Origin of the sequence: Yinghuangia soli (genome assembly GCF_021502675.1) — a bacterium.
Taxonomy (GTDB): Bacteria; Actinomycetota; Actinomycetes; order Streptomycetales; family Streptomycetaceae; genus Yinghuangia; species Yinghuangia soli.
This window is the reverse complement of sequence record NZ_JAKFHA010000007.1, coordinates 226620-284290: the sequence shown is the minus strand read 5'-3', so window position 1 is coordinate 284290 and position 57671 is coordinate 226620. Positions and strand designations below refer to the sequence as shown.

50 protein-coding genes and 1 riboswitch (2 of these 51 cut by a window edge) are annotated in these 57671 nt (G+C 71.1%); of the genes, 14 read left to right on the top strand and 36 right to left on the bottom strand.

Annotation, left to right across the window (positions count from 1 at the left end; all coding sequences use genetic code 11):
• The 4 genes from glgB to LZ495_RS15890 form a co-directional block, all read right to left on the bottom strand.
• Window positions 1-1641: the 5' portion of a 1,4-alpha-glucan branching protein GlgB gene (glgB, locus tag LZ495_RS15905; protein ID WP_235052839.1), read on the bottom strand. The gene continues 570 nt to the left of window position 1, outside the view; only the first 1641 of its 2211 coding nucleotides appear in the window; it begins with the start codon at window positions 1639-1641; its stop codon lies off the left edge, out of view.
• Window positions 1642-1761: 120 nt separating this feature from the next.
• On the bottom strand, window positions 1762-3267 hold the full coding sequence (locus tag LZ495_RS15900) for a maltokinase N-terminal cap-like domain-containing protein (protein WP_235052838.1): 1506 nt from the start codon (window positions 3265-3267) through the stop codon (window positions 1762-1764).
• Window positions 3264-4958, bottom strand: a complete 1695-nt coding sequence (gene treS / locus LZ495_RS15895) for a maltose alpha-D-glucosyltransferase (protein WP_235052837.1) — start codon at window positions 4956-4958, stop codon at window positions 3264-3266. The genes LZ495_RS15900 and treS overlap by 4 nt, the downstream gene beginning before the upstream one ends.
• Window positions 4955-6940, bottom strand: coding sequence for an alpha-1,4-glucan--maltose-1-phosphate maltosyltransferase (locus LZ495_RS15890; RefSeq protein WP_235052836.1), 1986 nt, complete (start codon window positions 6938-6940; stop codon window positions 4955-4957). The genes treS and LZ495_RS15890 overlap by 4 nt, the downstream gene beginning before the upstream one ends.
• 492 nt (window positions 6941-7432) lie before the next feature.
• Between LZ495_RS15890 and glgP the strand changes: the two genes are divergently transcribed.
• Complete coding sequence (glgP, locus tag LZ495_RS15885) at window positions 7433-10072, top strand: alpha-glucan family phosphorylase (RefSeq protein ID WP_235052877.1); 2640 nt, start codon at window positions 7433-7435, stop codon at window positions 10070-10072.
• Window positions 10073-10201: 129 nt separating this feature from the next.
• Here glgP and LZ495_RS15880 read toward each other — a convergent pair whose 3' ends face one another.
• From LZ495_RS15880 to LZ495_RS15800, 13 genes are all read right to left on the bottom strand, one after another.
• Window positions 10202-12130, bottom strand: a complete 1929-nt coding sequence (locus LZ495_RS15880; protein WP_235052835.1) for a vWA domain-containing protein — start codon at window positions 12128-12130, stop codon at window positions 10202-10204.
• A gap of 146 nt (window positions 12131-12276) precedes the next feature.
• Window positions 12277-12987 (bottom strand): hypothetical protein, encoded by a 711-nt coding sequence (locus LZ495_RS15875; RefSeq protein ID WP_235052834.1) that lies wholly within the window; start codon window positions 12985-12987, stop codon window positions 12277-12279.
• Window positions 12988-13067: 80 nt separating this feature from the next.
• Window positions 13068-14684 carry an alpha/beta hydrolase gene (locus LZ495_RS44870; protein ID WP_235052833.1) on the bottom strand — a complete coding sequence of 539 codons (1617 nt, stop codon included), beginning with the start codon at window positions 14682-14684 and terminating at the stop codon, window positions 13068-13070.
• Between the two features lie 6 nt (window positions 14685-14690).
• Window positions 14691-15143, bottom strand: a complete 453-nt coding sequence (locus LZ495_RS15865) for a hypothetical protein (protein WP_235052832.1) — start codon at window positions 15141-15143, stop codon at window positions 14691-14693.
• A 247-nt stretch (window positions 15144-15390) separates the two neighbouring features.
• Complete coding sequence (locus LZ495_RS15860; RefSeq protein WP_235052831.1) at window positions 15391-16941, bottom strand: M28 family metallopeptidase; 1551 nt, start codon at window positions 16939-16941, stop codon at window positions 15391-15393.
• Window positions 16942-17142: 201 nt separating this feature from the next.
• A complete protein-coding gene (locus LZ495_RS15855; RefSeq protein WP_235052830.1) occupies window positions 17143-17406 on the bottom strand; it encodes a hypothetical protein in 264 nt (87 codons plus the stop codon).
• Window positions 17407-17692: 286 nt separating this feature from the next.
• Window positions 17693-20620 carry an ABC transporter substrate-binding protein gene (locus LZ495_RS44020; protein ID WP_268822853.1) on the bottom strand — a complete coding sequence of 976 codons (2928 nt, stop codon included), beginning with the start codon at window positions 20618-20620 and terminating at the stop codon, window positions 17693-17695.
• Window positions 20621-20723: 103 nt separating this feature from the next.
• The gene (locus LZ495_RS44015) at window positions 20724-22508 is read right to left on the bottom strand and encodes an outer membrane protein assembly factor BamB family protein (RefSeq protein WP_268822852.1); all 1785 of its coding nucleotides are present in this window, start codon (window positions 22506-22508) and stop codon (window positions 20724-20726) included.
• Window positions 22509-22754: 246 nt separating this feature from the next.
• On the bottom strand, window positions 22755-23360 hold the full coding sequence (locus tag LZ495_RS15825; protein WP_235052829.1) for a hypothetical protein: 606 nt from the start codon (window positions 23358-23360) through the stop codon (window positions 22755-22757).
• A complete protein-coding gene (locus LZ495_RS15820) occupies window positions 23332-24810 on the bottom strand; it encodes a hypothetical protein (protein ID WP_235052828.1) in 1479 nt (492 codons plus the stop codon). The genes LZ495_RS15825 and LZ495_RS15820 overlap by 29 nt, the downstream gene beginning before the upstream one ends.
• A 110-nt stretch (window positions 24811-24920) precedes the next feature.
• Window positions 24921-26240 (bottom strand): S8 family serine peptidase, encoded by a 1320-nt coding sequence (locus LZ495_RS15815; protein WP_235052827.1) that lies wholly within the window; start codon window positions 26238-26240, stop codon window positions 24921-24923.
• 88 nt (window positions 26241-26328) lie between these two features.
• Entirely contained in the window at window positions 26329-27972 is a 1644-nt protein-coding gene (locus LZ495_RS44010; RefSeq protein ID WP_268822851.1) for a hypothetical protein, read from the bottom strand.
• A gap of 80 nt (window positions 27973-28052) precedes the next feature.
• Window positions 28053-28520 (bottom strand): hypothetical protein, encoded by a 468-nt coding sequence (locus LZ495_RS15800; protein ID WP_235052824.1) that lies wholly within the window; start codon window positions 28518-28520, stop codon window positions 28053-28055.
• Between the two features lie 332 nt (window positions 28521-28852).
• On the opposite strand from LZ495_RS15800, the gene LZ495_RS15795 reads away from it, so the two are divergent.
• Window positions 28853-29026: a hypothetical protein gene (locus tag LZ495_RS15795; RefSeq protein ID WP_235052823.1), complete on the top strand. Its 174-nt coding sequence runs from the start codon at window positions 28853-28855 to the stop codon at window positions 29024-29026.
• A 10-nt stretch (window positions 29027-29036) separates the two neighbouring features.
• Here LZ495_RS15795 and LZ495_RS15790 read toward each other — a convergent pair whose 3' ends face one another.
• On the bottom strand, window positions 29037-29423 hold the full coding sequence (locus LZ495_RS15790) for a VOC family protein (protein ID WP_235052822.1): 387 nt from the start codon (window positions 29421-29423) through the stop codon (window positions 29037-29039).
• 159 nt (window positions 29424-29582) lie between these two features.
• Here LZ495_RS15790 and LZ495_RS15785 point away from each other — a divergent pair, with 159 nt between their 5' ends.
• On the top strand, window positions 29583-30530 hold the full coding sequence (locus tag LZ495_RS15785) for a type IV toxin-antitoxin system AbiEi family antitoxin domain-containing protein (protein ID WP_235052821.1): 948 nt from the start codon (window positions 29583-29585) through the stop codon (window positions 30528-30530).
• A gap of 120 nt (window positions 30531-30650) precedes the next feature.
• Here the strand turns inward: LZ495_RS15785 and LZ495_RS15780 are convergent, their stop codons facing one another.
• Complete coding sequence (locus tag LZ495_RS15780; protein ID WP_235052820.1) at window positions 30651-31430, bottom strand: tyrosine-protein phosphatase; 780 nt, start codon at window positions 31428-31430, stop codon at window positions 30651-30653.
• A gap of 251 nt (window positions 31431-31681) precedes the next feature.
• Between LZ495_RS15780 and LZ495_RS15775 the strand changes: the two genes are divergently transcribed.
• Window positions 31682-32470: an alpha/beta fold hydrolase gene (locus tag LZ495_RS15775; protein WP_235052819.1), complete on the top strand. Its 789-nt coding sequence runs from the start codon at window positions 31682-31684 to the stop codon at window positions 32468-32470.
• A 79-nt stretch (window positions 32471-32549) separates the two neighbouring features.
• Here LZ495_RS15775 and LZ495_RS15770 read toward each other — a convergent pair whose 3' ends face one another.
• Complete coding sequence (locus tag LZ495_RS15770; protein WP_235052818.1) at window positions 32550-32735, bottom strand: DUF397 domain-containing protein; 186 nt, start codon at window positions 32733-32735, stop codon at window positions 32550-32552.
• Window positions 32732-33562, bottom strand: coding sequence for a helix-turn-helix domain-containing protein (locus tag LZ495_RS15765; protein WP_235052817.1), 831 nt, complete (start codon window positions 33560-33562; stop codon window positions 32732-32734). The genes LZ495_RS15770 and LZ495_RS15765 overlap by 4 nt, the downstream gene beginning before the upstream one ends.
• 167 nt (window positions 33563-33729) lie before the next feature.
• On the opposite strand from LZ495_RS15765, the gene LZ495_RS15760 reads away from it, so the two are divergent.
• Window positions 33730-34122: an ATP-binding protein gene (locus LZ495_RS15760; protein ID WP_235052816.1), complete on the top strand. Its 393-nt coding sequence runs from the start codon at window positions 33730-33732 to the stop codon at window positions 34120-34122.
• Window positions 34123-34219: 97 nt separating this feature from the next.
• Window positions 34220-34969 carry an aquaporin gene (locus tag LZ495_RS15755; RefSeq protein WP_308268173.1) on the top strand — a complete coding sequence of 250 codons (750 nt, stop codon included), beginning with the start codon at window positions 34220-34222 and terminating at the stop codon, window positions 34967-34969.
• On the opposite strand, the gene LZ495_RS15750 is transcribed toward LZ495_RS15755, so the two are convergent.
• From LZ495_RS15750 to LZ495_RS15720, 7 genes are all read right to left on the bottom strand, one after another.
• On the bottom strand, window positions 34868-36205 hold the full coding sequence (locus LZ495_RS15750) for an ATP-binding protein (protein ID WP_235052815.1): 1338 nt from the start codon (window positions 36203-36205) through the stop codon (window positions 34868-34870). The genes LZ495_RS15755 and LZ495_RS15750 overlap by 102 nt on opposite strands.
• The gene (locus LZ495_RS15745; protein ID WP_235052814.1) at window positions 36192-36488 is read right to left on the bottom strand and encodes a hypothetical protein; all 297 of its coding nucleotides are present in this window, start codon (window positions 36486-36488) and stop codon (window positions 36192-36194) included. The genes LZ495_RS15750 and LZ495_RS15745 overlap by 14 nt, the downstream gene beginning before the upstream one ends.
• Window positions 36489-36502: 14 nt before the next feature.
• Window positions 36503-36862: a hypothetical protein gene (locus LZ495_RS15740; RefSeq protein WP_235052813.1), complete on the bottom strand. Its 360-nt coding sequence runs from the start codon at window positions 36860-36862 to the stop codon at window positions 36503-36505.
• A gap of 37 nt (window positions 36863-36899) precedes the next feature.
• Window positions 36900-37334, bottom strand: coding sequence for a hypothetical protein (locus LZ495_RS15735; protein WP_235052812.1), 435 nt, complete (start codon window positions 37332-37334; stop codon window positions 36900-36902).
• Between the two features lie 263 nt (window positions 37335-37597).
• Complete coding sequence (locus tag LZ495_RS15730; RefSeq protein WP_235052811.1) at window positions 37598-38032, bottom strand: DUF6196 family protein; 435 nt, start codon at window positions 38030-38032, stop codon at window positions 37598-37600.
• Window positions 38033-38396: 364 nt separating this feature from the next.
• Window positions 38397-40622 (bottom strand): glycogen debranching protein GlgX, encoded by a 2226-nt coding sequence (gene glgX, locus LZ495_RS15725; RefSeq protein WP_443732545.1) that lies wholly within the window; start codon window positions 40620-40622, stop codon window positions 38397-38399.
• A 349-nt stretch (window positions 40623-40971) separates the two neighbouring features.
• Window positions 40972-41331: a hypothetical protein gene (locus tag LZ495_RS15720; protein WP_235052810.1), complete on the bottom strand. Its 360-nt coding sequence runs from the start codon at window positions 41329-41331 to the stop codon at window positions 40972-40974.
• A gap of 435 nt (window positions 41332-41766) precedes the next feature.
• Between LZ495_RS15720 and LZ495_RS15715 the strand changes: the two genes are divergently transcribed.
• From LZ495_RS15715 to LZ495_RS15705, 3 genes are all read left to right on the top strand, one after another.
• On the top strand, window positions 41767-42231 hold the full coding sequence (locus LZ495_RS15715; protein WP_235052809.1) for an NAD(P)H-binding protein: 465 nt from the start codon (window positions 41767-41769) through the stop codon (window positions 42229-42231).
• Between the two features lie 171 nt (window positions 42232-42402).
• Window positions 42403-43677 (top strand): L,D-transpeptidase, encoded by a 1275-nt coding sequence (locus LZ495_RS15710; RefSeq protein WP_235052808.1) that lies wholly within the window; start codon window positions 42403-42405, stop codon window positions 43675-43677.
• A gap of 153 nt (window positions 43678-43830) precedes the next feature.
• Entirely contained in the window at window positions 43831-44610 is a 780-nt protein-coding gene (locus LZ495_RS15705) for an enoyl-CoA hydratase/isomerase family protein (RefSeq protein ID WP_308268169.1), read from the top strand.
• Between the two features lie 74 nt (window positions 44611-44684).
• Here the strand turns inward: LZ495_RS15705 and LZ495_RS15700 are convergent, their stop codons facing one another.
• From LZ495_RS15700 to gcvT, 6 genes are all read right to left on the bottom strand, one after another.
• Window positions 44685-45074 carry a type II toxin-antitoxin system death-on-curing family toxin gene (locus tag LZ495_RS15700; RefSeq protein ID WP_235052807.1) on the bottom strand — a complete coding sequence of 130 codons (390 nt, stop codon included), beginning with the start codon at window positions 45072-45074 and terminating at the stop codon, window positions 44685-44687.
• Window positions 45071-45316: a type II toxin-antitoxin system prevent-host-death family antitoxin gene (locus LZ495_RS15695; RefSeq protein ID WP_235052806.1), complete on the bottom strand. Its 246-nt coding sequence runs from the start codon at window positions 45314-45316 to the stop codon at window positions 45071-45073. Before LZ495_RS15695 ends, LZ495_RS15700 begins: the two co-directional genes overlap by 4 nt.
• 111 nt (window positions 45317-45427) lie before the next feature.
• Window positions 45428-46339, bottom strand: a complete 912-nt coding sequence (locus LZ495_RS15690) for a VCBS repeat-containing protein (protein WP_235052805.1) — start codon at window positions 46337-46339, stop codon at window positions 45428-45430.
• Between the two features lie 228 nt (window positions 46340-46567).
• Window positions 46568-47833 (bottom strand): serine hydroxymethyltransferase, encoded by a 1266-nt coding sequence (gene glyA, locus LZ495_RS15685; RefSeq protein ID WP_235052804.1) that lies wholly within the window; start codon window positions 47831-47833, stop codon window positions 46568-46570.
• A gap of 25 nt (window positions 47834-47858) precedes the next feature.
• Window positions 47859-48242 carry a glycine cleavage system protein GcvH gene (gene gcvH, locus LZ495_RS15680; protein WP_235052803.1) on the bottom strand — a complete coding sequence of 128 codons (384 nt, stop codon included), beginning with the start codon at window positions 48240-48242 and terminating at the stop codon, window positions 47859-47861.
• Window positions 48243-48335: 93 nt separating this feature from the next.
• Window positions 48336-49445 carry a glycine cleavage system aminomethyltransferase GcvT gene (gene gcvT / locus LZ495_RS15675; RefSeq protein ID WP_235052802.1) on the bottom strand — a complete coding sequence of 370 codons (1110 nt, stop codon included), beginning with the start codon at window positions 49443-49445 and terminating at the stop codon, window positions 48336-48338.
• 344 nt (window positions 49446-49789) lie between these two features.
• Window positions 49790-49901: riboswitch (glycine riboswitch) on the bottom strand.
• A 147-nt stretch (window positions 49902-50048) separates the two neighbouring features.
• On the opposite strand from gcvT, the gene LZ495_RS15670 reads away from it, so the two are divergent.
• The 3 genes from LZ495_RS15670 to LZ495_RS15660 all read left to right on the top strand — a co-directional run bounded on the left by LZ495_RS15670 (window position 50049) and on the right by LZ495_RS15660 (window position 53615).
• Entirely contained in the window at window positions 50049-50480 is a 432-nt protein-coding gene (locus LZ495_RS15670) for an OsmC family protein (RefSeq protein WP_235052801.1), read from the top strand.
• Between the two features lie 128 nt (window positions 50481-50608).
• Complete coding sequence (locus tag LZ495_RS15665; protein ID WP_235052800.1) at window positions 50609-51325, top strand: enhanced serine sensitivity protein SseB C-terminal domain-containing protein; 717 nt, start codon at window positions 50609-50611, stop codon at window positions 51323-51325.
• 106 nt (window positions 51326-51431) lie between these two features.
• Window positions 51432-53615: a flavin monoamine oxidase family protein gene (locus LZ495_RS15660; protein WP_235052799.1), complete on the top strand. Its 2184-nt coding sequence runs from the start codon at window positions 51432-51434 to the stop codon at window positions 53613-53615.
• Window positions 53616-53702: 87 nt separating this feature from the next.
• Here LZ495_RS15660 and LZ495_RS15655 read toward each other — a convergent pair whose 3' ends face one another.
• Complete coding sequence (locus LZ495_RS15655; protein WP_235052798.1) at window positions 53703-54851, bottom strand: hypothetical protein; 1149 nt, start codon at window positions 54849-54851, stop codon at window positions 53703-53705.
• A gap of 142 nt (window positions 54852-54993) precedes the next feature.
• Here LZ495_RS15655 and LZ495_RS15650 point away from each other — a divergent pair, with 142 nt between their 5' ends.
• Both LZ495_RS15650 and LZ495_RS15645 read left to right on the top strand, forming a co-directional pair.
• Entirely contained in the window at window positions 54994-55692 is a 699-nt protein-coding gene (locus LZ495_RS15650) for an enhanced serine sensitivity protein SseB C-terminal domain-containing protein (RefSeq protein ID WP_235052797.1), read from the top strand.
• A 28-nt stretch (window positions 55693-55720) separates the two neighbouring features.
• A complete protein-coding gene (locus tag LZ495_RS15645; RefSeq protein ID WP_235052796.1) occupies window positions 55721-56392 on the top strand; it encodes a hypothetical protein in 672 nt (223 codons plus the stop codon).
• 67 nt (window positions 56393-56459) lie between these two features.
• On the opposite strand, the gene LZ495_RS15640 is transcribed toward LZ495_RS15645, so the two are convergent.
• A protein-coding gene (locus LZ495_RS15640; RefSeq protein ID WP_235052795.1) for a DUF885 family protein crosses the window boundary here: on the bottom strand, window positions 56460-57671 show its 3' portion. Its footprint extends 306 nt past the window's final position; 1212 of the gene's 1518 nt are visible here — the last part of the coding sequence; its start codon lies beyond the right edge, outside the window — the gene reads right to left on this strand; it ends in the stop codon at window positions 56460-56462.

Below are 57671 nucleotides of genomic sequence, written 5' to 3'. Positions count from 1 at the left end.
GACCTCGTCGTGGCTGATCGGCAGGACGTAGTTCTCGCTCCATGCGTACATGAGCGAGAAGGTGATGTCGTGGTGGTGGTACTGCCGGTGCACCGGCTCCTTCTGGATGTACTCCAGGGAGTCGTGCATCCAGCCCATGTTCCACTTGAGGCCGAAGCCCAGGCCGCCGTGCGAGGTGGGGCGGGTGACGCCGTCCCAGGCGGTGGACTCCTCGGCGATGGTCACGATGCCGGGGACGCGGCGGTAGATGGTGGCGTTCATCTCCTGGAGGAGGGCCACGGCGTCCCAGTTCTCCCGGCCGCCCTCGGAGTTGGGCACCCAGTCGCCGCCCTCGCGCGAGTAGTCGAGGTAGAGCATCGAGGCGACCGCGTCCACGCGCAGGCCGTCGATGTGGAACTCCTCGGCCCAGAAGACCGCGTTGGCGACCAGGAAGTTGCGTACCTCGGTACGCCCGTAGTCGAAGACGAGCGTGCCCCAGTCCGGGTGTTCGCCGCGGCGGGGGTCCGGGTGCTCGTACAGCGGGGTGCCGTCGAAGCGGGCCAGCGCCCAGGCGTCCTTGGGGAAGTGCGCGGGCACCCAGTCGACGATGACCCCGATGCCGGCCCGGTGCAGGGCGTCGACCAGGTGCCGGAAGTCGTCCGGTGAGCCGAAGCGCGAGGTCGGCGCGTAGTACGAGGTGACCTGGTAGCCCCACGAGCCGCCGAAGGGGTGCTCGGCGACCGGCATGAACTCGACGTGCGTGAAGCCCATGTCCTTGACGTATGCCGGGAGCTGCTCGGCGAGTCCGCGGTAGTCGAGGCCGGGGCGCCAGGAGCCGAGGTGCACCTCGTACACGCTCATCGGCGCCGCATGGTGCGCGCGCCCGGCGCGCGCCGCCATCCAGTCGTCGTCGCCCCACGCGTACCAGGACGTGTCGACCACGGACGCGGTCTGCGGCGGCACCTCGGTGGCGAAGGCCATCGGGTCGGCCTTCTGCCGCAGGTGGCCGTCGCGGCCCATGATCTCGTACTTGTACTTGGTGCCGTCGCCCACGTCCGGGACGAACAGCTCCCATACGCCCGAGGACCCCAGCGACCGCATCGGGTGCGCGGTGCCGTCCCAGTAGTTGAAGTCGCCGACCAGCCGCACGCCCTGCGCGTTCGGCGCCCACACCGCGAAGGAGGTGCCGGTGACCGTCTCGCCCTGCGTCTCGTACGCGCGCACATGCGAGCCGAGGACCGTCCACAGCTTCTCGTGCCGACCCTCGCTGATGAGATGCAGGTCGAACTCGCCGAGCGTGGGCAGGAAGCGGTACGGGTCGTCGGTCACCAAAGTGGTGCCCTCGTACGTGACCTCGAGCCGGTAATCCGGGACCTTCTCGCCCGGCAGTACGCCGCAGAAGAGCCCCTCCGCCTCGTGCGCGAGCTCGTATCTGCCGTGCTCGGCGACCACCACCACGCGCTCCGCCCACGGCCGCAGCACCCGCAGCACGACGCCGTCGGCGTCCGCGACCGGATGCGGGCCCAGGACGGAGTGCGGGTCGTGGTGCGCGGCGTCCAGCACGCGCCGCAGCTCGGCGGGATCGAGCGGCGGCGCGGGCGCGGCGGGCGCGACCTCGGTGAGCACGGATTCCACGGGGTCCACCAGGTGAGTGGGCGTCACGTTTGTCGACCTCCAGGGGACGGGGGCGGCGAAGGGACCGGATGGACAGCTGTTCGGGACGAGCGTGCGCAGTTCCGTTTTCGTTGCGGTTCAAAAAGCCGCTGCCCCGGGCGGACCCGGTTAATGCGGCGCCGGCGCCCGGTCCGCCAGCCGGCGGATCGCGGACATCGGGACGGGCAGCCACGAGGGCCGGTTGCCCGACTCGTAGACGACCTCGTAGACGGCCTTGTCGGTCTCGAAGGCGCGCAGCAGGACGGGTTCGGCGCGCGGGTCGACCGAGCCGGCCTTGGCGTAGCCGGCGCAGAAGGCGTCGCGGTTGCGCATCGCCCACTCCTCGGCGCGCCGCACCAGGTGCGGCGCGGGCACGCCCGCCCCGCCCGCGCGGCGCTCGGCGAGCAGGTGCCGGGCCGCGTAGTCGAAGGACCGCAGCATCGCGGCGACGTCGCGCAGCGGCGAATGCACCGCGCGGCGCTCGACCAGCGGCTGCGCGGGCTCGCCCTCGAAGTCGATGAGCACCCACCGGGTGGCGGTGCGCATGACCTGGCCGAGGTGGAAGTCGCCGTGGATGCGCTGCAGCGGCACCGGGTGGTCCTCGCGGCCCAGCCGGGCCAGGTCGCGATACGCCTCGCGCAGCCGGTCGGCGTACGGCGCGAGCTCGGCGACGACCTCGGTCGCCGCGTCCAGGCGGCGGCCCATCTGCTCGGCCAGCGCGGTCAGCTGCGCCTCGCGGGCGATCCCGGTGGGCAGCGTGCGGGCCAGGTCGGCGTGCACCTCGGCGGTGGCCACGCCGAGCCGGAACGACTCGCCGGCGAAGTCGCCGCCGACCTCGTGGGCGCGCAGCGCGTCCGCCGAGCCGATGCCGTGCAGGTCCTGGTCCGCGTACAGGTCGCGGACCGAGGTCTTGGCCAGCTCCCAGCCGTCGGTGCCGGTGCGCAGGTACTCCTGGACGAGGCCGAGCGTGGTGGTCTCGCCGCCGAACTCCGCCTCGAACCACGCCACCGGCTGCGGGATGCGCCGCGACCCGACGTCGGCGAGCGCCAGCGTCAGCTCCAGGTCCGGGTTGACCCCGGGGGTGAGGCGGCGGAACAGCTTCATGATGACGTCGTCGCCGAACACGATGGACGTGTTGGACTGCTCGACGCCCACCACGAGGCCGGCCAGCCGGGTGCCCGGCGCCCGGTCGGCGTAGCGGTGGAAGACCAGCGGGCCGGTCTCGACCGGCCGCTCCGGGACGGCCGCGGCGAACCGTTCCAGCACCCAGCGGGACAACTCGCTGTCGTGCGCCGCGTCGTACAGCACCGTCCCGTCGTGCGGGCCGCCGCGCAGGCGGCCGATGGTGGCGTAGTCGAGCCGCTCCAGGCGCCGGGCCCGGATGCCGAGCAGCAGCTGGTAGTGGTCGGCGGCGGCCGGGTGCCCGGCGGCCGCCTCGTGCTCGACGGCGAGCACGAGGTGGAACATCGCCGGGTCGCCGCGGACCACCTCGACGGCCGAGACCACCTCGACTCCCCGGATCGTCCGGCCCTTGCCGGCGAACCATCTCTGCCGCGGCAGCCAGGGCACGAGCTGTCCGCGGACGGCATCCACCGGGATGCCGCCCAGGTTCTGGAGTCGAGTGGGATCGGTCACAGCGTTCGCGCTCCCCGGGTGAGTCGGAACCAGTAGAAGCCGTGCCCCGCGAGCGTCAGGAGATACGGGAGTTCGCCGATCGCGGGGAATGTCACGCCGCCGAGCAGCTCGACGGGCTGGTAGGTCTCGAACTGCCGCAGGTCCAGCTCGGTGGGCTGGGCGAACCGCGAGAAGTTGTGCACGCACAGCACCACGTCGTCCTCGTACTCGCGCAGGAATGCGAGGACGGACGGGTTGGACGAGGCCAGTTCGTTGTAGACGCCGAGGCCGAACGCCGGGTTCTGCTTGCGGACCTCGATCATCCGGCGGGTCCAGTGCAGCAGCGACGAGGCGTTGCTCATCTGCGCCTCGACGTTGGTGACCTGGTAGCCGTAGACCGGGTCCATGATCGCGGGCAGGTTCAGGCGGCCCGGGTCGCAGGCCGAGAAGCCGGCGTTGCGGTCCGGCGTCCACTGCATCGGCGTGCGGACGCCGTCGCGGTCGCCGAGCCAGATGTTGTCGCCCATGCCGATCTCGTCGCCGTAGTAGAGGACGGGCGAGCCGGGCAGGGACAGGAGTAAGGCGGTGAACAGCTCGATCTGGTTGCGGTCGTTGTCGAGCAGCGGCGCGAGGCGGCGGCGGATGCCGACGTTGGCCCGCATGCGCGGGTCCTTCGCGTACTCGGAGTACATGTAGTCGCGCTCTTCGTCGGTGACCATTTCGAGCGTGAGCTCGTCGTGGTTCCGCAGGAAGATGCCCCACTGGCAGTTCAGCGGGATCGACGGGGTGCCGGCCAGGATCTCCGAGACCGGGTAGCGCGACTCGCGGCGGACCGCCATGAAGATGCGCGGCATGACGGGGAAGTGGAACGCCATGTGGCACTCGTCGCCGTCACCGAAGTAGTCGACGACGTCTTCGGGCCACTGGTTGGCCTCGGCGAGCAGCACCGTGTCGGGGTACTTGTCGTCGATCTCCTTGCGCACCCGCCGCAGGAACTCGTGGGTGGCCGGGAGGTTCTCGCAGTTGGTGCCTTCCTGCGCGAACAGGTAGGGCACTGCGTCGAGCCGGAAGCCGTCGATGCCGAGGTCGAGCCAGAACCGCAGCCCGGCGAGCATCTCCTCCTGCACCCGCGGGTTCTCGTAGTTGAGGTCCGGCTGGTGGCTGAAGAAGCGGTGCCAGAAGTACTGCTTGCGGACCGGGTCGTAGGTCCAGTTGGACGTCTCGGTGTCGACGAAGATGATGCGGGCGTCGCCGTACTGCTTGTCGTCGTCGGCCCACATGTAGTAATCGCCGTACGGGCCGTCCGGGTTGTTGCGGGACTCCTGGAACCACATGTGCTGGTCGCTGGTGTGGTTCATGACGAAGTCGATGATGATGCGCATGCCGCGCTTGTGCGCCGCGTCGACGAACTCCACGAAGTCGGCGAGGTCGCCGAACTCCGGGAGCACCGCGGTGTAGTCGGCCACGTCGTAGCCGCCGTCGCGCAGCGGCGATGCGAAGAAGGGCGGCAGCCACAGGCAGTCGACGCCCAGCCATTGCAGGTAGTCGAGGCGGGCGGTGAGGCCCTTCAGGTCGCCGCAGCCGTCGCCGTTGCTGTCCTGGAAGGACCGGACGAGCACTTCGTAGAAGACGGCGCGCTTGAACCACAGCGGGTCGCGGCGGCTGCGCGGTGTGTCGTCAAAAGTGTCGGAGATGGGGTCATTGACGATCACGGGTTGTTCCTCCGGACCGAGAAGAGATGCGCGGGTTCGAGTGCCGGGTCGAGGCGCACGTAGTTGTGCTGACCCCAGCGGTAACTCGCCCCGGTGAACTCGTCGTGCACCGGGAACGTGTCCTGCCAGTCCATACCGAGCGACGGCATGTCCAAGGACACCGTGGCCTCGTGGACCGCGTGCGGGTCGAGGTTCACGACCACTACTACGAGATCCTCTGCGTCGCCCGTACGGGTCCGCTTCGAGAAGGCCATCACCGCATCGTTGTCGGTGTGATGGAATTTCAGGTTTCGCAGCTGTTGCAGCGACGGATGATGTCGCCGCACTCGGTTAAGGGTGGTGAGGTACGGCGCGAGCGAGCGTCCCTCCCGCTCCGCCGCTGCCCAATCCCGCGGCCGGTATTGGTACTTCTCGGAATCCAGGTACTCCTCGCTGCCCGGCGCCACCGCGAGGTGCTCGAAGAGCTCGAAGCCCGCGTACACGCCCCAGGTCGGGGACAGCGTGGCGGCCAGCGCGGCCCGGATCTTGAAGGCCGCGGGCCCGCCGTACTGCAGTGACGCGTGCAGGATGTCCGGCGTGTTCACGAAGAAGTTCGGCCGCATGTAGGCGGCGGACGGGCCGCTCAGGTCGGTCAGGTACTCCTGCAGCTCGTCCTTGCCGGTCCGCCAGGTGAAGTACGTGTACGACTGCTGGAAGCCGATCTTCGCCAGCGTGTGCATCATCGCCGGGCGCGTGAAGGCCTCGGCGAGGAAGATGACGTCCGGGTCGCGGCCGTTGACCTCCGCGATGACCTTCTCCCAGAAGACCACCGGCTTGGTGTGCGGGTTGTCGACCCGGAACACCCGGACGCCGTGCGCCATCCAGTAGCGCAGCACGCGCAGCGTCTCGCGCACGATGCCGTTGAAGTCGTCGTCGAAGTTGACCGGGTAGATGTCCTGGTACTTCTTCGGCGGGTTCTCCGCGTACGCGATCGAGCCGTCCGCCCTCCGGGTGAACCACTCGGGGTGCTTCTGGACCCACGGGTGGTCCGGCGACACCTGCAGCGCGAAGTCGAGCGCGATCTCCAGGCGCAGTTCGCGGGCCCGGGCCACGAAGGCGTCGAAGTCCTCGATGGTGCCCAGATCCGGGTGCACCGCGTCGTGCCCGCCCTCCGGCGAGCCGATCGCCCACGGCGACCCGGGGTCGTGCGGCCCGGCCTCCAGCGAGTTGTTGGGGCCCTTGCGGAACGCTGCGCCGATCGGGTGAATCGGCGGCAGGTAGGCGACGTCGAAGCCCATCGCGGCGATCGCCGGCAGCCGTTCCATCGCGGTGCGGAAGGTGCCCGACTTCGGCGGCAGCACGCCTGCCGGGTCCACCTCGGCGCCCTCGGACCGCGGGAAGAACTCGTACCAGGACCCGAACAGCGCCCGCGGCCGCTCCACCTGCAGCGGGAACCGCGCGCTGGAGGTCACCAGTTCGCGCAGCGGGTGGGCGGCGAGTACGTCGGCGACCGCCGGGGCCAGCGCGGCCGCCAGCCGCTCCTCGGGGGGCCGGGCGGTGTCGCGCAGCGCGTCGACGGCCTCCAGGACAGGGGCCTGCCCGGCCCGCTTGGACACGCCCTCGGCGGCCCGCTCCAGCAGCCGGGCGCCTTCCTCCAGGACCAGTTCGACGTCCTGGCCGGCCGGGATCTTGATGCCCGCGGCGTGCCGCCAGGTGCCGACCGGGTCGCTCCACGCCTCGACCGCGTACGACCACATGCCCTCGGTCGGCGCGGTGATCTCCACGTGCCACCGGTCGGTGCCGGGTGCGCCTTGCGCCATCGGCAGATACGGCCCGGCCTTGCCGCGCGGGTCGCGCAGCACCAGGTTCACGCCGAGGGCGTCGTGGCCCTCGCGGAACACCGTGGCACCGACCTCGAAGGACTCGCCGGCGACACAGCGCGCCGGGCGCGTGCCGCAGTCCACGAGGGGCTGGACGTCGAGGATGGGGATTCGACCGATCATCGGCTCCGGTCCTGCTGCTCGTTGCTCGAGTCGTTTCTCGAACGCTTTCGGGGCTGCCGCGCGGGCCGGGGCGGCGGCGGCCTTTTCGTCCGACGGCCGGTCGGCGGCAGCGGACTTCCCCGGGGACGGAGGAGTCCGAGGAGTCCGGACCGGCATACCGGGACGCTTCTTGGCCGCACTGCCCATGCCCACGCTCCTGCTCGACTGCCCGGTAACGGCGATTGCGACACGTGTGCTCACCCGCGCAGGGGCAGGGCGAGTGGGGGGACGCGCTCATTCAACGATCACGACGGCGGACGGGGCACGGTCCAAATGGCGCAATTACCGCACGGCTTACCGCCCGCCGGGCCCGTGCCTGGGCCCCGCGGTCGGCCGTTCCGGATTCGTCATGGGGTCGGTTCTGGGGGCGTCCTGCAAGATCTTGCCATCCCTGCAAACACAACGCATCCACTGTCGCAAGTCATGCCGTGTTCCGGCTAGGGTCTGATGGCTGTGAGAGCAATCCGCCGATTCACCGTGCGCACCGTGCTGCCCACCCCGCTCGAGCCGTTGGGCCGGCTGGCGATGAACCTCCGCTGGTCCTGGCACCCGGAAACGCGCGACCTGTTCGAATCCGTCGATCCGGAGACCTGGGCCGCGGTCGGCCGGGATCCGGTCCGCCTGCTCGGCGCGGTGCCCACCGGGAAACTCGCCGCCCTCGCCGAGGACCGCAGATTCCTGGCCCGGCTGCAGGTGGCCGCCGAGGACCTGGACGACTACCTCACCGGCGCGCGCTGGTACCAGACGCTGCCCGAACCGGGCGCCGGCCGCCCGGACGGCGCACCCACCGCGATCGCGTACTTCTCCCCGGAGTTCGGCATCACCGCGGCGCTGCCGCAGTACTCCGGCGGCCTGGGCATCCTGGCCGGCGACCACCTCAAGGCGGCCAGCGACCTGGGCGTGCCGATCATCGGGGTCGGCCTGCTGTACAAGCACGGCTACTTCCGCCAGTCGCTGTCCCGGGACGCCTGGCAGCAGGAGCGCTACCCGCTGCTCGACCCCAACGAGCTGCCGCTCACCCTGGTCCGGCACCCGGACGGCAGCGCCGCGCGGATCGTCATCGGCCTGCCCGGCAACCGCGAGCTGCACGCCCGCATCTGGAAGGCGCAGGTCGGCCGCGTCCCGCTGCTGCTGCTCGACTCCGACATCGAGGAGAACGAGCCGTTCGAACGCGAGGTGACCGACCGGCTATACGGCGGCACCAGCGAGCACCGCCTGCACCAGGAGATGCTGCTCGGTGTCGGCGGCGTCCGCGCGGTGCGCGAGTTCTGCGCACTCACCGGCCACCCGCAGCCCGAGGTCTTCCACACCAACGAAGGCCACGCCGGCTTCCTGGGCGTGGAGCGCATCCGGGAGTTCCACGAGACCCGCGGCCTGGACTTCGACGCGGCCCTGGAAGCGGTCCGGGCCGGCACCGTCTTCACCACCCACACCCCGGTCCCGGCGGGCATCGACCGCTTCGACCGGGAGCTGATCGCCCGGCACTTCGGCGGCGACAACGCGGCCCCGGGCGTGCCCGTGGACCGGGTCCTCGCGCTCGGCGCGGAGAGCTTCCCGGGCGGCGAGCCCGGCGTGTTCAACATGGCCGTCATGGGCCTGCGCCTCGCGCAGCGCGCCAACGGCGTCAGCGAACTGCACGGGCACGTCAGCCAGGGCATGTTCGCGGGCCTGTGGCCGGGATTCGACCCGGCCGAGGTGCCGATCGGCTCCATCACCAACGGCGTGCACGCCCCCACCTGGGTGGACCGCGACGTCCTGGAGCTGGCCGGCCGCGAGCTCGGCCCGGACTTCGGCGCCGGGTTCGGCGAGGAAGGCCACGGCTGGGCGGCCCTCGACCGGATCCCTGCCCAGGCGGTGTGGGAGCTGCGCCGCACGCTGCGCGCCAAGCTGGTCGCGGAGGCCCGGGTCCGGCTGCGCGAGTCGTGGAAGCAGCGCGGCGCGGGCGATGCGGAACTGGGCTGGACCGAGCACGCCTTGGACCCGGACGTCCTGACCATCGGGTTCGCCCGCCGCGTCCCGTCGTACAAGCGGCTCACCCTGATGCTGCGCGACAAGGACCGGCTGCGCGCGCTGCTGCTGCACCCCACCCGGCCCATCCAGATCGTGGTGGCCGGCAAGGCGCACCCCGCGGACGAGGGCGGCAAGCGCCTGGTCCAGGAGCTGGTGAAGTTCTCCGACGGCGAGGACGTGCGGCACCGCATCGTCTTCCTGCCGGACTACGACATCGCGATGGCCCAGCACCTGTACCCCGGGTGCGACGTGTGGCTCAACAACCCGCTGCGGCCGCTGGAGGCGTGCGGCACCTCGGGCATGAAGGCGGCCCTCAACGGCTGCCTGAACCTGTCGATCCTCGACGGGTGGTGGGACGAGTGGTACGACGGCTCGAACGGCTGGGCCATCCCCACCGCGGACGGCATCGAGGACCCGGACCGCCGGGACGACCTGGAGGCCAACGCGCTCTACGACCTGGTCGAGCACAGTGTCGCGGCCCGCTTCTACGACCGCGGCGCCGACCAACTGCCCAGCCGCTGGCTGGAAATGGTCAAGCACACGCTCGTCTCGCTGGGCCCGAAGGTGCTGGCCTCGCGCATGGTCAAGGACTACGTCAACAGCCTGTACGCACCGGCCGCCATCGCGGCGCGGTCGATGGCCGCCGAGGAACTGGCCGGCGCGCGGGCGCTCGCGGACTGGAAGGCCGAGGTCCGCGCCTCGTGGCCGCAGGTCCGCGTCGACCACGTCGAGTCCGGCGGGATAGGAGACGCCCCCGAGGTCGGCAACACGCTCGACCTGCGGGTTTTCGTGAGCCTGGGCGACCTCAAGCCCACCGACGTCGAGGTCCAGGTCGTGCACGGCCGGGTGGACGGCGGCGACGCGATCGTGGACGGCGAGGTGGCCCCGCTCAAGCCGGTCCGCCGCGACGAGCACGGCCGCTGGTTCTACGAGGGGTCCCTCGCGTTGGACCGTACGGGTCCCTTCGGTTACACCGTCCGGGTGATGCCCGCACACAATCTGCTGGCCACCCCGGCGGAACTGGGCCTCATCGCGGTGCCCACCGGCGACGAGGGCGTCGCGGACGGCCTGCCGCTGCGCTGAGATCGAGCGGCGTCCGCTGCGGCGGCGCGTCCGTCTTCCCGCTGCGCTGAGGGAGCATGCGGGAATCCGGCGGCGCGGCCGGCCGGGCCGGCGGGCGGCGGGGGGGCGCCCGGCCCCCCCCGCCCCGTCTCAGCGGGCGGGTCCGGCGCCGGCCGCGCGGCGCCGCCACAGGACGGTGCCGAGGCCGCCGGCGGCGAGTACGGCCAGCACGATGCCGGCCGGCAGCGCCAGCTTCTCCGCGGTCGAGTCGCCGGACGCGGCGACCGGCCGGGTGCCCGGTGCGGGGCTTGCGGCGCCATCACCGGGCCCGTTCTGCGGGGTCTGCCCGGAGGCCGCGCCGCCGGTGCCGCCGGTGCCGTTCCCGGGGTCGCCGAAGTGGAACACCGGGTCGTCGCCCGGGACCGGGCTGCCGGAGATGTCGACGGTCAGATCGATCGGCACGATCACGCCGAGCGCGGCGGTCTTCGGCTCCGCGACCAGCAGCTGGATGTAGTACGTGCCGGGCATCGCATACCCGTCGTAATCCCACTCTGCGGGGTCCGCCGAGCGGGTGATCTCCCAGGGTCCGCAGGTCCATTCGTAGCGTCCGGGCTTCCCGGCGAACAGCTTCGTCAGGCTGGAGTCGTCCGGATCGCAGGTGGCCGGATTCCGCGCCGCATTGTGGATCCGCACCGTGAAGCCGGTGGTGACCTCGAACGGGAAGTCCGCGCCGATGTCCACCCCGGCCTTGACGGTCAGCCGCTGGCCGGCCTTCAGGTCCACCCGCCACAGCGGCGCCTCGCCGACCGCGATGGACTGCCGGTAGGTGCCGGGGCCGATCGGCGTCGCGCTGTTGAACGAGAATCCGCCTTCGGCCAAGGCGCCGGTCCGCACCGGGACTTCGGGCGCAGGCGACTTCGCGGTCTCGGCATCGGCCATGCCGATCAGCAACTCGACCGGGGTGACCGGGTCGCCTGCGTCGGTGATGGTGTTCTCGATCATGATGCAGCCGACGTCGCCGGGCGCGGACGCGCCGGGCTTGGTGCGGGCACCCGCGGTGAGGATGTTCGTCCAGCCGGTGGCCGCCTTCAGGACCCGTATCCAGCCGCTCGGTTCGCCGTCCGACACGGGGCCGGCCAGGACGGTGATGCTGGAGTTGCGGGTGTAGCCGCGGTGGAGGACCGCCGTCGCGCTGACCTGCAGCAACTGGTCGGGGCGCTTCTTGACCCGGTAGTAGAGGTCGCGCCCGCCGGCGAAGCCGTCGAGGTACTGGCCCGGTTCGATCATCGGCGCGGCGGCGCAGCCGTCCTGCGCGCCCTGGATCGGCCGCCCGGTGGCCTGGTAGGTGGTCCACGCCCGGCGGAACAGCGTGCCGAGATTGGCGGCCAGCGCTTGGGCGTCGGCGGCGTCCGTGTACGAGCCGCCGGTCTCGCGCGCGATGCACTTGAGCTGGTCGCGGGCCGGTCCCGAGGTCTTGAAGCCGACCGTGTCGACGGCCAGGTCCACCCCGGCGGCCTTGAGTTCCTTGGCCACTTCGCAGGGCGGCGGCGGGGCGCAGGTGTCGTCGCCGTCGGAGACCAGCACGATGCGCCGCTTCCCCTCGGTGCCGAGGTCGGCCGCGGCGGCCCGCAGGGCGACGCCGATCGGGGTGAACCCGACCGCGTTCATCGCCTCGACCTTCCGCTTGGCGGCGGTGCGCGATTCCGCGGTCAGCGGGGCGACCGGGACCAACTGCTGGGTGTCCGCGCAGCCTTGGGCGCGGTCCTCGCCGGGGTACGTGGCGCCGTAGACGCGCAGCCCGATCGGGGCGTCGGCGGGTGCCGTGTCGATGATCCGGGCGACCGCCTGCTTGGCGGCCGCGAGCCGGGTCTGCCCGCCCGCGTCGTCCGCCTTCATCGAACCGGAGAGGTCGAGGACGAGCTCGATCTTCGGCGGCGGTCCGGGCGATGCCGCGCCCGGGGCCGCGCCCGCCGGGGCCGCGACGGTCAGCGGGGCCAGGAGGGCGAGGAGGCTGCCGGACACGAGGGCTGCGGCCGTCGCGGACGGGAAGGCCCGGGCTCGTCGTGGTCGGTGGCTCATGGAAGCGGCTCCCTCCATCGGTTCGCCGCCGCGGGAGGTCCGGGCGGAGCACCGATGCTAGGGATCATGCGCGGGCCCGAATCCGGCAAAGCGGATGTAGGGACCCTCGCAACTCCCTCGGAATTCCTGGCCGTTCCCGGCCGCGCTCAGCCGAGCGCGTCGCGTATGTGGCCGAGCGGAGACGTGTTCGGTGCCGCAGCCGTACCTGGGGCAGGGGTCGGTCCCGGGGTCGGCGTCAGCGGCGGCGGGCCGGGGAGCGACGGGTTCGAGGTGGGCGTCGCGGGCGGTGTGAAGGTCGGTCGCGGCGGGGGATGGAGCGTCGTCGGCGGCAGCGTGGGCGGCAGGTCGGTGATGTAGAAGTAGTCGTACACCTCGGACGGATCCGGACTGAGCCGGCAGCCGCTGGTGATCGAGAGCGCACCGTACGTCTGCGGCTGGACCGTGTAGGCCGCGAACGTCATGCCGCCGCCCGCGGACCGCGCCCCGGAGACCCGCCATTCGTCGACGGTCCCGTAGCCGGGCTCGCCCTCCCGGGTCGCCACCGGGCGGCTCGGCGGGTTCGCGAAGTCGCGGATGGCGAAGCCGCTGCGCTCCGCCTGCGCGCGGATGGCCCGGAAGGCGCTGTGCTGGTCGCCGCCGGGGATCACGAAGTTCACCAGGAGCATGGTCGTGTAGTAGCCGCGCTTCATCGTGCGCGGCAGCGGATCGGTCTCGCATTCGCCGGGCAGGAAATCCACCGACCCGAAGATCTCGGCCTGCCCGCCGGGACCGCCCATCGCCCGTAAGTGGCCGAGTAGTTGCTCGTACAGCGCGGTACGCGTCTGGTGCAGTGTGGCGGTCTCGGTGGGCCTAGGCACGACACTCCAATACGCACATGAGAACACCGGGACCAGAAGGCCGACGACGACCGCCAGCGGCAAAGCGAATTGCCATGTCTTCACCGGCCGCTTGTAGCCGAGGGCGGGGCGCTCTGGCGCGGGTCGTACACCCCCGCCGCCACCTTCGCCTGGTTCCCGAGGCTGGTGTCCGGGATCTCCAGCTTCTCGTCCTTCATGTCCCAATAGCTGAAGTGCCCTCCTGTGTTGGCCGGGAACCTGGTCGCCCCGAAGTCCGGGTCGTTCGGCAGGCGGTCGTGGAAGACGAAGCCCGGCGGCGCGATCATGTCGTCGCCCGACATGCCGACCCAGACGCGGGTGGGGTCGAAGTTGAGGTCGTCCACGTTGTCCACGTGCACGCCCGGGCTGCCCACGAACATGATCTCGTCGGCGTTCAGGCCGTCTTCGTCGCGAGCGGCGTACGCCACCACCGACGTTCCGTAGCTGTGCCCGCTCGCCGTGAGGTGCTGGTTCGGCGGCCCGGCGGCGCGCATGCCGTCCACGAACCGGTCGAATTTCTCGGCGCCTTGCTTGGCCCGATCCGGGGATATGGAGCTGCCGAAGCGCCCGAAGCCCGCTTCCGGGGCGTCGTAGTCCAGCCACACGATCGCCGCGGCGGACTCGCCGGTGGGACTGGCCTTGATGGTGGCGCGCTGCAGCCGGGTGAGCCGGCTGACCTGCTCCTCCAGTTTGCCGCTCACCGTCGCGTTCACGCCGGGCACCTGGATCACGGTGTTCTTCGCGGTGTCCGGATCGCCGATCGCCATGACCACTTGGCCGTCGAGGTACTGGTTGCCGAACTTGAGGAGCAGCAGCTGCGATTCGGGCGGCCGCTCGTGGTTGGTGGCGAGCTGCTGGTCGATCCGCTTGAGGTTCTTCCACTCGCGCTGCTCGGCGACGGTGGCGGTGCCCTCCGCGACGAGCGGGCCGAGTTCGGCCAGCCGCAGGCTGAGCGCGACCCGGTTCGCACTGTCGCGGACCGCCGCGGGCAGCCCGTCCATGCTGCCGATCTCGTGCGGGAAATCCAGGAGGTACGCCTGCCGTTGCGCCTCACTGAGGGCGGCCCACCAGGTCGACGCCTGCTCCGGGGGCATGCCGGTGAAGATGCCGCGCAGGTCCTCGGTGGCGTTCTTGAGGGCCGCCGCATCGCCGGCCGCGACCTCGGCGGCGGAGAGCTTCGCCAGTGCGGCGGCATGCAGTGCATCGGCCTGCGCGGCTTCGGCCAAGATGGCCTGGAACCGCTGTGCGTAGCCGTCGATCTTGCCCTGGATCGCGGCCACTTGCTGTGCGTCGCGCGGTCCGGTCGGGCCCATCGCCTCGGCCACGGTGAAGCGTTCGCCGGCGACCGTGACGACGAAGCCCTCGCCGAGCGCGGCGTGCATCTCGCTGAACAACCGGGTCTGCGTCGCGGCCAGGGTCTCGACCGCGAAGTCGAGTTCGGCGGCGATGCTGCGGGTCTCCAGAGCGGCGATCCGGATGCGCCGCAGCGTGGTCTCCAGCATGCTGTCGGCCAGGCCGGCGGCATCGCCGCGCCAGCCGCCGCGTTCCGTCATGCCGCATACGCCGAGTTCGAAGTCCCGCGCGATGTCGTCGAGTTGGTGCATGGTGCGGGTCCAGGTCGCGGCGTGGCCGCGGATCGCGTCGAACTTGGCGTCGCGCAGAGCCTCGAAGGTGACCACCGCGGTCTACGGCATGTTCGCGGTGTTGCGGGCCTCGGCTTCGAGATAGCCCTGCAGCGTGAGCCGGATCTTGTCGGCGCAGGCGCGGGCCGCGTCGGCCACCCGGCCCAGCTCGAACGCCCAGCCGTCGGCGAGCGTGCCGGCCTGCCATCCGGTCTGGAATCCGGCCATTCCGGACGGCATCCCCAGGGCCAGTCCGGTGCCCAGCGCGCGCAGCTTGTCGGTGGCGTCGTCGGCCCGGGCCGCGGCGGGCGGCAGCAGGCACGTGTTCACCTCGTAGCGGGCCCCCGCGCCGGGCACGTGCCCGCCGAGGAACGCCGGGTTGTTCGGCGGCGTCCCGGGCGACGGCTTGGGCTCGCCCGGTGCCCCCGCGGTGCCGGCCGGGCCGGTGGGAGCGGTTCCCGTGGCGCCGGGCTTCGGTGTTTCCCCACCCTGCCCAGGCGGTGGTTGATCGGCCATGACAAGTCCCCCGACTCATGTCGCCAGCAGCGATACCGGGCGTCACTTTACTGGCGGATCGCCCCAGGTGACAGCGAAGTCGGCGGGAACGTCGGCTTCCGGTCAGGGCGGTGGATGTCATGACTTCATGACAGCGGCCGGAGGGGGCCGAAGGAGGGTGCGGGCACCGGAAGTTCCGGCGTCCGGACGCACCGCGCCCCCTCTGCCGGGGCGGCAGAGGGGGCGCGGGTGGAGCGTCGTGCAGCGGTCAGGAAGCGACGTATCCGGGACGGTACCCGGCCTCGGCGCCGTCCGCGGCCGCCACGGACATACGTGCGGCCGGCAGGGCCGGGTTGCCTTCGTTCTCACCGTTGATCATGTGCGCGTTCTGAGCGAACAGGCCCATGGTGTAGGCGATCACGTCGGCGTTCAGGTCCAGTGCGGCCTTGCTGATGTTGTCGATGTTGTCGCACGCCGCGTGGTAGCACGGGTCGTACGCGGTGCCCGCCGTGCCGCCGTACTTCGCGGCCTGCTCGGCGGTCTTGACGCCCTCGGCACCGGTGAAGGTGCCGCCGGAGGGGATGCCGACCGCGATGAACGGGCCGTAGTCCGAACGCCCGTCGAAGTCGGTGCCCTCGTGCGCGGAGCCCTTCGAGTCGAGGTAGCCGTTGATGACGCCCTCGATCTCGGCGGAGCCCGCCGGGCCGGCCGGCGCGCCCACGCCGTCCGAGTTGTCGCCGTCGTAGACGAACTCCGCGAAGTTCGGCGAACCGATCATGTCGAAGTTCAGGTACAGCGCGATGTTCTGCTGCTCGTCGGCGGTCAGGTCGTTCACGTAGTGCTCGGAGCCGAGCAGGCCGTACTCCTCGGCGGACCAGAACGCGAAGCGGACCTTGTTCTCCGGCCACTTCTCGTACTTGATCAGCTGGATCGCGGTCTCCAGGAGACCGGCGCTGCCGGAGCCGTTGTCGTTGATGCCCGGGCCCTCGGACACGCTGTCCAGGTGCGCACCGGCCATGACGACGTTGTCGCCGTTGCCCCACCAGGTCTCGGCGATCACGTTCTGCGTGGTGCGCTGCTCGCGCAGCTCCCGCAGGTCGAGGGTCACCGTCACCGGGCCCTGGGCGACCTGGGCGGCGAGCGCCTCGCCGGCCGCCTGGGTGATGCCGCCGGTCGGGATCACGCCGACGTTCGGGTCGCCGAGGGTGCCGTTGAGGTCGCCCGGCTCGCGGTTGTAGACGATGGTCGCGATGGCGCCCGCGCCCGCGGCGACCGTCTGCTTCTGCGCGAACGGGCAGCCGCCGCGCTTGACCAGCGCGATCTTGCCGGCCGCGTTGATGGTCGAGTAGTCGGCGGGCTCGCAGCCGTGCGTCAGGTCGGCCTCTTCCGGCACCGCGACGACCTGGCCGGTGATGCCGCCGGCCGGCGTCGAGGGCGAGTACGACATGACGATGATGGGCACGTCGGCGGGCGCCGGCGAGACCACCTTCAGGGACTGCGCGACGGTCTCCGTGTACGTGAACTCGAAGTCCTGGAGGATGACCCGGTAACCGGCGTCCCGCAGCTTGTCGGCGACGTAGTCCGCGGACTTCTGGTGCCCGGGCGAGCCCGCGACACGGGTGCCCGCGTTCTTGTCCGCGATCTTCTGGAACGCCTTCAGGTGCTTGAGAACGTTGTCCGCGGTGACCTTCTTGGCGAGCTTCTCGCCGAGCTTGTCCTCCTTCTGCGGATGGGCGGCAGCCGGGGTGACGGCAATACCCACAAGTGCGATGCCCGCAACGGCGGCGGTGAGAGCCCGACCGAGATGACGCTGCGTCATACAGGTCCTTTCCAGGGCAAACCAGGCGCGCCGAGCACACACGTATCCCAGGGTGAGGGAAGTGCGGCACGGCGCGCGGGACGTTGCGCGGAAACGTACCGCCCGCATCGGGGGCTAGACCAGACGCGGCGCGGGTAATTTACAAACAATCACACGAGTGCCCGGTGATCCGCAGGCGCGGACAAGGTGTCCGGTGAGCGGTTACTCGAGCACCCAGGTGCGGAAAGTGCCGGACGCCGCCATGAGGATCACGAAGCCGATCAGCGGGGTCAGGATCACCGCGATCGCGATCCCGATGCCGTAGTCGGTCAGCCGCATGCCCAGGCTGTCCCACTGCTCGTCCTGGTCGTCCCGCTCGTCCGCGCCGACTTCCCCGCGCGCTCCGACGGCCCCGGTGGCGCCGGCGGACGGCACGGCGGAGCCCGGGTCCTGGGCTTCGGATTCCTGCGGATCGGGTGCTGGCACCGCGTCCCTCCCCTTAGGTCGTGTCTGCCGGATCTTGGTGCCGCTCGCGGTGTTCGGTGCCGTGCATCGCAAGGCGCAGGGCCGAAGCTCGTACTCGGTCGTACTCGCAAGGCCCTGCAACGCCGCGAGGTGCGGTGCCGGGCGCCGTGAGCGGTATCAAGATCCGGCAGGCACGGCCTCAGCGGTGACGGCGAGTCTAACTGCGGGATGGCGCGTACGCCGGGAATCGGGTGCCCTGCGGGCGAACCCGCAAAACCCGGATCCCGGCGTCCACTGCCAAGGCGGTTCAGGCCTTGGTCCGGCCGACCAGGTCCCAGCGCATGACGCCGTCGCCGAACGCGGCTTCCAGCCCGGTCACGGTGTCCTTGCGGGCGAGTGCGTAGCGCGGCATCTGGTTGAACAGCCACCAAGGGGTATCGGCGGCGAGGGTGTCCAGCAGTGTCCGGTAGCCGGCTGCCTTCGCCTCCGGGGTCGCGGCCGTGCGGATCGTCTCCCAGGCGCCGTCCACTGCGGTGCTGCGGTACTGCAGGTAGTTCGACGACGAGTTGCTCCGGGTCAGTCCGGCGAGCCACACGTCGAGGTCGGCGCCCGAATCGTAGCCCCAGACGGCCTGGTAGCTGCGGGTCGCCAGGGCCTGGTTGTAGGCGTTCGCGTCCTTGATGTCGACAGTCGCCTCGATCTGCGCGGCCTTCAGCATCGCCTGCATCGCCTCGCACGCCTCGCGCTGGCGCTGCGAGCAGGTCATGGTGAACACCAACGGCTTTCCGGCCACCCGGAGTTCCGTGGCCAGCTGCTGCGCCTTCGCGAGGTCGGGGGCGGGCTGCCGCGGAGCCTGGGCATACAGCGGCGTCCCGGTCGGCACCACGGTGAGCGCGGGCTCGTTGCCCGTGCCGAGCGCGGTGGCCAGCTGCTTCTGGTCGAGCGTCCAGGCCACGGCCTGCCGGGCCTTGATGTCGTCGAACGGCGCCGCACCCGAGTTGAAGGCGAGCATCGGGCCGCCCGCGTTCGGTGTCCCGGACATGGCGAGGCCGGCATCCCGGGCCTGGCGGAGCTCGCGCTCGGAGTCCTGGAAATTCAGGTCGGCACGGTTCTGGGCCACCGCCATGGTGGGAGTGTTCGGCTCGACCGCGAAGACGAGCTTGTCGAGCAGCGGTTTGTCCGGCCCCTGCCAGTAGTTCGGGTTGCGGACGAACTCCTGCTTCTGGTCCCTGGCCCAGCTCTCCAACTTGAACGGGCCTGCCCCGACCGGCTTTTGGCCGAACCCGGCCGAGTCCCTGCGGATCGCGTCGGGCGATCCGACGTACGTCAGCTCCTGGGCGACCTGGTGGTCGAAGGTCCGGTCGGTCCGGGGAAGTCGGATCTCCAGGGTGTGCTCGTCGACGACGTTCAAAGTGACCGAGCGCATCGCCTCCGCATGCGGCGAATTCAGCGCCGGGTCGAGGACCCGCTCCCAGTTGAACTTGACCGCGAGGGAATCCAGTGCGGTGCCGTCGGTGAACTTGACCCCGGGCCGCAGTTCCAGCAGCCAGACCGTGCCGTCCCTGGTGGTCAGCGACTTGGCGAGGTGCGGCTTCACCGTCGCGGACTTCGGGTCGTAGGTCACCAGCGGGTCGTAGAGCGCCGACATGCGCTGCCCTTCGCCGAACGCGAAGTAGGTGGCCACCGCCGGGTCGAGCGAGCCTGCGTCGCGGACCGACGACACGGTCAGCGTGCCGCCCTTGACGCCCGCGGCAGGGGGCGGGCTCCCCGTGGTCCCGGTGCTTCCGCCCGTGGTCCCGCCGGTGTTTCCGGTGTTCCTGGCGTTCGGCTTATCGTCGCCCGCAAGTCGGCTCGCGGCGAAACCGAGGCCGGCGAGCAGGGCCATGGTGAGCACCGCGATGGCCGGGATCCAGGCCCGGCGCCCGCCGGGCAGCCGGTCCAGCCGCGATCCGCCGGGCGGCGTCGCGGGCACCGCCGGGGGATTCATCGGCGGGCCGAACGGGGCTGGTGCGTAAGCCGGTTGCCAGGAACCCGGCGGCGGAGGCGGCAACGAAGGCGGCAGCGGCGGGGGCATCGGGGGCTGCGGGACGGAGGCGTACCGCGTACCCGGTCCGCTGCCCGGCGCGGGCGTCGGCGCGCCGGACTGGTGCGCCGAGAATCGGGAGTCGTAGGTGTCCGGCACGGCGTCGAAGGGCCGCGGCTCGGAGTGCGGGATTGGCGGCGCAGGCGGACCGGGCGGCGCGGGCGGCGCATACGGCGGCGGCGTCGGGGGCGTGGTCGGCGGTGCGGCCGGGGGAGCCGCGGGCGGCTTGGGCGGGACCGCGGTCGACGCCGTCGTGTCCACCTGGGCAGGGCCCTCGACGCGTGCCTGCCACACGAGTTGCTGCGCGTGCTCGCGACGTTCCCGGATCGAGGCGAGCACCCCCTCCGGCAGCCAGTCCCGGGCCGGGCCCGGCGACAGCATGTGCACGAGGTCCATCGGACGCGGGCGCGCCGCGGGATCCTTGGCCAGGCACGATTCGACGATGTCGCGGATCTCGGCGGGCAGCGCGGCGATGTCGGGCTGGGTGTGCACCACGCGGTACAGCAGTGCCTGTGCGGAGCCTTCGCCGAACGGTGCCACGCCGGCCGCCGCGCACAGCACCGCGCCCAGCGCGAAGACGTCGGACGCGGGGGTGACGCGTTCGCCGAGCAGCTGCTCGGGGGAGAGGAAGCCGACCGAGCCGACCGTCATGCCGGTCCGGGTGACCGTCGCGCCTTCCATGGCCCGGGCGATGCCGAAGTCGATGACGCGCGGTCCGTCTTCGGCGAGCAGGATGTTGGACGGCTTCAGGTCGCGGTGGATCAGGTCGCAGGAGTGGATCGCCTCCAACGCCTCGGCGAGCCCGGCGCCGATCACCCGCAGCGCATGCAGCGGGAACGTGCCGTGCTGCCGTACCGCTTGGTCGAGCGACGGGCTCGGGATGTACTCGGTGACCATCCAGGCAGGCGTGGCGTCCGCATCGGCCGCGACCACCGCGGCGGTGTGGAACGCGCTGACCCGGCGCGACGCGTCGACCTCGCGCCGGAACCTGGCCCGGAAGTCGGGGTCGCTGGAGAGCTCCGCGCGGACGACCTTCACCGCCACCAGCCGGCCGCTGGCCGACCGGCCGAGGAAGACCTCGCCCATGCCTCCGGCGCCCAGCCGTGCGATGACCCGGTATCCGCCGATCTCGCCCGGATCGTTTGGATGCAACGCCTGGATCATCAGCTCGCCCCCTCGTCCGCTGCTGACCGGACGCTATCGCAGCGCCCGGCCAGAGCGGGCCGGGACGGAACCGGTCCCGGCCGCCGGCTTGCTACTTCGCGGCGAAGGTGACCGCGGGGCCGTCGCCGTAGGTGGTGGCCACGCCGACGAGCCGGCCGTCCGCCCAGCGCAGGTCCATGTTGAGGCCGATGACGCCCTCGGGCGGCTGCGGCAGGTCGGCGACCGTCGTGACGCTGCCGTTCTTGTCCCAGCAGTGGACGCCCACGGTGACCTTGGCGCTGTAGCCGTCACCGGAGACACCGCACACGCCGGCGGCCGGGTCGGCGCCCGCGAGGGTGAAGTGGAAGGCGTCGGCGGCCTTGCCGGGCGCCGGCTTGTTCCACTTCATGCTGCCGGTGCCCAGGTCGAAGGCGGCCAGGCCGCGCTTGTTGCCGGTCTCCGACTCGGTGAGCGCGTACAGGACGCCGTCCACGACGGCCATGTTGAAGGTGGGCATGCCGTCGAGGTGGCCCCACTCGTTGTCCTCGAAGTTGATCTTGCCCCAAGTACCGGCCTGCGGGATGCGCGGGCCGACCTTGCCGGTGTCGTCCACCGTGACGATCTCGTACGCCAACTTGCTCGGCGAGGCCTCGTAGCTGGTCACGAACACCGCGGGCTTCACGGAGATCGGGAACATCTGCTGGACCTTCCCGTAGGTGGTGTCCGTGGTCCACGCGGCGGCGCCGGTGCCGACGTCCAGCTTGGCGACCGCGCTGTTGTCGCTGAGCATCTCCTCCATGGCGACCAGGACGCCGTCGGGGCTCGCGAGGAGCGCGTTGATGCGGCGGTCCTTCTTGGCGACCTGGCTCCACGCGGGCTTGCCGTCCGCGACGTTCAGGCCCATGACCGTCGACTCGACGGCGAGCACGAGCTTGTCGGCGGTCAGCGACATCGGGATGTCGTCGGTGGCGTCCGCGAACCGGCGCTCGGTGCTGCCCTCGCTCGGGGCACCGGAGAACTCGATGCCCCAGGCCTTCTGACCGGTCGCCAGGTCGACGAGGCCGACCTGGTTGCAGTTCTCGCCGTCCTTGGTCCAGGCGACGGCGCCGAACTTGCCGTTCCCGGTCGGCGACATGCCGCACAGCTTGGCGCCCGCGTCGAGCGCGACCGGCGTGGGCGCGCCGGTCTTCGCGTCGTACGAGACCAGGCCGGACTTGTTGTCGCCGACGTACACCCGGTCAGGGGTGATCCAACGGCCGTACACGTCCTTGCTGTTGTCGGTCACGCCGGGCACCGACCACTTGACCGCAAGGGGGCCGGCCGGCGCGCCGGTCTGCGGCTTGGTGCCGCCGGTCGTGCCGTTGCCGCCCGTCGAACCGTTTCCGCCGGTGGCTCCGTTGTCGCCGTTCGCGCCGGAGCTGCTGGCGACCGTCCCGGTCTTGTCGTCCTTCTTGTCGTCGCCGCCGACGACGAGGACGAGGACGGTGGCCACGATCGCGGCGACGGCGACCACGATGCCGCCGATGAGGTAGACGAGCCGGCGCGACGTGCCCGGGGCGCCGGGGCCGCCCATGCCCATGGGGGCGCCGGGGTAGCCGGGGCCGCCCGGGTAGCCCGGACCGCCGTAGCCCGGAGCCCCGTAACCGGCGCTGTCGTAGCCGGGGCCGGGCATGCCGGGAGCACCGGGGCCGTACGGGCCTGCGGGGGCGCCGAACTGCTGCTGGTCCGGAGTGCCCGGGTAGCCGCCGTACTGCGGGGCGGAGTCCCAGGACGGCGCCGGCTGCTGGAACTGCTGCGGCTGCGATTGCTGCGGCTGCGACTGGTGCGGGTCGTAGGCAGGCGGCGCGGGCGGCGCGGCGGGCGGCGGCGGGGCGAACGGGGGCGGCGACGGGGGCATCGGCGGCACCCCGCCGGGCGGCGGGGGAACCGGCGACCAACCGGGCTCCGGCTCGTTCGGGTTGCCAGGAGGTGTCGAGTTGTCAGTCACTGCGGCCCCGTTCAGACAGGTGGTGCGCACCCGGTCTTGACCCCGGTGCGGGCGCCAGCCTACGCGCGAGGCATCAAGATCATGTTCCGGGGTGTCCGAAATGCCGTACTCGCACCCCGCGGTGTCACTCGTGCGCGGCGTCCCCGCGGGAACTGCTCACCGGGTCGGGCGGGTTCCCGCGGCCGGAGCGGTCAGTGCAGTCAGGGCCGCACAGGCGTCGATTGCGGCGCGCAGCTCCGCGGAGTTCCGCACCGACTCCATGATCACCCGGTGCCGGTCGGCGCGCTCCGCGGGGCGGCAGCCGAAGACGTCCGCCTCCACCACGGCCAAGCGGTGGTTGAGGTCGTCCGCGGCATCGCACCAGGCGGTGAGCAGGCCCGCCAGCACCTGGTCGCCGCGGCCCTGGAACACCGCGGTGACCAGAGCCGTCTCCACGGCCCGGACGCGCAGCCGGGGGAGCGTCAAATCGGACGGCGGCGCGGTGCCGGGCCGGAACGGGGCATTGCCGAGCACGTCGCGGTTCCATGCGGTCTCCGCGGTGATGGCGCTCAGCGCCAGGCGCCGGCCGCGCCGGGCCGCGGCGCGCCGCTCGTTCAGGACCCCGGTGGCGCCGCCGAGCAGCACCAGGGTGTTGACCACCGCCTCCAGCGACCGCGCGGTGGCGATCCACGCCGCGCCCGCCACCAGCGCTCCGGACAGGAAGGTGTACGTGAGCAGCGGCAGCGTGCGGCCGTCAGCCAGCCGGCTGCGCAGCGGGGACACCGCGCGCCTCCTCGGCGGCCGTGGATGCCGATGCGGCGGCCGCTGCCGCTGTTGCCGTCGGCGATGCGGTGAAGAGGCCTTCGACGTGGTTCGGCGACGGGTCGCCAAGGCGGTCGGCGCGGCGCAGGAGGGCCAGTTGGACACCGAACTTCGGCAGTCCGGACCGGGATTCCGCGAAGCGCGTGTCCACCGGCGGGCCGGCCGCGACGAGGCCGCAGGCGGCGAAGAGGTCGGGGAGCCGGTCGCGGCGGTACTTGCGGACCAGGTGCAGCATGATCGTGTCGTCCGGCTCGAATGCCATCTCGCTGCGGTCGGACAGGATCACCCGGCGCGGCTCCGCCGACCGGTTGCGGTAGAGCATGCGGAGCAGGATCGCGTGGCCGTCCCGGTTCCGGCGGCTGCCGGAGCGGGCCCCGCCGCCGCGGCCTTCCCGGCCGTCGCGTCCGTCCCGCCCTTCGCGCGCCTCACGGCTCGCGCGGCCGCCCCGGTCGTCGGCGCGGTTGTCGGCCAGGCCGTACTCCACCTCGCCGGCGAACTCGAGGTTGCGGTAGTCGACGTGCAGGTCGGTGTAGTGGATCAGGGGCGAGGTGACGTACTCGCGGAAGGCCCGCACCCGGACGTACTCGTCCTTGGCGGCCTCGACGGCGGCCTGGGAGACGTCCTCGGTGGTGGCGAACTCGGCGATCAGGCGGTCGTCGTCGCCGGTGAGGAGAACCTCGCCGACCATCTTGAGGAGGGCAAGGTCGCGTTCGTAGTTGCCGATGGTGTTCCCGAAGAGCGAGAAGAGCACGGCGCCGTCCTGGAGCTTGTCGACGACCGCGCGGATTTTGGCCAGCTGGTCGCGTACCTCGGTGTCGGCCTGGCAGCCGAGGACGAACACGCCGTTCGTGACAGGGCTTTTCGCGGCGCGGTTGGCGGCCAGGCGGACGAGCTCGCTGCTGGCGTCCACCGGGATGTAGACACTGGAACCGGACGAGGCGCCGGCGCCGGCGGTCGCGTTGCCGCCGACTGGGCTGCCGCCGACTGCGCTGCCGCCGACCGCGCTGCCGCTCCGGCTGCTGTTGCGACCGGCCAACTCGCCCAGCCCGCGCAGCACGTCGAGGTCCTTGACACCGTCGCCGCAGTTGAGGCTCACGTAGCTGTACGCGGCCGGCGCGAGGTGCGGCTGGAGCTCGCGCCAACTGCGTGGGAACGCCTGGGTGCTCTGCCGCATGACCAGGTAGAAGGGGTCGGAGCAGGCCCGCTCCCAGGCGGTCGACGGGCCGACGCCCCAGTTGAACAGGCCGGCCGCGATGTGCTTGCCGCGCCCGTCGGTGGAGAAGGGCCGCCGGAGGTCGGCGGTCATCTGGGCGAGCTTGCTGTTCTGATCCTCCAGGACCAGATGCACGGTGACGTTGCCGGCCTCGTGGGCCATCCAGTCCGCAAGGCTTCGGAGTCGGTCCGGTGCCACCACCTGAGTCTCCGTCCGTCGGGGTCGGATTCCTCATGGTGCGAGCGGACGCGGTGGCCCACCAGATGGACTTCCGTCGGTGTACGGGCGGCGCTGTCCGGGGCCCTTGTTCAGTAGCCGCGGCCGGGTGGCGGCTGGGGCGGGTGGATCGGCGGCGCGGCCGGCGGGGGTGGCGGGCCTTGGGCGACGGTGCGCTGCGAGCGCATATAGAAGTACGCGAGGACGAGCAGCAGCAGGATGCCCCCGACAACGGCTCCGACGACCGCGAAGACAGTGCCGGGACCGGACGAGTCGCTGCCGGAGGCGCTGTCGGCGGGAGGGGACGCCGGGGCGGCGGCGGTGTTCTGCGGTGCGGGGGCGGTGGTCTCGCCAGGGGAACCGGTCGAAGCCGAGGGGGCCTTGGTGGCGGGCGTACTCGGGCGCGCGGACGGCTGCACACCGCGGACGCCGACCAGCGGATTGACGTCAGCCGGCCCCGGCGGCGCGGTCGACTGGAGCGCGCGGCGAGGGCTGACGATGCCGTAGCCGACACTGTCGTTCGGGACCTGCTCGCCGGGCGCGGTCGAGGTGTTGTCGATGAGGCGCTTGATGACCTGGTTCGCGGTCCAGTCGGGGTGCTGCGACCAGAGGAGGGCGGCTACGCCGGAGGTGATGGCTGTTGCATCGGAGGATCCAGTACCCATGCAGTACTTGGAGGCCTCGGTGCAGGCTCCCGGGATGTCGACGCCGGGGGCGGCGAGTGAAATCCAGTTGCCTTGATTGCCACCGGACCAGGCGGTCCCGTTCCGGTCGACCGCAGCCACCCCGAGGACACCCGGGTATGCAGCCGGATAGACGGTCCCGGTTCCGTTCTTCTCTGCGTTGCCGCCACCTGCGACGACGAGTTTCCCCTTACTGATTGCGTAGGCCACTGCGTCCTGTTCGGCCTGGACTACCGTGGTCCTCGCAAGCGACAGGTTGATGATCCGGGCATCGCTGTCCGCGGCGGCTTTGATCGCGTCGGCCACGTCGAAGGCGTTGAAGAGACCTTCGGCAGTCACACCCTTGACGCGCATGGAGATGACTTTGGCCTGCGGGGCCACTCCGTAGGTGCCCTGCCCGCCGCCGGCTTTACCCGTGCCGACAATTGCCGATGCCATCTTGGTTCCGTGCGATAGTGCGTCTCCGTCTCCCAGGGGCGCGCCGGCGATTTGCCCCGCCAGGTCCGGGTGAGTGGCGTCGACGCCGGAGTCGACGACGGCCACGCTGATTCCAGCCCCCTGCGAGACCTTCCATACTTCTTCGATGTTCCAGGAGTCCAGGTACCACTGCTGGGCGCGAATCGACTCCGCATGCGCGGCGGGTGCGGCGTAGCCCATGCCTGCGAACACACTGACCGCAGCCAGAGCGCTGACCAGCATCCTTCGTGGACGCGAAGTCCGGGTGGTCATACGCGTGTCCCCTTCAGTGGGTGAAAAAGCAGGTGTTCCCCGGTGCGGACCCGCACCGGGGAACAGCCGACATCTATCCGGCAGACCGTCAGTCGACGACGGGTGGCACCGTGGAATCCCGTGTGGTCCAGGTGGACTCGTCCTCTTCGAGGTAGTCGGCCCGCTCCCTGCGGCGCCTGCGCTCTTCGTCGCTCGTGGCAGGCCCGCCGATGCCGCCCATGCGGCTGCTGCGGTTGCCTTCCGGGGCTCCGGAGCGGAGCCCCGTGCCGCCCGGGGAGAACGCGCGGCTGCTGGCGCCGGATTGGGGCTGCCCCCCGAGCGTGCCGCCGGGCGTACGCGGCGTCGAGCTGCCACCGGTGCTGCCGGCGCGGGGCGAACTGCCTTGCGGTGCCGTACTGCCGCCCATTCCCATGGGAGAGCGGCCGCCCTGCGTACGGCCGGGTTCGCCGTGCGGGCCGGTTGTGTTCCGTGCGGGCTGCCCGCCTTCGATGCCGGTCCGCATTCCGCCGCGCGACGTGTTGTTCTGCGGTGCGGTGGACGGCGGTTGGCCGCCGACGATGCTGGGACCGCGGCCGTACTGACGCGGCCCGGTCCCGCCGCCGGTGGTCACCTGACGGCCGCCGGTCGTCGGACCGGTCGGGCCGGTGTTCATGGGCCGGCCGGGCGTGCTGGTGGCCGTCGGACCGGTGGTGGTGGGGCCGGTGAACTTGTTCGGCACGGTGTTGGTGCCGCCGCTGATGCCGGGTATTCGCCCGGGCTTGCCGCTGGAGGTCGTGGTGATCGGCGGCGTACCCGTGATCGGCGGGCCGGACGGACCGGGTCCGTGTGTCGACTGGCCGGGACCGACGGGGCCGGTCGTGGTCGGGCCGGTGGTGGCGGGCGGCGCGGTTTCGGGGCGCGGAAGCGTCTCGACGCCGGCCAGGCCGAGGTCGGCCGGGGGTGTGTAGCTGCCGGTTCCGGGCTGGCTGCCGGGTATCCACCCGGGGGCCGAAGGAGCGGTGCCGTTGCCGGAAGGCGGCGGCGAGACGCTGCCGGGCGAACCGTTCTTGTCGCCGGAGCCGGGCTTGGTGGTGCTGGACTTGCCGGACCTCGTCACCGAGCCCACTGAACCACTGCCACTATCCGGACCGTTGATCGCCCGGAGGTCGTCGATGGGCACCGAGTGCACATTCGGCGGCGGCGGGAACGTAGGTGGCGTCATCGTCGCCAACTGGCTTGCCGCCACGTCGTACGACGACGCCAGCCGCGTCATCTGCTGCGCGGCCTCCAGCTGGTCGGCCTTGATGGCCGTCTCGTGGGCGGTCACCATCACGGCCTGCGCCGGAGCCGCGAAGCCGATCGCGGGGTTCGCCTTGGCTTCGTTCACGAACGCGATGCTCTGCGTGGGCAGCGGAGGTATCTGCACGTTGCCCATGTCGACGCCGAGATTGCCGCTGATGCTGCCGACCTTGGTCGTGTACTGAGCCATGTGCAGCGTCGCGGTGGCGAATTGGTGTCCCCAGTCGCGGAACGAGTCGGCGGCGGCGCCTTCCCATTCGACGCGGTCCAGGTCCAGACGCAGCGTGTCCGCCGCCTCCGCGAGGATCTGACCGGCATTCACGAACGTTTCGCCGAGAGTGCTGGCCGCACTGGGGTTCGCTCCCTGGTGCATGTTCAGCAACTGCTGGTGGGGGAGGCCGATGAAGTTGGTCCGCCCTCCGCCGCCGCTTCCGCTGCCTTCTTGGTGGACCATGCGGTCTCATCCTCCCCCGAGGTTCGGCAACTACCCTGAGTTGTAGGAGATCTGCGGGATACGCGCTGTACCGTGCCCGGTCAGTCGATGCTGCGGCGGGTGTCGTCCACGACCATCGGCGGGGCGCCGGGAGCGGTGGCGCTCTTCTCGGCGGCCAGGGCGAGGAGCTGCCCGAGCTTCTGGCGGTTGGCCTCGTCGGATTCCTCGGTCTTGTCGCCGGCCATCTTGATCGTGAGCGCCATGATCTCCAGCTGCTGGACGATCATTTCGTGCAGCGTGGTGATGTTCGTGCGGACCGCCTGCAGAGCGTTCCCGACCGCGGCGGCTTCGGAAAAGCCTTGGCCGAAAGACGTGTTCGTCAGGAGGTTGCCGAGCTGCGTGTTGTTGGCGCTGCTCTCGAGCATGTCGCGTACCTGGCGCACCTTCATCTCGAACGCCTCGAGACTCGGGCGGCTCATCTCCATCATCGCGGCGGAGCCGAGCGTCGCACCGATGGCCACATCACGCGCTGCGGAGAACGTGTCGCCGTAACTGTCGTCGACTATCACTGGCAGCTCCCCCGTTGAAGCGTTGCCGATCCTGTCGGTGCCAGTCTAATCAAACGCTCGATAGCCGCACCGCTGGCAAACCCCTCAAGAACCACAGCTTTTACGAAACTGATCCCGCTTTCCCGCCCTCAAACGGACACTTGGCCGCCTCTCCGAGTACATCTGCCCTTCCCCATCCGGTTGGGCTGCGGCCATACTCCGTGCCCTGCAAGCCTGGTCGTCGGGCGGCAGAAACCGGCTACGGGGGCGCACATGGACGGCACGACCACGACCGAGTCCGAAACCGGACTTCGGCTTCAACCGCGCTGGCCTGGACCGGTATCGGCGTCCTGGTGTCCGGTCTGGTGGGTCTGCTCACTGCCGCGGCCATCGCGGTAGGCCGGAAGCACAAAGGGCGTGAAGTGTCCAAGGTGCCGTATGTCCTCGGTATCGCCCTGTTGGTGACCCAGGTCCTGGGCTTCGTCCTCGTGTCGGCCGGGTCCGAACACCCGCTGCCCGAGCGCTGATCCGCTGGGCTCAGGAGCCGTCCATCGATGCCCGCTCGTCCGCACTGCGCAGGACGCAGAACTCGTTGCCTTCGGGATCGGCGAGGACGGCCCAGCCGGATCCGTCGGGATTCCGGCGGTCGGCGACCATCGACGCACCGAGCCCCAGCAGCCGTTCCACCTCCTCGTCCCGCGGGATCTCGGGTCGCAGGCACAGGTGGAACCGGTTCTTGACGGTCTTGGGTTCGGGGACCTGGTTGAAGTAGAGCATCGGTCCCTCGGCCATGAGGATCTGCGTCTCGTGCGCACCCGGCCGGTCGTCGGGGTCGAGCGGACGCCCGGTGACCTTGCTCCAGAACTGGGCCAGCGCATACGCATCGGCACAGTCGATCGCCACGTTCTGCAGTACAGAGACCATGCCCTGAGCCTTCCCGATCTTCGCGGAGGCTGCCAGGCGGACCGGGACTCCAGAAATCTGCGTCATCCGTTCGGGTGGAGTCCGGGGGTGGGGTTTCCGGTCGGCAGAGCGGGTCTGCCTACTTTCGAAGGACAGCGGGGTCGGCAGGGGGAGGCGGAGGTGGATCGCGACTGGTTGGCGGAGGTGGCGCGGCGGCAGGGCGGGGTGGTGACGGTCGCGCAGGTGCGGCGGGCGGGGGTCTCGGATTCGGCGCGGGGGCGCCGCGTGCGGGGGCAGGTGTGGGTGCGGGTGGCGCCGGATGTGGTGAAGGTGTCGGCGGGGGAGCCGTCGCGGCGGCAGGTGGCGATGGCGGCGGTATTGCAGGCCGGCGGGGACGCGGTGGTGACGGGGCTGACGGCCTTGGAGCTGGCCGAAGTTCCGCATGTCGCGTTCGGGGACGAGGTGCATGTGCTGGTCCGGGCCGGGTGTTCGGGGCGGCTGATGCCGGGAGTGTTCCGGGAGCGGACGGCCAGGCTGCCGGTGGCGTTGCCGTTGCGGGTGCCGCCGACGGCGCCGTACGCGCGGGCGGTGCTGGACGCGTGCAGCCGGGTGGAGCGGGACGACGATGCGCGGTCCGCGGCGCTGTCCGCGGTGCAGAGCGGGCTGTGCGGGGTGGCCGAGTTGCGGGCGGAGAGCGAGCGGGCGCCGCGGCGCAGGCGCCTGCGGGTGCTGCGGATCCTGGAGGAACTGGGCGCGGGCGTACGGTCGTTGCCGGAGGCCGATCTGCGCCGGTTGGTGTGCGGGGCGGGGTTGCCGGAGCCGTTGTGGAATGCGCGGGTGCATCTGCCGGACGGGCGGCTGCTGTGTGTGCCGGACGCGCTGTGGGAAGAGGAACGGCTCGTGGTGGAGGTCGACTCGGTGGCCCACCACGGCCGCGGGGAGGACCGGGTGCGGACCGCCGAGCGGGCGCGGCGTATGCGGGCGGCCGGGTTGCGGGTGTTCTCGGTGCTGCCGCGGACGATCCGCGAGGACGGGGCGGCGGTCGTCGGCGCGATCGCGGGGGCGTTGGCGGCTCGGCGTCCGGACCGCGGCGAGCCGCGGTTGGTGGTGGTGGCGTGCCGGGAGTAGATGGGCGCGGGGTAGATGGGCGCGGAGTAGACGGGCCGCGAGTGAACGTGCCGGGTGCGGACGTGCGTCAGCCGCGGGGTTCCGGTGCTTCGGAGCCCCGCGGCTGACGGAAGCTGTGGGTCAGTCCTGGAGGAGGCGGGTGCGGAGTGCCGCGACGTGCTCGTCCGAGACGCCCATGCCGTCGCGCACGTACGCCTCCATCGAGCCGTAGTGCTTCTCGACCGCGCCGAAGGCGGTGTCGAGGTACTCGGTGCGCACCGAGAACATCGGACGCAGGTGCTCGGGGTCGAAGCCGCGCTTGGCGATCTCCGCGAGGATCTGCTTGTTCTTCTCGACGAGGTGGTTCGCGCTGTCGAGGTAGTCCTCGACGATGGTCTCGCGCGGCACACCCAGGAGGGTGAGGAGGACGGCGGACGTCCAGCCCGTGCGGTCCTTGCCGTGCGAGCAGTGGTAGACGACGGCGTCGGTGGCCTCGGCCATGCGCGTGAACACCTTGCGGTACGCCTCGCGCGCCAGCTCGGTGGTCACGAAGCGGCGGTAGACCTCGGACATCAGCTCGATGCCGGCCTTGCCGCCCAGCTTCTCGCCGGCCGACTCGGGCTCGGCGAAGATGTCGCCGAAGAGCTCGTCGTTGCCCTGGCCGATGACGTCCGCGATGAGCAGCTCGACGCCCTCGGGGAGGCGGTCCGGCTCGGTCTCGCGCTCGTGCTCCGAGCGGAGGTCGCAGACCAGGTTCACGCCGAGGCGTATGAAGGTCTCGGTGTCGGCGGCGTCGAGCGCGGCCAGGCCGTCCGAGCGGTAGACGAGTCCGGTACGCACCTTGCGCCCGTCGGCGGTCGCGTGGCCACCGGAGTCCCGGAAATTCGGGGCGGTGGTCAGGATCGGCGTGGGCACAGTCATAGGTGTCCGGCTCCGTTCGTGCGGCAGTGCGGCGGCGTTGCGGGGTGGCGCGGGAGCGCGGGGTGCCCGCGGTTTTACCTACCAGGGTGACATCCCGTCCGGAGTCCTGCCGCACGGGCCCTACGCCGCCGCATGGTGAGGGCGGCGGTGTGACGTGGGGCATAGGGGAACGCTGGTCGGGGGACCGATGAGTTCGGCGGGCGGGGCCGGTCTACCCCCGTGAATCGACCACACCACGGAAGGAACCCCTGATGAGCACGGTGACCTCTGCCGACGGCACGAAGATCGCGTACAGCACGACGGGAGACGGCCCGGCCGTGGTGTTCGTGGACGGCGCGATGTGCCATCGGGCCTTCGGCCCGGGCGCCGGAGTGGCCGAGCAGTTGGCCGGGACGTACACCGTCTATACGTACGACCGCCGCGGGCGCGGGGACAGCGGTGACACGGCGCCGTACGCGGTGGAGCGGGAGATCGAGGACCTGCGGGCGGTCATCGAGGCCGCGGGCGGGTCGGCGCGGGTGATCGGGGTCTCCTCGGGCGCGGCACTTGCGGCGCGGGCGGCTGCCGCCGGGCTGCCGATCACGAAGCTGGCGATGTTCGAGCCGCCGTACAGCGCGGTGGAGGGGCAGGACGTGCGGTCCCGGCAGTACGCGGTGGACCTGAAGGCGGCGCTGGACGCGGGGGCGCCGGGTGACGCGGTGGTGGTGTTCATGACGTTCGTGGGCGTGCCGGCGGAAATGGTGGAGGGGATGCGCGCGGCGCCGATGTGGCCGGCGTTCGAGGCGGTCGGTCCGTCGCTGGCGTACGACACGGCGGTGCTGGGCTCGGCGGAGGGCGGTGTCGTACCGGTGGAGGTCTTGGGTGCGGTGGCGGTCCCGACTCTGGTGATGGACGGCGACGCCAGCCCGGAGGTGCTGCGGGCGCCGGCGAGGGCTGCGGCTGCGGCGATCCCTGGTGCCGTGCACGAGTCCCTCCCGGACCAGACCCACGAGGTGGACCCGAAGGTGATCGCGCCGGTGCTGGCGAAGTTCTTCGCCTGAGTACTAAGACGCCTGATCGGCCCGGAGTTCTTGAAGTATGCGCAGCCCTATCCCTGTTCGGGGATAGGGCTGCGGCCGTTCAACGCGGACCGGCGCCGAGGAAGGCCGCCCACGCATCAGCAGGGAAGCGGACGGTCGGGCTCGCGACGAGCTTCGAGTCGCGGGCGAGAACGGTGGGGGAGGTCGGATGGGCGACCTCGACGCAGAGGTTCTGCGCATCGACCGAGTAGCTCGACTTGACCCAGTTCACTGCGGGATCGTTCATCGGTAGCCCTTCAGGTGTTGGGTGAGCAGCGCGCGCGACTGCTGAGGCGTGAGCGCACTGTCGGCGATTCGACGAAACATGCGGAGCCCTGGCTCGGTGTCGCGGGTGTGCGGCCGAGACAGAGTTCCGATCAGTGATTCCACGAACATCTGCACGGGATCACGAGGATCGGCAAAGTCGAGCAACTGGAAGCTTGAGCCCATCAGTTGGTCGGTGCCTGCCCGGAAGGGGATGATCTGGAAGGTGATGTTGGGGAGCAGTGACATGGCAATCAGATGCTCAAGCTGCTCGCGCATCACCTCCGGCTCTCCGATGTCCACGTGGAACGCCGCTTCCCAGATCAGGGCGCGCAACTCCAGCTTCGGTTCCTCGAACAGCCGCCTCTGGCGGCGGAGTCGGACTTCCACCGAGGCCTCGCGGCGGTAGTCGTCCAGCGGGTGCAGACTCTTTCGGTTGAGGATCCGGGCGAGCGCGCGAGTCTGGAGTAGGCCTGGGATGGTCCCGAGTTGGTACTCGTACTCGGTTGCCGCCTGGTTTTCGAGTGCGATGAACGAGGCCATGGCCGGCGACAGGATGTCGTCGTAGCGAGTCCACCAGTCGCGGACATTGCGAACGCCTAGCAACTCTCGAAGTTCGTCCCGATCCGCCTCCGGGACGTTGTACGTCTGGATGTAGTGCTCAAGGTCCTCGCTGCTGATGTTCGCCTTGCCGCATTCCTGTCGGCTGATCTTCGATCCCGAGCAAGACATGTGCTTTGCGGCAGAGGCCACTGTCATCGCGTTCAGCGTCCGCAGTCTGCGTAGTTCGGCTCCCAGGCGCAGCGCCATGAACCGGGATGTCCGCGTCGCGCTCATTCGAACCTCCGGTGAATCAGTCGTACTCGGTTGCGTGTTGCGCTGTTGCCGAGCAACGTCGGAGACAAGGAAAGCGCTACGACGAGTAGTCAGTCAATAGCAATGCGTGATTGACGGAGAGGTGCATCTCCTTGTATCCGATGCGATGTCCAGCTCTGCTCCAATGCCTGGAGCTCACTCCCGAGGCGGTTCCCGTCCTCCGGCGGGTTCTCCGCGCGCACCTCGACATCTGGGACGCCGCCCACCTCGCCGAGGCCTCCGCCCTCTGCCTCACCGAGCTCCTCGGCAACGTCCTCCGCCACTGCGCGCTCGACCCCTGGATTACCGTCCGCAGCCAGGTTCACCACAAGGCCCTGCGTATCGAGGTGTTCGATGCCGATCCCCGGCTCCCCGAACCCGTGACTTCCGGCCACCACCACCTCGGCGAGTCCGGCCGCGGGCTTGTCCTCGTCGCCGCTTACGCCGACCGCTTCGGCTACGCACCCGTCGTCGGCGGGAAGTGTGCCTGGGTGGAGCTGGACCTCGTGACCTAGAGACCGCGCAGACCTCCAGACGGAGGGCCCTCCGGGAGCCCCGCATTCGTCGGTATGACCAATGTTCCTGCATCTGCGCCGATGTCAGCATCGCCGTATGCCGAACACGCCGACCCTCGTCCCCGACGTCACCCTCACGGTGCCGCAGCCCCGCGTCCCCCTCGCGCGGCGCGCCGCCGCGGAGTTCGTCGGGACCGCGGCGCTCGTCGCCGTCGTGGTCGGTTCCGGTATCCAGGCCACCTCGCTCTCCTCCGACGTCGGCGTCCAGCTCCTCGCCAACGCCCTCGCGTCGGCACTGGGGCTCGGCGTACTCCTCTTCCTCCTCGGACCGGTGTCCGGCGCACACCTCAACCCCGTGGTCACCCTCGCCGAGTGGTGGAACGTCCGGCATCGGCGTGGGCACGGCGTCACCACTCGGGACGTCGGCTTCTACCTCGCCGCGCAGACCTCCGGTGCGATCTCCGGCGCGGTGCTCGCCGACGCGATGTTCGGTCGCGAGATCGCCGCATGGTCCACCCAGGACAAGTCCGCCGGACACCTCCTGCTCGCCGAAGTGGTCGCCACCGCAGGACTGGTGCTCCTCGTACTCGGGCTCGTCCGCACGGACCGGCTGCGGTACGCGCCGGTCGTCGTGTCCGCCTACATCGGTGCCGCCATCTGGTTCACGTCGTCCTCGTCGTTCGCCAATCCCGCGGCGACCGTCGGACGCTCCTTCAGCGACAGCTTCGCCGGCATCGGCCCCGCGTCAGTGCCGGGCTTCGTCGCCGCCCAGTGCCTGGGCGCCGTCTCCGGCCTCGCCCTGGCAGCCCTCGTCTTCGGCCGCCCGGCCGGCCCCGACCGGCGCTGAACCGCCCCGCAGCGCGCGCAGCCGTTCGCCGATTGCGGCCTTGCCGGCCTCGTCCAGTTCGCCGTCGGACGTCGCGAGAGCCCCCGACGCGGCCGTGCCACTGCCCCCGCCGTCGCGCTGTCCAAGCAGCGCCGACTCCAAGAACTCATGGCTCACCGCCGGGAGTCCGCTCCGGGCGGTGCGGATCGCGGCCAGGATGACCGCGGTCTTGATGTCGCGACCGGTCACACCGGAGATCTCGGCAAGCGCATCGGGCGAGACGTCGTCGCACAGCGGCAGTTCGGCGGGCAGGTGCGCCTCCCACAGCCGGGCCCGCGCCGGCTGGTCGGGCAGAGCGAAATCGACGTGCAGCAAGCGGGATTCGATCGCGGCGTCGTAGCTGTGCGGCAGATTGCTCGCGAAGATCACCAGGCCGGTGAACGAGTCAAGCGCCATGAGCAGTTCGGTGCGCATCGAGTTGATCGCGCTCTCGGCGGCCTGCTGAGGCCGCGCGAACCGGCCGGAGAGCAGCGACTCCGCCTCGTCGATGAACAGCACCGCGTCCTGCTCGCGGGCGAGTTCGAAGAGTGCCGCGACGTTCTTCGGGCCCTCGCCGTGGTACTTGCTCTCCAAGTCGGACAAGCGGCAGGACAGCAGACGCCGGTCGAGTCGGTGCGCGACCGCGTGCGCCGCCATCGTCTTCCCCGTGCCGGGCGGGCCCTTGAAGTTGACCGCCACCGACGGGCTCGGTTCGATCGCGCGCAGATTCCAGGCGTCGAACACCAGCGGCGCGACCTCGACGAACGACACGCAGTCCAGCAGTCGCCCCAACGTGTCCCCGGGCAGGACGAGCTGGTCGAACCGGTACAGCGGCGCGATTGCGGTGACGTCCAGGGGGCGGCGCCGACCCTTCTCGGCAGACTCGTCGGACGAGTCCGCCGAGCCGGACGAGTCGGGCCGGTCGGAGCCGTGTCGCAGGCCGGATTCCCGCGTGTGCGCCGGCGAGAGAGCGCCCCCGGGAATCGCGGGCGGCGCGAGCGGGGCCGGCACCGGCGGCCGCCCGTACCCGATGCCGAACGCGAACGGCGGGGGCTGGAACTTGTCCACCAGCGCGCCGAGCAGTTGGAACAGCCGGACACGGAACAGCGCCGCGTCGACGTCCGGGATCTCTTTGGGCAGCGCCGATATCGAGAACTCCGGGTGTTGCCCGGGCGCGGGCGCAGGGACGGACGCAGGAACGTCGTCACGTCTGAACACGGATCGCCTCTCCGGGCTTGCCGAGCCGCGCGGCCAGTGCGTCGTCGATCGAGTCGACCTGCCAGGTCTGCGCCGCGCGCTGCGTGCCATCAGCCGCGAAAACGCCTGCCACCACGACATATTCACCGGACTCCAGTCGCCGTTGCAGCAGCTCGGCATAGTCGCCGACGGCGGAACGCCGGGTGATCCAGCGGCGTACTGTCCCCCACGTCAGGAGACCCAGCACGACCAGTGCGGCCGCCCCACCCAACGACCAGACCAACGCGAGCGTGAACGGGTCCACCGGTCCGGCCCCGGTCAGTCGTAGATGACCAGGCCGTTGCCGGCCTCGTGCCGTTCGACGACCACTTGGTCAGGTGTGCGCGCACTCTCCATCGGGCGCGCGTCCAAGACTTCGCCGGTGCGCTCGTCGTAAAACCCTTGCACCATGCGCGTGGGGGCAGAGCTGTTGTCGAAGACCCCGCCCACTCGCACGTAGTCCTGGTTGGCGATGCGGTCGGCGAGCGTGAATGCGATCGCACTGGCGTTCTCGGCCTTGATGCGCCCCCTGGCGTGGAACCACTCGGTGATGACTTCCCAGGTGATCGTGATGACGATCACCACGATGTACCCGGCGAGCATCAGCCCGAGCGCGACAGCCAGACTGATCGGTTCCATATTCCGCTCCCCCTGCGAACTACGCGGTCCGCGCGGACTATTCGAAGACGATGAGTTCTTTTCCGGCGGCGAGGTCCCGCAGCTCGGGGTCGAGTTTGTTGACGACCATGACGCGGCCGTGCGGCGTGCCCTCGGCATCGAGGCACGGCTGGTTGTCACGGTCCACGAACAGTTGCAGGCACACGATCCGGCCCTTCCCGTCCGCGCTCAGCAGCAGGACTCCGTGGTCGATGCGCGATCCGTACGGCCGGTCCTCCCGAAAGAACCTGATCACCTCGCGCAGCTTCAGCACGTCCAGGCGTGCCGGTCGCGGCACCTTGGCCCAGCGCACCACCTTGCCGCCGAGGTGGTGCAGCAGCCCTGCGATCAATTCGACGGAAACCACCAGCTCCGCCACCGCCGCGGTCGCTTCAAGCGCTTCCTCGGGCGTCGGTTCCCAGGGCCTCCCGGCCGTCTCCGCATCTCCGGACATGCCACACCCCCGCGCGAGCATTGTTGGGACCAGTCAAGTGTAGGAGTCAACTTGCTTGTACACTGCGGTTTTTCGGTGATCGCAGCGCACTCTCGGAGTCGGCTACCCACGCTGTGCGCAGGGTTTGGCCGCCCCGAGGGAGGGGCCCCGGTGTGACGAGCGGCAGTCCGGTCCGGGCGCTGCGGCGGTCGCCTGCCGCCAAGTGGACGTCGCGACGCCACTATCTACCGAGCTGACCTTGTCGGCACCGTCACCAATGCCCGTCAGCCGGCGCGCAGCGCCTCGACGACCGCGATGGCCTTGTCCACCAGGTCGATGGGGCAACCCCAGTAGTCATAGATGCCGCCGCGGGTGCGATTGCTGCCGCACACAACCAATACGCCGGTCCCCAGTTCGACCTTGAGGCGGGTCGCCAGCCAGCCGACGAAACCGCTGTTGTCCATCTGGTCGGTGAAATGGAAGGAGAAGATTCCGAAGCGTTCGACTCCGCCGTCCTGCTGGCGGAACGGGACCAGGTGGCTCCAACTCTCGCTGTCCCGGACGACCGCAAGCGTCTCGCGGGTGAGTGCCGGCGGCTGGTCGGCCGGAGACTCTTCGAAACACCAGATACCGTCGTGCACGACGAGATCAGCTTGGGCGATCACACGACGTAGCCGCTGCTCTGTCTGCTCTGCAGTCTCCACACTCACACTGACCATCACCAAGTCTCCTTGATCCGTGAAGCTGTGGCCCCGCCCGGGGGATCGTCACGTGATCGCCGGCCCGTCGGAAAGACGGCTCCTGGCGGGGCACCGTTGTCGCAACGCCGACGCCACCTCGTCTATTTCGTACGGTGCTCTCGTCCCCGGACTCCGGCAGGACAAGAACGAGATGCCCCCTGGGTGGCATGCCGCCGGAATCGCTCGGTACCGGTGCAGGCCACTGCAAGGGGCGTCGTGATGGACAGAACGGAAAACGCGCAGCGGTCCGGCTTCACGGCGCTCGAACGCTCGACCGCTCGCGAGAGTGAATCGGTAATGTGCAATTCGGAGTTCGGGGTGATTGCGATGCGCCCCGAAAGGGTCAGGTGGGGGCCCATACGGCGTGTTCCACGCGGAGGAGCATCGCGGAGCGGCCGGTCAGGGTGAGGGCGGTTCCGCCGGGGACCGGTTCGTTGAAGCGGGCCATGGGGTCGGTGTCCAGGGCGGTGTCCAGGACGATTTCGTACGAGTGGGCCCAGGGTTCGCCCGGCAGCATGAAGCGCATCGGTTGGGATGACGCGTGCAGGATCAGCAAGAAGCTGTCGTCCATGATGCGTTCGCCGCGCGGGCCGCGTTGGCGGATGTCCAGGCCGGAGAGGTACATGCCCAGTGTCGCGGTGGGGGAGAACCAGTCCTTCTCCGTCATCTCGCGGCCGGTCGGGGTGAACCACGCCAGGTCGCGCAGGCCGTCGGGGAAGGACGGGCGGCCGGAGAAGAAGGCGCGGCGGCACAGGACGGGATGGGAGCGCCGCAGGCGGATCAGGCGCGAGGTCAGGTCGAGGAGCGGCCGCCACTGCGGGTCGTCGAGGGCCGACCAGTCCATCCAACTGATCTCGTTGTCCTGGCAGTACGCGTTGTTGTTGCCGCGTTGCGTGCGGCCCATCTCGTCGCCGGCCACCAGCATCGGGACGCCGGTGGACAGCAGCAGGGTGGTCACCATGTTGCGCAGTTGCCGGCGGCGCAGGAGGTTGACCGCGGGGTCGGTCGTCTCGCCTTCGTAGCCGCAGTTCCAGGAGCGGTTGTCGTTCGTCCCGTCGCGGTTGTCCTCGCCGTTCGCCTCGTTGTGCTTGCGCTCGTACGAGGCCAGGTCGCGGAGCGTGAAACCGTCGTGCGCGGTCACGAAGTTGATCGACGCGTACGGGTGCCGCCCGTCGTCCTGGTAGAGGTCGGACGACCCGGACAGCCGGTACGCGAGATCCCGTACGTCGGGCCGCGCCCCGCGCCAGAAGTCGCGCACGGTGTCGCGGTACTTGTCGTTCCACTCGGTCCACAGCGGCGGGAACTCCCCGACCTGGTAGCCGCCTTCCCCTATGTCCCACGGCTCGGCGATCAGCTTCACGCGGGACAGGACCGGATCCTGGCCGATGACGGTCAGGAACGACGAGAGCTTGTCGACGTCGTGCATGGAGCGCGCGAGCGCGGCGGCGAGGTCGAAGCGGAAGCCGTCCACGCCCATCTCGGTGACCCAGTAGCGCAGCGAGTCGGTGATCAGCTGCAGTACCTGCGGCTGCACGACGTTGAGGGTGTTGCCGCAGCCCGTGTAGTCCGTGTAGTTGCGGCCGCCGTCGCGCAGCCGGTAGTAGCCCGCGTTGTCGATGCCGCGGAAGCACAGCGTCGGCCCGCCCGGGCCGCCCTCGCCGGTGTGGTTGTAGACGACGTCGAGGATCACTTCGATGCCGGCCTCGTGCAGCGCATGGACCATGTGCCGGAACTCGTGGACCTGGCCGCCGCGTCCGCCCGACGCCGAGTAGCCCGCGTGCGGAGCGAAGTAGCCGATCGAGTTGTAGCCCCAGTAGTTGCTGCCGTGCGCGCGCAGCAAGTGCTCCTCGGAGACGAACTGGTGGACGGGCAGCAGTTCGACCGCGGTGACGCCAAGGCGTACCAGGTGGTCGATCGCGGCCGGGTGCGCCAGCCCTGCGTAAGTCCCGCGCAGGTGCTCGGGGATGCCCGGGTGCCGGGCCGTGAAGCCCTTGACGTGCATTTCGTAGATGACCGTCTCGGCCCACGGGATCTTCGGCCGCCGGTCGTCCGACCAGTCGGAGTCCTCGTGCACCACCACGGACTTCGGGACGAAGGGCGCCGAGTCGCGCGGGTCGGCGATGTCGTCGGGGCCGCCGCGGGTGTGCCCGTAGACGGCGTCGTCGAGCACGAACAGCCCGTCCACGGCCCGCGCGTACGGGTCGAGCAGCAGCTTGGCGGGGTTCCAGCGCGCGCCGCGCCAGGGCTCCCACGGGCCGTGCACGCGGAACCCGTAGCGCTGGCCCGGGCCGACGCCCGGGACGTAGCCGTGCCACACGTGGAACGTCTGGTCGGCCAGCGGGAGGCGGGTCTCGCGCAGGCTGCCGTCGGGGGCGTCCTCGAACAGGCACAGCTCGACGGCCTCCGCACCGCCGGCCCACAGCGCGAAATTGGTGCCGGCGCCGTCGTAGCGGGCGCCGAGCGGCAGGCGGCGGCCCGGCCAGGGCTGCTCGGCACGGCCGTTCGCATACGCACGCCCGGGCGGTGCGGATGCGCTTACCGCGGCCGCGGAGCCCGGCGGAGACGGCACACCAGGGGGCGACCCCGGGGACGAACCAGGCGCCCTCCCGGGCGGTGCGCCCGACGGCTGCGGCGGCGGGTGGGACGGCAGCGGCGGTGCGGGCAGGGCCGGTCCGTCGGACGCCCGGCCCGGTGCCTGGTCCGGCGCCCGGTCCGACGATCCGTTCCGCAGACCCCTCGACTTGCGTGCTGCCATGGCGGTACCCCTCCCGGCCCTGGTCATTAGCCAGGGTGTTCCCGTTCGGGAACAGGGTCAAAATCGTCGGAAACGTTCCGGACAAGGGGAGGCCCGGTGGTGTCCAGGACACCACCGGGCCGACGTGATCAAAGCGCAGCCGGATCCTTAGGCGACTCGCCGCTTAGAACCAGAAGGGGAACCAGCCGCCCCAGGAACCCTGGTGCGACTGGCCGTTGCTGTTGTTGCCCTGCTCGATCACCACGACGCCGCCGTTGTCCTTCACGCCGGCCGTGTTGTTCTGGTTGCTGGCGCCGGCGCCGTTGGCGCTCTGCTGGGTGGCGTTGTAGTTGCCGTCCACGCCGCCGTTGACGTTGCCGCTGCCGGTGTTGGAGGTGGTCGACGTCGACGTGGTGGTCGTCGCGGTCGAGGTGGACCCGTTGTTGGCGTCCGAACCGTTGTCCGCTGCGGCGGCTCCGGCCCCGAAGATCAGCAGGCCGGCCGCGAGGGGCGCGACCGCGAGGGTGCCGAGAGTGCGCTTCATGTGGGTCCTCCGTGGGACGAACTCGAGCCCGCTTTTCAAGCAGGGCCCGGGAGTTGGCTTCGTGTTCCGGTTCGGGTGGCCTTCCCGCACCGGCCTTGCGACGTCGTGTGACCAACTTGTCGCAAGCAGTGACCGAAAATCCAACTCCACAGGCGGTGTTCGCCCTCGCGAGTGATCTGGAAGCCCCGGCCCGCCGGCGGATTCGCGGTGTTCGGGACGTGCGCGATGCCCTGATTCCCGAGGAGATCCCCCATTCTGCGGGGTTGCATCACTTTGTAGACAAGTCATGGCCGATCGTCACGGTTGGCGGAGCGCGCAAATGTGCTTCAAGTCGGCCGACACGGCGCAGGGGTGCGCGACCCGGCGCGCGCTCCAGGACGTGCGCCCCTATCTGTGCGGAATCTTCACGAATGCCCCGGCGGGTACGGTTGCTCCATGCCCGTCGTCGTGACCGGAGCCGGCCTTCCGCTCGGCCGCGCCCTCCTCGCCGCCCTCGCCGACCAGGCCGCGCTCGCCGGACCGGGCGTACCCGACCTCCGGGCCGTGGTGCGCGACCGCGCGGACGCGGCCGCGCTGCGTGCCTCGGGCGTCCGCGTATCGGTCGGCGACCTGTCCGATCCGCTGCGCCTGGGTGCGGTGCTGGAAGGCGCGTACACCGTCGTGCACCTCGATACCGGCCCGGACGGTGCGGGCAGTCCGCTCGACACCTGGGAGTGGCTGCTGGATGCGGCCGAGGACACCGGGCTGCGCCGCATCGTCACGGTCGTTCCGTACGGAGCTCTGGTGCCCGAAATCTCCCTGTACGACACGGTTTTCCTGCCCGGGGAGATCCGCGGGGCGACCGGTACGCCCGATGCCGCGCTGGTCGCCCGACTGGTCGCCGCGGACGGGCGGCGCTAGCCCGCGCACGCCGCCCAGTGTTGCGGGTCGATCACGTCCTCCCGTGGACAGCAACCGAAGGTGTGTTCGCCGCGTCTAAGAAACGTACGGCCGCAGGACGGTGCTCCCCCGCCTCTGCACCTGCCTGGCACTCCCCGCCCGGCAGCACTTGTTCGAAGGGAACCGCGAAACATGTCCCGAGTACCACAGTCGCGCCCAGCCCCCCACTGGCGCCGGATCGCGGCGCTGATACTCGGAGCGCTTCTCCTGGTCAGCGCCTGCTCCGGCGGCGGCAAGAAGTCCGGCAGCGGCGGCTCGTCCGGCGGCTCCAGCAGCGGCAGTTCCGCGGGCGGCGGCACCGGGGGCGGCACCGGCGGCAGCAGCGCGCCGGCCGCGGCCGACCCGGCCCAGGTCACCATCACGCCCGTCGACAACGCGGTCGGCGTCGACGTCACCGGCAACGTGACCATCGCGGTCGGCGCCGAGGACAAGCTCGGCACCGTCAAGGTCACCAACGCGCGCAACGAGAACGTCGACGGCGCGCTCGACGCCGACGGCAAGACCTGGAAGCCCAAGGTGCCCTTCACCTTCGGCTCCAAGTACACCGTCACCGCGATCGCCACCAACAAGGAAGGCAAGGAGACCACCGCCAAGGCCTCCTTCACCACGGTGACCAACGACAAGAAGGTCACCGCCAACTTCACGCCCGAGAACGGCTCGACGGTCGGCGTCGGCCAGCCGGTCTCGGTCACCTTCACCGCCCCGGTCAAGAACCGCGCCGAGGTCGAGAAGGCGCTCACCGTCACCGCCAGCCCCGCGGTCGAGGGCTCCTGGCACTGGTTCGGCAACCAGCGCGTCGACTACCGGCCCAAGGACTACTGGGCGACCGGCACCACGGTGAAGGTCGACCTGAACCTGCGCGGAATAGACGCAGGGAACGGCGCGAAGTTCGAGCAGTTCAAGAGCTTCGAGTTCAAGATCAGCTCGTCGAAGACGGTCAGCGTCGTCGACGTCGACACCAAGACCATGAAGGTCTACAAGAACGACGCGCTGGTCAAGACCATCCCGGTCACCACCGGCGAGCTGCCCAAGTACGCCACCTGGGGCGGCAAGATGGTCGTCCAGGAGAAGTACACCAAGACCCGGATGAACTCGCAGACCGTCGGCTACGGCGCCGAGTACGACATCGACGACGTGCCGTGGGCGGTCCGCATCACCACCTCGGGCACCTTCGTGCACGGCAACTACTGGGCCGCGCCGTCCGTCTTCGGCAGCCAGAACACCAGCCACGGCTGCGTCAGCATGACGCCCGACAACGCCAAGTGGTTCTACGACAACGCCGCCATGCCGGGCGACGTCGTCGAGGTCAAGAACGCCAAGGAGCGCACCGTCTCGGCGGACAACGGCTACGGCGACTGGAACCTCACCTGGGAGGCCTGGGTCGCGGGCAGCGCCGCCAAGGGCTGACCGGGCACCACGGACGATCCGCCGGAAGGGCGGGGTCGGCGGCCGCCGGGGCGGCCCGGCCCCGCCCTTCCGCGTCGGTGGCCGTATTGTCGGCTCCTGGCAGGCAACATCCCAGCAGCCGTGTCGAGCCGTGCGACGAAGAAGGAGCCAGACGTGGGCGAGTTCGTGAACCTTGAGGTGGCCGACGGGATCGGCACCATCCGGCTGGCGCGGCCGCCGATGAACGCGCTGAGCGTCCAGCTCCAGGAGGAGCTGCGGGCCGCCGCCGCGGAGGCCACCGAGCGCGCCGACGTCCGCGCGGTGGTCATCTACGGCGGCGAGAAGGTCTTCGCGGCCGGCGCCGACATCAAGGAGATGGAGGCCATGACGTACACCGACATGGTCGACCGCGGCGCCGCCCTCCAGTCGGCGTTCACCGCCGTGGCCCGCATCCCCAAGCCGGTCATCGCCGCCATCACCGGCTACGCCCTCGGCGGCGGCTGCGAGCTGGCGCTCTGCGCGGACTTCCGGGTGTGCGGCGAGAACGCCAAGCTCGGCCAGCCGGAGATCCTCCTCGGCGTCATCCCGGGCGCGGGCGGCTCGCAGCGCCTGCCGCGCCTCATCGGTCCGGCCAAGGCCAAGGACCTCATCTACTCCGGCCGCTTCGTCGACGCCCAGGAAGCCGCGGCCATCGGCCTGGTCGACCGCGTCGTCGCCCCGGGCGAGGTCTACGAGGCGGCCCTGGCCTGGGCCGCGCAGTTCGCCAACGGCCCGGCGTACGCCCTGCGCGCCGCCAAGGAGGCGATCGACCGCGGCCTGGAGACCGACCTCGACTCCGGCCTGGAGATCGAACGCATGCAGTTCACCGGCCTCTTCGCCACCGAGGACCGGGCGATCGGCATGAAGAGCTTCGTGGAGAGCGGCCCGGGCAAGGCCAAGTTCGTGGCCCGCTGACCCACCCCTGAACGCGCCTCCGCCCCGGCCCGCAATTACTGCGGACCGGGGCGGAGGTGTTTGTGTACCAGTGCTCAGTCGTGTCCCAGGGCTTCACGCAGCGCTGCGGCGATGGCGTCGACCTCGTCGAGGAGCCCCTTCGCCACGCTCACCACCAGATCGAACGCTGCGTTCTCGTCCAACCGCTCGACATCGACACCGTTGCGGGCGAGGAAGACGACCGCGCACACCAGCCCCGTGCGCTTGTTGCCGTCGATGAACGCGTGGTTCCCGACCAGCGAATGCAGCAGCGCCGCAGCCTTCGTCCACAGGTCGGGGTAGGCGTCCTGCCCGAAAGCCGACGCGCCCGGACGCGCCACAGCGGACTCGATGAGCCCGATGTCGCGCACCCCCGGATTCCCGGTGATCTCCTCGGCAACCGCGATGACATCGGCCGCGGTCAGCAGGTAGAGCGACTCGCTCATGCGTCACGCAGCCGTTCCAGCAGCGCCGGGTGGCGCTCCGCGAATTGGCGTGCGAGCGCGCGCACCTGCACGTCTCCGGCCTTCTCCGGCAGGTCGGCCGGCACGATGGCGGCGACCCGGCGGCCGTGCTTGGTCAGGTAGACGACGGAGCCGCCGGCTGCTTCGTCGACCAGCTCGGCGAGCCTCGGGCGCGCTTCACTGACGGGAACCTCGTGGGGCGTGGGCAGCGGCTCGTGAGTCATATCCAAATTGTACGGAACAACTCTGGGTTCTGTACTAATCGTCTTCATGCTGAGCCAAACGAGTGAGTAGCGCCATGGTTACGCCACCCGAGGAGGCGCGCTACGTCGTACTCACCAGCCGGTGCCCAGGCTGATGCGCGGTTTGGTGCTGGGGGCGGGCTTGCCTTCGCCCGGGTATACCCACAGCTCGGTGGTGTCGTCGGCGCGGGCGATCAGGTCGGCGTTGCCGTCGCCGTCCCAGTCGGCGGTGTCGGCGAAGGTGTAGCCGCCCCAGCCGGTGCCGATCACGGAGGGCCCGCCTCGGCCCGGGTCGTAGCGCAGGTCGCCGGAGAGGTCGTCGCGGACGATGGGGCTGGCGTGGCCGAACCGGCCCCAGTCGGCGACCCCGGCGAGCGTGGTGTCGCCGTAGCCGGTGCCCAGGCTGAGGCGCGGTTTGCTGCTGGGGGCGGGCTTGCCCTCGCCCGGATACAGCCACAGGGTGCGGGCGCCGCTGTCCTCGCGCGCGGTGATGTCGGGGAGGCGGTCGCCGGTGCCGTCGGCGACGCCGGCGAAGGTGTAGCCGTTCCAGCCCGAGCCGATCAGCACCGGCGGCAGGGAACTGGGCGCGCGGGTGCCCTCGCCGGGGTAGAGCCACAGATCGCCGGTGCCGTCGTTGCGGGCGATGATGCCGGGGTGCCCGGCGGCGGCCCAGTCGGCGACGCCGGCGAACGTGTAGCCGTTCCAGCCGGTGCCGATCACGGTTCCGGATGCCGCGCCCGGGGTGCTCTTGCCGTCGCCGGGGAACAGCAGCAGGTCGCCGGTCGCGTCGCGGCGGGCGATCAGGTCGGTGCGGCCGTCGCCGTCCCAGTCGGCGGCGCCCGCGAAGGTGAGTGCGCCGCCGGGTGCGGCGGCGGGCACAGCGGCTTCCGCGGGGAGGGCGGCGGTGCCCACCGCCAGCGCCGCGGCCACCGCCGCGCCCCTGCGGAACCAGAGCGAGAATGCGCGGCCGCGGGCCTTCACGGCCGGGGGCAGGTCAGCGGACACCGGGGCTCCTAGGGTGCAGTGCGGACCCGTACCGTCCGGCTGCCGCCGGGGGACGGGAGGCTCCGGACCTCAGCAAATCCCAGACCGGCGGCGGGCGGACGCGCTCGGCCGTGACACGCTGCGATCTTCATACGATCGGGGCAGTCCGGAGCGCACGCGCTGCCGCCTGGGCCGGAAACGGCCGATGGGCCCTGCCGCGGTGCGGCAGGGCCCATCGGGGTGAACCGGTCAGAGGTTCGGGTACAGCGGGTGCTTCGCGGCCAGCGTGGCGGTGCGGGCGCGGAGCGCGTCGCGCTTGGCCTCGTCGTAGTCGGGCTTGAGGGCCTCGACGATGACGTCCGCGACCTCGGTGAAGTCGGCGTCGGTGAAGCCGCGGGTGGCCAGCGCGGGGGTGCCGATGCGCAGGCCCGAGGTCTTCATCGGGGGCAGCGGGTCGTTGGGGACCGCGTTGCGGTTGACGGTGATGCCGACCTCGTGGAGGCGGTCCTCGGCCTCGCGGCCGTTGAGGTGGTTGTCGACCAGGTCGACGAGGACCAGGTGGACGTCGGTGCCGCCGGAGAGGACCTTGATGCCCGCGTCCGCGGCGTCCTGCTGGAGGAGGCGCGCGGCGAGGAGCTTCGCACCGGCGAGGGTGCGGGTCTGGCGGTCCTTGAACTCGTCGCCCGCGGCGACCTTGAAGGCCACCGCCTTCGCGGCGATGACGTGCTCGAGGGGGCCGCCCTGCAGACCCGGGAAGACCGCCGAGTTGATCTTCTTGATCAGGTCCTCGGTGGCCATGATCGCGCCGCCGCGCGGCCCGCCCAGGGTCTTGTGGGTGGTGGTGGTCACGATGTGCGCGTGCGGCACCGGGTTGGGGTGCAGCCCCGCGGCCACCAGGCCGGCGAAGTGCGCCATGTCGACCCAGAGGTACGCGCCGACCTCGTCCGCGATCCGGCGGAACGCGGCGAAGTCCAGCTGGCGCGGGTACGCCGACCAGCCCGCGACGATCATCTTCGGCCGGTGCTCCTTGGCCAGGCGCTCGACCTCGGTCATGTCGACCAGTCCGGCGGCGTCGACCTTGTAGGAGACGACGTTGTACTGCTTGCCGGAGAAGTTGAGCTTCATGCCGTGCGTCAGGTGCCCGCCGTTGGCCAGGTCGAGGCCGAGGACGGTGTCGCCGGTCTGGAGCAGACCGAAGTAGACGGCGGCGTTGGCCTGCGCGCCGGAGTGCGGCTGCACGTTCGCGGCCTCCGCGCCGAAGAGCGCCTTGAGGCGCTCGATGGCGAGGTTCTCGACCACGTCGACGTACTCGCAGCCGCCGTAGTAGCGGCGGCCCGGGTAGCCCTCGGCGTACTTGTTGGTCAGCACCGAGCCCTGGGCCTCGAGGACCGCGACGGGCGCGAAGTTCTCGGAGGCGATCATCTCCAGGGTCGACTGCTGGCGGTGCAGCTCGTCGGCGACGGCCGCGGCGACCTCAGGGTCCACCTCGGCCAGCGGACGGTCCAGGATCGTCACGTTCGGTCAGCTCCTCGATCGGGGCTCAGGCGCCGGTGAAGGCGTTGTACTCGGCTTCGGACATCAGGCCGTCCACGTCGGCGGCCGGGGTGTCGAGTTGCACCTTGATCAGCCAGCCCTCGCCGAACGGGTCGGAGTTGACCAGGCTCGGGTCGTCGACCACCGCGGTGTTGACCTCGACGACCTCGCCGTCGGCGGGGGCGAAGATGTCGCTCACGGACTTCGTCGACTCCAGCTCGCCGCACGGCTCACCGGCGGTGACCCGCGCGCCGACCTCGGGAAGCTGGACGAAGACCACGTCGCCGAGGGCGTCGGCAGCATGCTGCGAGATGCCGATGACGGCCGGGTTCCCGTCCGTCGTCAGCCACTCGTGGTCCTTGCTGTAGAGCAGGTTCTGGGGTGCGCTCACAGGTCCATTCTCCTATTCGGTGCGGGGTCCCTGATCCTCAGGGGATTTTGCTGGGGTTTGTAGCAGTTTGCGACGTACGAAGTACGTCGGGGGTCATGCGCGCTTGTAGAACGGCAGCGCGACGACCTCGACCGGCTCGGCCGCGCCCCGGATGTCGACCGCGAGCACCGTGCCCGGCTCGGCCCGGTCCAGCGGTACGTATGCCATCGCGATGGGTGCGCCCAGCGTGGGGGAGGGGGCGCCCGAGGTGATCTCGCCGATCGGCGCCTTGGTCTCCGGGTCGAGCACCGCGTACCCGGCCCGCGGTACGCGGCGGCCCGGCGAGCGCAGGCCGACCAGCGTCGCGCGCGGGCCCTCCTTCTCGCGCGCGGCCAGCGCGTCGCGGCCCACGAAGTCCTCCGGCTTGTCCAGCCGGACCACGCGGCCCAGGTTCGCCTCGTACGGGGTGACCGAGGTGGTCAGCTCGTGCCCGTACAGCGGCATGCCGGCCTCCAGGCGCAGCGTGTCGCGGCAGGACAGCCCGGCCGGGATCAGCCCGTGCCCGGCGCCGGCCTCGGCGAGCGAGGTCCACAGGCGCACCGCGTCCGCGGGGGCGCAGAACAGCTCGAAGCCGTCCTCGCCGGTGTAGCCGGTACGGGCCAGCAGCACGTCGACGCCGGCCACCGTGGCGCGGTCCGCCGCGTAGTACTTCACCTTGTCCAGGTCCAGGTCCGCGAGCGGGGCCAGGATCGCCACCGCGTGCGGGCCCTGCACCGCGAGCAGCGCGTACTCCTCCGAGCGGTCCGTCACGACCGCGTCGAACCCGGCCGCACGGGCCAGGAGTTCGCCGGCCACCACGGCGGCGTTCGAGGCGTTCGCGACGACCAGGAAGTCGTCCTCGCCGAGCCGGTAGACGATCAGGTCGTCCAGGATGCCGCCGTCCGCATCGCAGATCATCGAGTACCGGGCCCGGTCCACGCCGATCTTGGAGACGAAGCCGACCAGTGCGTGGTCCAGCGCCCGTGCGGCCTCCGGGCCGGTCACGGTGATCTCGCCCATGTGGGTCAGGTCGAACAGCCCGGCCGCCTCGCGCACCGCGCGGTGCTCGGCGGTCTCGCTGCCGTAGCGCAGCGGCATGCGCCACCCCGCGAAGTCGGTCATCGTCGCGCCGAGCGCATCGTGGACCGCGTCGAGCGGAGTACGGCGTTCTTCAGTGGACGTCATCGGCTGGACTCCTCGCGGGTGTGATGGTCCCGGTCCCCATGATTTCGTACCGGTTCGTCCGGCAGCGTCCGCACGCGCGGGCATACCGCGCCCGGGTACGGGCGCGGCGCCGGGCGCACGGCAGGACGCGACGGGGTCGCGGGATGGAACAGGCGGTCCAACTGGGGGGCTCCCTGGGCGGTGTGCGGGCACGCATGCGTGCAGCCCGCACCGGCGGGTGGGTCGCCTCCCCCTCTGTCATGGACCTGAGAGCTTCACGCGCCGGCACCGGCATATGCGGGTGCGGCGGCTTGCACCGTGGGTGAGCCCCGCCGGAACGGCACGGGACTGCTTTCCAGAGTCGCCTCACCCATGCGGTACGTGGGCCTGAGAGTTTCCGGGGAGGAATTGCTCCTTCGGCGTCCCGCCGGGCGCGCCGCGGGGGCGGGCCGTCCGGGACTCTCCCGCATGGGGTCGAGGGCCGGTGTGAAGTTGTGGGCGCATGCTACCGGTCCCGGCGCGCATTGTGTCGGGCGTGTCGGAGGAATCTCCCATGCCCGCCGATACCGCCTCGTTGCTAGCGTGGGCGGCGACCAACAACCGTACGTACCGGGAGGTTCGCCCATGGCGACCACGCGCACTGCCACGACCTACTGGAAGGGCGCGCTCATCGGCGGCGCCGGGACCGTGTCGCTGGACTCGTCCGGCGTGGGCACGTACGACGTGTCGTGGCCGTCGCGCGCCGAGGCGGCGAACGGCAAGACCAGCCCGGAGGAGCTGATCGCGGCCGCGCACTCGTCCTGCTTCTCGATGGCCCTGTCGCACGGCCTGGCCGGCGCGGGCACGCCGCCGGAGTCGGTGGAGACCCAGGCGGACGTCACCTTCCAGCCGGGCGAGGGCATCACCGGCATCGTGCTGACCGTCAAGGCGCGCGTGCCGGGCATCTCCGCGGAGGACTTCGCCGCGGCCGCGCAGACCGCCAAGGAGAACTGCCCGGTGAGCAAGGCGCTCGCGAGCGTGCCGAGCATCACGCTCGTCGCCGAGCTGCTGGTCTGACCCGCGCAAGCGGCACGCGGCGGGGATCCCGGACCGGGGTCCCCGCCGCCCGCATGTCCGGGCGCGGCACCGCCTAGGCTGGAACCTGGATCATGCAAGGCGACCGCGCAACGAGACAGGAGGCGGCCGTGCCGTTCCCGGCGAACCACGTCGAACGCTGCCTCGTGGCCGCGATGCAGGACCCCGCGCGCACCGGCGAGCTCATCGACGCCCTCGCGGACGCCGAGATCTGGGTGCCGCTGCCCGAGGGCGGCGGTCCGCAGGACGACGAACTGACGCTGCCCACCACGGAGATAGGCGGCCTGCCGTACGTCCCGGTGTTCAGTTCCGAGGAGCAGTTCCGCCGCATCGCCGGCCCGATGGCGTTCACCGTCGCCCCGGTCCGGGAGTTCGCCCGCGGCCTGCCGCCGCACATCGGCATCGCGGTCAACCCGGGCGGCGAAGTGGGCATCCCGATCCCGCCGCAGGGCGTCCTGGAGGTGGCCCGCGTGCCGGGCGCCGGCTCGATGGGCGCCCGCGTCACGCTCGCCGAGCCGACCCCGGCCGAGGAGCCGTACGTGCTGCTCGCCGCGGCTGCCGAGGAGTTCGCACGGACTCCCGTGGTGCTGACCGCGCGTCGCGGACTCGGCGTCGTCGAGTCGGACGCCCCATGCCTGTTCATCGGGCTCGAACTCGACCGCTGGCAGGAGGAGGACCGCCGCGACGCCATCGGCGCCCTCGAACGCGCGGTGGGCCGGGCGGGTTCGCCGTGGCCGGTCAGCCTCGTGCTCATCGACCTGGCGCAAGACCCGGTGGCGGACTGGATGTTGGCGTCCGTGCAGCCGTTCTACGAACGGCCGATCTGAGCCAAAGTAACGTTCCGTTGGTGCAGTTCGAGCCTTCGGATGAACTTGGCCGTTGGTACGGCCCGGCCATTCGGATGACACCCGGTCGGCCCATCATCGTGTGCGCATGGCTTACGACACCGAACACGGATCCATGCCCGAAACCACGTACCGAACCACGCACGAAACCGGGCAGTCCCGTGAACTCCCGCACGGCGAGAGCCCCTTTGCGGTCGCCTCGCGCCGGGCGTTCCTCACCTCCGCCGGCGCCGCGGCCGCATTACCCGCCGTCGGCGCGCTGTTCGCGCCCGGCACCGCGGCTGCCACGACCCCGGTCCGCGAACCCGACCCGGAGCGCTGGAAGACCTGCGTCGCGGTGGCCCGCCAACTCCTGCTGGTCGGACCCGCGGACGAGGACCTCAAGCTCAAGTACCTCAGGATCCTGATCGACGACGGGCTGCCCAAGACCACGGCCCCCAAGCACGTGCTGATCGTCGGCGCCGGCATCGCCGGACTCGTCGCCGGACTGCTCCTCAAGCGCGCCGGCCACAAGGTCACCATCGTGGAGGCCAACGCGAACCGCATCGGGGGCCGCATCAAGACCTTCCGGTCCGGCCCCGGCGGCCAGGACTCCGCACGCCGCTGGGCCGACCCCAAGGCGACCGCCGAAGCCGGCGCGATGCGACTGCCCAGCTTCCACCCGATGACCCTCGCACTCATCGACAAACTCGGCCTGAAGCGCCGCCCGTTCCACCTCGTCGACGTGGCGCCGGGCACCGGCAACCCGGGCGGCACCCCGCCCGCCGTCGAGTACAAGGCCTTCACCGGCGAGACCTGGCGGTACGGCCCGGCGCAGACCGACTTCCGGGCCCCCGACAAGCGCAACAACACCTGGATCCGGGCCAACGGCGTCCGCATGCGCAAGGCCGAGTACGCCGCCGCACCCGACGCCATGCACGCCGGCTTCGGGCTGCCCGCGGGCGGCGGCACCATGGCGTCCCGCTGGGCGAACGCCCTTACGCCCTGCTACGCGAAGATCGCCAAGACGAACCCGGACGGCACCCGCGAACCGCTGCCCCTGCCGCAGCGCATCGAGGGCTGGGCCCGGCTCATCAACGACTACGACGAGTTCTCGCTGCGCCGCTTCATGGCCGAGGTCGCGGGCTTCGACACGGCGACGATCGAGGCGCTCGGCACCCTGGAGAACCTCACCTCGCGGCTCCCGCTGTCGTTCCTGCACAGCTTCCTCGGGCACACCGACATCAACCCGTCGGCCACGTACTGGGAGATCGCCGGCGGCACCGCCGAACTCCCGTACGCGCTCCTGCCCGAGCTCGAGGACGACATCGTCATGAACCGCCGCGTCACGCGGCTCGAATACCGCGACACGGCCGTACCCGGGTCCCGGACCACCCACCTTCCGGCGGGCGGCAAGGGTGTGTGGGTGCACACCGTGCGCGAAGCCGGCGGCGACGACCAGGACTCCGGCACCGAACTCCCGGGCGGCCAGGTCTACGAGGCCGACGTCGCCATCGTGACCATCCCCTTCTCCGCCCTGCGCCACGTCCAGGTCGAACCGGCCTTCTCCTATCCGAAGCGCCGGGCGATCGCCGAGCTGCACTACGACGCCGCCACCAAGGTCCTCCTCGAATTCTCGCGCCGCTGGTGGGAGTTCGACGAGGACCAGTGGAAGAAGGAACTCGAGTCGATCCGCCCGGGCCTGTACGAGCTCTACCGCACCAACCGGGCCGGCAAGGGCGCCGAACTCCTCGGCGCGCACAGCTCCGTGGACCGCAAGAGCATGAGCCCGGGCCTGGCCGACCGGTACGCCTCCGCACCCGACGCGGCCGTCGACCAGCCGCCTGCCGTCCAGGCGATCGGCGGCGGCTCGGTCAGCGACAACGCCAACCGCTTCATGTACCACCCGTCGCACCCGACCGCGGGCGGCAGCGCGGGCGGCGTGGTGCTGGCCAGCTACACCTGGGCGGACGACGCGCTGCGCTGGGACTCGCTCGACGACGACGAGCGCTACGCCTACGCGCTGCGCGGCCTGCAGGAGGTGTACGGCCGCCGCATCGAGGTCTTCTTCACCGGCCACGGGGCCACCCAGAGCTGGCTGCGCAACCGGTACGCGTGCGGCGAGGCCGCGGTGTTCACGCCGGGGCAGTGGACCACGCTGCACCCGGCCACCACCACGGTGGAAGGACCGGTGCACTTCGCGGGCGAGCACACCTCGCTCAAGCACGCGTGGATCGAGGGCTCGCTGGAGTCGGCGGTACGCGCCGCGCTGGAGGTCAACGGCCGCGCCTGACCGCCGCCGCGGGGCCGACTGCGCCTGACTGCCGCCGCGGCCCGGCCGGGTCTTGCCATCCGGCCGGGCCGCGGCCGACGCGTACGGTCAGCCGGTCTTCTTGTCGCGCCCCGCACGGGTCGCCGCGGCGACCGCGACCGGCACCAAGGCGACCAGGAAGAGGAGCCCGCCCCATTCCCAGGCACCCAGGGACACCGACGCTTCGTCGTGGCCGGCGGGCAACCCGGGCTGCTTGTCCGGGACTTCGGCGGCGCTGCCCGGGCTGCCGGGCGCGGCGGTGCCGCCGGGCCTCCCGGTCGCCCCGAGGGGCGGCACCGGGGGAGGGGGCAGAAAGCGCCTGGCGACCCCGCCCGGCACCGAACCGACCGCGCCGCCTGGGCCCGGCCCGGCTGCGTCACCGCCGGGGGCGGACCCGGCCGCGCCGCCGGGCGCACCTGAAGCGCCTGCCACCACTCCGGTGTATGCACCTGGCGCCTCCGCGGTCAGGGCCAGGGGAGGCACCGCGCGCCCCTCCGCGTCCACCGTTCCGTCTGCTGCCGACCCGGTCACGCGCGCCGTGCCGCTGCGCGGACCGGCCGCGGCCTTCGCGCGGCCCGTGCAGGCCAGCGACGTCCCCGGGGCCAGCCGGACCGGAAGGGACCGCGCGCAGCGCGGAGTCCCGCCGCCGAGCAGCGGGTCGGCGAGCCGGGCCACGTCGACCGGCACATCGCCCGACACGGTCACGGTGTAGCCCAGTTCGAGCGGGCCGCCGACCGGCACCGGGCCGCCGTCGCCGCCTGCCGTCCGGGCCAGCGCGAGTCCGGACGCGATGCCGTGGTACCCCGCGCTCACTGTGCTGCTGGGATCCGAGCCGCGCGGCAGCGTCCGCCCCGATGCGGTCACCGGGCCGATCCGAGGCCCCGGCTCGGCGGGGAACTCGGCGGTGCACACCACCCGGCCGCGGCCGGCCAGCGACGCGGTCCGCGCCCCGCCGTCCGGGCAGCGGATCGCCCCGCCGGGCACCTGAGGGTCGGTCAGCAGCAAGTCCGCGACCGGGTATTCGGCTTTGTTGACGACGGTGTAGACGCGGCGGACCGAGCTGCCCGCACGTACTCGCGTGCCGGTGTCCGCGCGATTGTCGGTGGTCACGGTGAAGGCGAGCACATCACGTCCGCCGTCTCCGGCGCCTGCGTCACCCGCCGGGATGAAGACGCCGAGGAGGACGGCCGCCAGCACCGCCGGGATCCTCCTAGCCATACCTGCAGGCTCCGGCACTTTTAGCAGATTGTCCGGTTGCCACGCCCCGGGCCGATCGGCGATCACCCGTTCGGAACAGCGCCCCTCTACGATGTGCACGTCGTCACTCTCCGCACCGGGACGGCAAGGAGGGGGAAATACCGTGGCGTTTCCGGCCAATGAGGTCGAACACGCTCTGCGGCAGGTACGGCCGCAGGGCTACGAGCCGTACGAGCGCCTGCTGGAGGCGCTGGCCCGCGGCCACGTGTGGATGCTCCTGTGGCAGGGCGAGCCGGGCAGCCCGGAGGCCCAGTACGGGAACATGGAGGTGCACGGCCAGCGCTACGCGCCCGCCTTCACCTCCGAGGACCAGCTGCGCGAGAGCCGCTGGGACCGCGGCTGGGAGGTCCACGCGGTCGTCGAGATCGCCGCGACCCTCTACCCCGACCAGTGGGGCCTGTGGCTCAACCCGCACATGCAGGGCGGCGGCGTCGGTGTCCCGTACCTCGACCTGCGCCGCATCGTCGGCGGCCTGGACAAGCTGATGCCCGGACCGGTCCGGGTCGGCGAGCCGCTGCTGGACGACTCGGCGTTCTGGTCGGTGCTCACCGCCGAGCTGGGCGGCTCGGGCGTCGTCCGCGCCGCGCACCGGGCATATGTCGAGCCGGCCATCGGCCCGCCCCGGCTCGTGATCGGCACCCGCCTCGCGGACAACGACCCGGCGACCGTGGACCGCATGAAGCACGCGATGTCGCGGGCGTCCGCGATGCTGCAAGGCATCGACATGTCCTCGGTGGCGCTGGACGATCCCTACGATCCGGTTGCCAAGTGGATGCGGGAGCAGACCCGGCCCTTCCTGTAGGAACGGGGGCCGTGCGAGAGTGCCCGGCATGAATGAAGTGAGGCTGACGCTCGAACCCCGCCAGCGTGCGCTGTTTCTGGTGGCCGGCGCCGTCTTGTTCGTCCTCGGTGTCGTGAGCATCGCGTTGGGCTACTTCCAAGCAGGCATCGTCACCGGCCCGGCGCTGATCGCGTTGTACTTCACCTCGGGCCGCTTCGCCACGGTTTTGACCCCGCAGGGACTTGTCGCCGTCGGCCTCACCACTCAGCAGTGGGCCTGGGGGGAGATCGCGCAGATCGAGGCGAAGAAGATGCTGGGCAGCCGCTATGTGCGGCTCACGCTGGCAGGCGGCAAGAAGAAGCGGCTGCGGGTGCCGGTGACCGGGCTGTGGCAGCGCGACCATGCGTTCGACGCCAAGGTCGCCACGATCTGGCAGTGGTGGGCAGGCGCCACCGGCCAGGGCCAAATGACCGGCCACGGACAGCCGTACGGGCAGGTCCCGCAGCAGGGCTGGCCGGTGCAGCAGCCGTACGCCTATCCGCAGGGGCAGCAGGCTCCGGCCCAGCAATACCCCGGACAGGTGCAGCCGCAGCCGTACCCGGGCCAGCCTCACCAAGGCCAGCCGTATGCGCAGCCCTATCCGCCGGCCTACCCGCAGCAGGGCGCGGCTCCGCAATGGCCGCAGAACCCGGGCGCCGGTCAGCCGCCGTACGGACACTGAGCCACGCACGCACACGTCGCCCCGACCGGTAGGGACCGGTCGGGGCGACGTCGTTTCGGTCCCTGGCTCAGCCGCGTTCGACCGCGGTGCCGACCAGGCCCAGCGGCGGGCTGCCGAGGTCCAGCAGTGCGGTGTGGAAGCGCTCCAGGGTGAAGCCCGTTCCCCACGCCGCCTTGGCCTCCTCGCGCAGGTCCATCAGCGCGAGCTTGCCCCACGTGTAGCAGCCGTAGTTCGCATCGAAGGTGCCGCGCCTGGCCTCGCTCGCCGCGCCCGCGCGCGCCAGGTGCGCGTCGGCCATGAAGCGCCGGGTCGACTCCTCGACGTCCATCGCCCCGGTGTGCAGGCCGATCGCGGACGCCAGCCGGGTGACCCGGATCAGCGCTTCCAGGCACATGCCGATGGCGTACCGCGGGTCGCCGGCCCGGAAGCCCTCCTCCAGGCAGACCTCTTCGATGTAGTGCGCCCAGCCCTCGGCGAACGACGAGGAGTGCAGCACCCGGCGCACCTCCGAGGGAGCACGCCGGAGCGCGCGCCCGTGCGCGAAGTGGCCGGGCGCCACCTCGTGCACCGTGATGGCCGGAAGTGTCGTACGGCTGAAGATCGAGAGCCACTCCTCGATCTCCTCGGCCGGCCACGTCGGCTCCGGCGGGGTCACGAAGTACCAGGACGGCGCCTCGGCTTCGTACGGTGCGTTCCACGACATCATCGCCATCGCCCAGCGCATCGACTCGGGCGCCGGGCCCACCTCGCAGACCCCGTCCAGGTACGGGGCGAGCTTCTTGGCCTTGCTGAACGCGATGACCTCGGCGGTCTGCGCCCGGGCCTCGGCGAGCACGCCGTCCGCGTCCGGGTGGTCGGCGAGCAGTTCCGGGACCAGTTCGGCGGGCGTGCGTGCCGGGTCGTACGCCTTGCAGGCCTCGGCCAACATGCCGCGCAGCCGGTCGCGTTCGGCGTCCGCGCGCGTCGCGAGCCGGCCCAGGTCCACGTCCAGCGCCTCGCTCGACCCGACCAGCCGGGTGAGCGCGGCGGCGCCGAGCGCCGGGTCGGGGTCGCCGTTCGCCGCGGCGTCCTCGAGGTGCGCGACCAGGCGCTCCAGTGCGGCCAGCCCGCGTTCGCCGACCTCGCCGTCGGACGGCTTCACGGCGGCCCGCTGCCCGCGTGCGGCGCCGAGCAGCGCGGCGGCTACCGGCGCGGTCACCCGGTCGAGCGAGGCGATGGCCATGTCGACCGCGTCCGGCCAAAGCGCGAGATGCGCGGTGCGGGCCGCGGCGCGCTCCTC

Excerpts from the sequence above, each read along its gene's own strand:
- LZ495_RS15775 (WP_235052819.1), top strand. The coding sequence starts at position 31,682 with ATGAGCACGGTGACCTCTGCCGACGGCACGAAGATCGCGTACAGCACG.
- LZ495_RS15740 (WP_235052813.1), bottom strand. The coding sequence starts at position 36,862 with ATGGAACCGATCAGTCTGGCTGTCGCGCTCGGGCTGATGCTCGCCGGG.
- LZ495_RS44010 (WP_268822851.1), bottom strand. The coding sequence starts at position 27,972 with ATGGTCCACCAAGAAGGCAGCGGAAGCGGCGGCGGAGGGCGGACCAAC.
- LZ495_RS15695 (WP_235052806.1), bottom strand. The coding sequence starts at position 45,316 with ATGACTCACGAGCCGCTGCCCACGCCCCACGAGGTTCCCGTCAGTGAA.
- LZ495_RS15700 (WP_235052807.1), bottom strand. The coding sequence starts at position 45,074 with ATGAGCGAGTCGCTCTACCTGCTGACCGCGGCCGATGTCATCGCGGTT.
- LZ495_RS44015 (WP_268822852.1), bottom strand. The coding sequence starts at position 22,508 with ATGCCCCCGTCGCCGCCCCCGTTCGCCCCGCCGCCGCCCGCCGCGCCG.
- LZ495_RS15880 (WP_235052835.1), bottom strand. The coding sequence starts at position 12,130 with ATGAGCCACCGACCACGACGAGCCCGGGCCTTCCCGTCCGCGACGGCC.
- LZ495_RS15765 (WP_235052817.1), bottom strand. The coding sequence starts at position 33,562 with ATGGCGCTGCGCCTGGGAGCCGAACTACGCAGACTGCGGACGCTGAAC.
- LZ495_RS15735 (WP_235052812.1), bottom strand. The coding sequence starts at position 37,334 with ATGTCCGGAGATGCGGAGACGGCCGGGAGGCCCTGGGAACCGACGCCC.
- LZ495_RS15720 (WP_235052810.1), bottom strand. The coding sequence starts at position 41,331 with ATGAAGCGCACTCTCGGCACCCTCGCGGTCGCGCCCCTCGCGGCCGGC.
- LZ495_RS15890 (WP_235052836.1), bottom strand. The coding sequence starts at position 6,940 with ATGATCGGTCGAATCCCCATCCTCGACGTCCAGCCCCTCGTGGACTGC.
- LZ495_RS15770 (WP_235052818.1), bottom strand. The coding sequence starts at position 32,735 with ATGAACGATCCCGCAGTGAACTGGGTCAAGTCGAGCTACTCGGTCGAT.
- LZ495_RS15655 (WP_235052798.1), bottom strand. The coding sequence starts at position 54,851 with ATGGCTAGGAGGATCCCGGCGGTGCTGGCGGCCGTCCTCCTCGGCGTC.
- LZ495_RS15645 (WP_235052796.1), top strand. The coding sequence starts at position 55,721 with ATGAATGAAGTGAGGCTGACGCTCGAACCCCGCCAGCGTGCGCTGTTT.
- LZ495_RS15670 (WP_235052801.1), top strand. The coding sequence starts at position 50,049 with ATGGCGACCACGCGCACTGCCACGACCTACTGGAAGGGCGCGCTCATC.
- LZ495_RS15730 (WP_235052811.1), bottom strand. The coding sequence starts at position 38,032 with ATGGTCAGTGTGAGTGTGGAGACTGCAGAGCAGACAGAGCAGCGGCTA.
- LZ495_RS15815 (WP_235052827.1), bottom strand. The coding sequence starts at position 26,240 with ATGACCACCCGGACTTCGCGTCCACGAAGGATGCTGGTCAGCGCTCTG.
- LZ495_RS15755 (WP_308268173.1), top strand. The coding sequence starts at position 34,220 with ATGCCGAACACGCCGACCCTCGTCCCCGACGTCACCCTCACGGTGCCG.
- LZ495_RS15710 (WP_235052808.1), top strand. The coding sequence starts at position 42,403 with ATGTCCCGAGTACCACAGTCGCGCCCAGCCCCCCACTGGCGCCGGATC.
- LZ495_RS15790 (WP_235052822.1), bottom strand. The coding sequence starts at position 29,423 with ATGGTCTCTGTACTGCAGAACGTGGCGATCGACTGTGCCGATGCGTAT.
- LZ495_RS15760 (WP_235052816.1), top strand. The coding sequence starts at position 33,730 with ATGCGATGTCCAGCTCTGCTCCAATGCCTGGAGCTCACTCCCGAGGCG.
- LZ495_RS15660 (WP_235052799.1), top strand. The coding sequence starts at position 51,432 with ATGGCTTACGACACCGAACACGGATCCATGCCCGAAACCACGTACCGA.
- gcvT (WP_235052802.1), bottom strand. The coding sequence starts at position 49,445 with ATGACGTCCACTGAAGAACGCCGTACTCCGCTCGACGCGGTCCACGAT.
- LZ495_RS15865 (WP_235052832.1), bottom strand. The coding sequence starts at position 15,143 with ATGGCCGATCAACCACCGCCTGGGCAGGGTGGGGAAACACCGAAGCCC.
- LZ495_RS15780 (WP_235052820.1), bottom strand. The coding sequence starts at position 31,430 with ATGACTGTGCCCACGCCGATCCTGACCACCGCCCCGAATTTCCGGGAC.
- LZ495_RS15715 (WP_235052809.1), top strand. The coding sequence starts at position 41,767 with ATGCCCGTCGTCGTGACCGGAGCCGGCCTTCCGCTCGGCCGCGCCCTC.
- LZ495_RS15860 (WP_235052831.1), bottom strand. The coding sequence starts at position 16,941 with ATGACGCAGCGTCATCTCGGTCGGGCTCTCACCGCCGCCGTTGCGGGC.